Source organism: Pseudomonas sp. AL10 (genome assembly GCF_029960685.1).
In the GTDB taxonomy this organism is placed as follows: domain Bacteria; phylum Pseudomonadota; class Gammaproteobacteria; order Pseudomonadales; family Pseudomonadaceae; genus Aquipseudomonas; species Aquipseudomonas lactis.
Map to the genome: position 1 here is coordinate 1 of NZ_JASBQZ010000014.1, position 56,801 is coordinate 56,801.

Here is a 56,801-nt window from a genome sequence, read left to right on the forward strand (position 1 = left end):
CAGCGACTTTTCCCTGGCGGCTTTGGTGAGCGAACGGCTGGCCTGGTTCCAGCCGCAGTTGGATGCAGCCGGCATACAGACGCAGGTCCTGATCGCGGACGGGGTGCGTATCCATGCCGATCGCGATCGCCTGGGCCGGGTGCTGAATATCCTGATCGACAAGCTGCTGCGCTATGCCGCGGAGGCGGCGAATTGACTCTCATAGCGCGCCAAGTCGAAGACGGTGTCGTGATTGAGATTGGTGACCGAGGACCGGGCATCGAAGCGCAGCACCTGGACAGCGTATTCGACCGCTTCTGGCGGGCGAAGCGCTCCAAGCGCGCTATTCAGGGGGCAGCGGACTGGGCCTATCCATCGCGCGTGTGATCTGCCAGGCCCATGGCGGCACCATCGCTGCCAGCAATCGCTCCCACGGTGGCACCCTGATCAGGGCGGAATTTCCTTTGTAGTGGATGGCGGCCGCGATTGCGGCTGTTTAACTGAACGGCATGGCGTCAGTGGCAGGTCTTGATCCCGAACGGCCTGAGCTGACGCTATTGCAAGGGACCCGCAACTTGCCGGTAACGTTGTTCCCCCTGAAGGGTCATAAAGGTAATTGATTTCTACGCCGATGGGGTCTTTTCCTGGTTGCCGGCGAGCTGATGCCAGCCTTTGCCCGCCTTCCAGACGCGGACCTGCAGCTCGCTGACGCCGGACAATACGGCCACCACCTGTTTGGGTGCCGGCGGGGGGTATCGATCGCTGGCCACCGATGTAGTGCGGTACAGCGTGCCACCGTCCAGCAACCAGCGCACACGCTGCAAGCTGTTCTGCTGGAAGGTCTGCGCTGATGGGCGCGGTGCTGCTGGTGATCGTGATGGCGGTGCTGTTGCCAATCATCGAGATCAACCAACTGTTGCATTAGGCGATCGAATAGGAGGCGACCTCACGGCCGCCGTCCTCTCACACCACCGTCCGTACGGGTCCGTATACGGCGGTTCAGGTTATACGGCTAAGCCGTTGATCGTATCCAGTATTGAAATCAGCCCAAGCCGATCCCACAGTTTCTTCGGTAACGCCTGATTCATGTATGACGCCCCCGAGTTCCACCATGGACCTCGGCCATTGGTGGCTGACTTACGGGCACGCCCTTCTTCTATCCCCAAGCGCATCAGATTGCGAGCCCTCGTTGAGGGGTGCTTCCATTGACGCCAGAGGATGCACCGAAGTTTATGGCGCACCCAGCCGTCGAGTGTTCCAGTGCACCTTTGCCTTGAGTCAACTTGAAATAGCCTGCCCAGCCGCGCAGCACGGGGTTCAATGGTATTTGCCAGTTCCTGGCCCCGCGCTACGCGTAGCAGTTTCCCAAGCCGGTCACGCAGACGACGCAGGCTCGTCGTGGCCACTCGCAGTCTCGGCTGTTGATGCCAGCTCATCTCGTAGCCCAAGTAATCACACATCCACGATCCAGCTACTCGACTCTTTTCCCGGTTCAGCGTCAGTTTCAGGCGCCGGCTCAGGAAGCGCTCGACGCTGGCCATCACTCGTTCGCCAGCACGGTGACTACGTACATTAATGTTCGCATCATCGGCATAACGCACGAAGCGATGACCCCGTCGTTCTAACTCGCGGTCGAGTTCGTTGAGTAGGATGTTCGACAGTAACGGCGAGAGCGGGCCGCCTTGGGGGTCCCCTCCTGCCGTCGGCTGACGATCCCGCCTGACATCGTTCCCGCTTCAAGATAGCGACGGATCAGCATTAACACGCGTTTATCTCGATTTGACGCTCAATGCAGGCCATCAATACATCGTGATTGACCCGATCAAAGAACTTCTCAAGATCGAGTTCCACGCACCAACGGTGACATACCGCCACATGGGCGCAGGCTGTTTCGATGGCGTGATGAGCACTTCTGTCCGGACGAGAGCCGTAGCTGTAATCCGAAAACAGAGGATCGAAGATCGGCGTGAGCTGTTGCAGCAAGGCTTGTTGGATCAGACGATCCACGATGTTGGGAATGCCCAACTGTCTTGTTCCACCGTTGGGTTTAGGGATTTCAACGGCGCGCACACCTTGCGGGTGATACTCGCCGGCCAGCAACCGAGCCTTGAGGATCGGCCAATACTGATTCGTGTAGTCCGCCAGTTGCTCCACCTTCATGCCATCGGCACCCGGTGCGCCCTTGTTGCTGACCACACGTTGGTACGCACGGCTGAGGTTGGCGGGTGCAAGCACCCGTTCCATCAGCGTGTCCGGCTCCGCGTTCGTCCACGTCACAGACGCCGTCGATGCCTGCGCACTGCCAGCCGCAAGCCCTGGATTCTGTCCAGAACTTGCGGTTACAGCCCTCTGTGGAGAGATTTCTGCTTTTCGGACATTCGACGAGACTCTGACGCCTACTGGCGGCACAGCCTGTTCGACCCTTCATCGCCCCGGTCTCGGCGATTACAATGGCTTCAGCTGACTTCTGCACGCTCATTCCGTCGCCTCTCGACGCCCGGTAGCACAGTGGCGAGCATGCAGATCTCCCAAGGTAATTCGCGCGACCTTCCTGCTTATGCCTGTCGGATCTACGTCACAGCGCTCCGTGCAAGTATTGGGCTTTAACGATTTATGCCGTCTTACCCCGCTGTGCCGCCTCATCCGCTTCCTGCTCGTCAGGCCAGCATTTTGCCTCGGGCTTCCTTCAGATTCGCAGTCACCCGCGACACCCTTGCCTCTGGCTAACACTTCCCCTTGTCGGGTGTGTAGAGGACTTTCACCTCCAAGTCACCAGCGCGGCCACCACAGCCAAGCTGGTTGCGCTTACGCGCAACGCGCCATGCCTGGCGCACGACAAAAAAGTCCTCGACTTCGAGGGCTTTCCTTTACCGCGTCATTGCTTCAACTCAGAGCTTGCCAGCGCCGGCCTTGGCCTTGACGTCCGCCGCAACCTTGTCGGCAGCCAGTGAGGTGTAACTATGGGGAGGCGTTCAGCCAATGCTCGAACTCCAGGAGCAGCTCAGCGCGTTGCCATTCAGGGTCGAGCCGGTGTCATGGTAGACACTGCCACCGTAATCGCCGGCGATTGTCGCAACCGCTGATCCCGGCGATCTCGAAGGCATTGCGCTCCGAGAAGATCTTCGAGTTCTTGCCCACGCCATGGGCGTACGAGAACGGATAGACCTTATGGCTGGTGCTGCCGACATGGTAGTTGTTGTACCGATGCACCTGGCCGTAGCGCATGCGAAGTGCACGGGCGGAGATGTTCTCGGACAGGGTGTTATGGATGGTGACCTTGAGCTTGCCATCATCGGTGGTGCGCGAATCGCTGGAACCGATCAGGTTGTTCTTTTCGTGGGACTTGAACACCGAGTAAGAGATGGTGACGAAGTTGGCGCCGTTCTTGACGTTCAGCGCGCCGTCGTGATGTTGCTTGGGACGGTTGTTGGCGGTGCCGTTCTGGTCATCGGTACGGCGGCCGTCGGTGAAGGTCACGTGATCGACCCACACGTTGTTGGCGCCCTCGATGGTCAGGCCGTCGTACTCAGAATTCCAGTTGCCGTTGGCACCGTCGTCCTTATCAAGGATCCCACGGGTTTTCGACGGTGAGGTTGCGGATGATCACGTCATTTTCTTTCGCGTAAAAGAACTCATCGCGGATCTCCGCATTGCTGCCGATGCCCACGATCGCGGTCTTGCCGGGAATATCCAGGCGGCCGCGAACCTTCATATCAGCCGTTTTGGTGTAGGCCTTGCCTTCGCTGATATCGATGATGCCGGTGATCTTGAAGATGCGACCGTTGCTGCCTGCCGAAGCGCTCAGGGCTTTTTTCAGTTCGGCTGCGTTTTTAACGGTGTAGATGTCGTTCGCGGCGGCTCTGGAGCCGCCTTTGGTCCCGCTATTCTGCGTGGCCCAGCCGGTCGTGGCTGTGTCCAACCAGATATCAGCGGCCTGTACGGATACGCTGCAAAACAACAGTGACGCGACGACGGCACTTGCCAATTTGCAAGCGTTGAAAGTTGAGGGTTTTCTCATGAGTAATCAGATTCTTGATTAACTTAAGTGTTTAGACGCGCACATGCTTTGCGCGTCTCTCGAGCGGACGTCCTTGCCACTGATGCTGCGAATCGAACGTCCGCTGTATGAGAAACACTGTCATAGGATAAGTGTGTTGTCGTACAACTGATTGCCTCGTGACGTGACCTCGCTCGTAAATCAGGACGTTAGCTTGCGAGGTCTCTGGATAATCCTGAGCGATTCATCTCTTACTCAGGAGTTCTTTCAACGCTCGCACAACGTCTAACCTCGATTGGTCCGTGATGCAACCTGCCACCTGGTCGAACATGTGCGGTACGCCAGGATAAACGTGAAGTTCCATGGCAACCCCTGCACTCCACAATCTCATTGCGTAATCGATGTTTTCTTCGAGAAAGAGATCCTGTGACCCAACTGAAATGAAACTGGGCGGCAGGCCGCCGAGGTCCTGCTGCATTGAGGGGGAAAACAAACCGATACAGTCATCATCCAGGGTATAGCCACCGCGCAGGCAATCCCAGCAGAACTGATTGGGTGTCGGCAGCCAACTGAACGTTCCTGTGTCGCGGCTCGGGAAAGGGGACTGCGCCGAGCCGGTGCGGTAGTCGAGCATGGGGTAGATAAGCACTTGGCCAGCGAGCGGGAACTCGGCCCTGTTGCGTGCCAAAATGGCCAAGGCGGCGGCAAGCCCACCCCCGGCGCTATGGCCCATGACGACCATACGCCGGGGATCCAGACCCAGGTGGGGACCGTTTGCAAATAGCCAGGCGAGGGCGTTGTAACAGTCCTCCAGGGGGGCTGGAAAAGGATGTTCGGGCGCCAGTCGATAATCCACCGCAACGATGATCGCGCCCGACGCCTCGGCCAGGTCGGCCAGGTAGTCATCTGCCATCTCGGGTTTCCCCAATACGAAACCTCCGCCATGCATGTACAGGATCGCTGGCAGGATTGCGTTTCGCAGGCGTTCTTTCGGTCGGTAAAGACACAGGCGCAGGCGTTCGGCATCGGTGCCTGTGATCCAGCAGACTTCGCGCCGCGCGCCCGGCCCGGGTTTGAAGGTTGAATGGACTCGGGCGCGGATGGCCGGCAGCGTGCTCAGTGACCATTGCTCCTCACTCGAGGCCACAAGGCCCTGGAATGCAGGATCAAGCAGTTCATCTGGCTTCAAAATAACGCTCCCTTTGCGTATAGCCGCAGGGCGCTGTTGCCAGTGCCCTGGGCTTTGCCACTACAGCCAGGCTTTGATTTGTGCGCAAACGGCCTGGGTCGAAATGCCGTAGCGGTCATGGAGCGTCGGCAGGGCGCCCGCATCGAGGAAAGCGTCTGGTAAAGCGATTTGCCTGAACGTCGGCGTCACTCCGTTGCGCAGCAGAACCCCGGCAACCGCCTCGCCCAGTCCGCCGATGATGGAGCTGTTTTCTGCTGTCACCACCAGCCTTCCTGGCTTGCTCGCTTCGGCCAGAAGGGTGCGTTCGTCCAGCGGCTTGATGGTCGGCATATGCAGCACCGCGACATCGACGCCGTCTGCCTGCAATTGTTTGGCGGCTTCCAGGGCGCGCATAGTCATCAGGCCGGTGGAAATGATCAAGACGTCATTGCCAGTCCGCAGCGTCTTGGCCTTGCCGATCTCGAACGTGTAGCCGTACTCATCCAGCACCAGCGGCACATTTCCGCGCAACAATCGCATATAAACCGGGCCTTGGTGGGCGGCAATGGCGGGCACGGCCTGTTCTATTTCAAGCGCGTCACAGGGGTCGATGATCATCAGGTTGGGCATGGCGCGGAAGATCGCCAGGTCGTCCGTGGCCTGGTGGCTTGGGCCGTAGCCGGTGGTGAGGCCCGGCAAACCACAGACGATCTTGACGTTGAGGTTTTCCTCGGCAATCGCCATGCAGATGAAGTCGTAGGCTCGACGGGAGGCGAACACCGCGTAGGTCGTGGCGAATGGCACGAAGCCTTCCCGGGCCATGCCGGCCGCAGCGCTCATTAGCAATTGCTCAGCCATGCCCATCTGGTAGAAACGCTCCGGATGGGCCTTGGCGAAGATGTGCAAGTCGGTGTACTTGGACAGGTCGGCGGACAGCCCGACGATGTCCGGGCGCTGATCTGCCAATGCGGCCAACGCGTGCCCGAATGGCGCGGATTTCGTGGCTTGGCCTTCAGCGGCAATCGAGGCGATCATCGCCGATGTGGTCAGGCGCTTTTTCACGGGTTCGCTCGTCGAAGTCGGTGTGTTGGCGGCATTGTTCATGGGTGTTTTCCTTCTTCAAGGTTGTTCAGCGCCAGGTCCCACTCGTGTTCTTCGACGCGGATGAAATGGGTTTTCTCACGGTTTTCCAGAAACGGCACACCCTTGCCCATGCGGGTATCGCAGATGATCACCCGAGGCTGACCGCCTGGGTGGTTGCGCGCGGCATCGAATGCCGCGACCAGTGCCTCCAGATCGTTGCCGTCGACGCGCTGGGTAAACCAGCCAAACGCTTGCCAGCGGTCAACGATCGGCTCGAACGAGAGGATTTCGCTGGAGTAACCATCGGCCTGCTGGTTGTTGACGTCGACGATGGCGATCAGGTTGTCGAGCTTCCAGTGCGACGCCGACATCACCGCTTCCCAGGTCGAACCTTCGTTCAGTTCACCGTCGGACAGCAGGTTGTAGACGAAGGCGGGCGAGCCTTTGCGTTTCAGGCCCAGACAGGCGCCGACGGCGATGCCCAGGCCTTGGCCGAGAGACCCACCGGTGATTTCCATTCCGGGGGTGTAGGTGGCCATGCCGGACATCGGTAGCCGGCTATCGTCCGCGCCGTAGGTTTCCAACTCATCGAGCGGGATGATTTCTGCTTCGATCAGGGCCGCATACAGCGCAATTGCGTAGTGGCCTATGGAGAGGTAGAATCGATCGCGCTGTTCCCACTCAGGATCTTCGGGCCGATAGTTCATGGCGTGGAAGTAAGAGACGGCGAGCAGGTCGGCAGCGCCGAGGGCCTGGCCGACGTAGCCTTGGCCCTGGACTTGTCCCATGCGCAATGCGTGACGACGGATGTTATGGGCGCGCTCGGTCAGCGGTGTGGATGAAACGTAGGGAGCAGGGGTTGTCATGGTAGAACTCCGGTTACTCAACGATTGACCAGGGCGGCGGGAATGCGCAGCACCAACAAGGCACCGCCCAGCAACACGCCGGTGATCAGGTACATGCCGATGGCGCTGGAGCCGGTCTGTGTGGTGATCCAGCCAATCAGGTAGGGCGAGCAGAAGCCCGCGAGATTGGCGAAGCTGTTGACGGCCGCGATGCCCGCGGCGGCTGACACACCGCCGAGCAAGGTGGTCGGCAGCATCCAGAACATCGAAGAAGCGGACAGGATGCCGGACGCCGCCAGGCACAGGCTCAGAATGGACAGGACAATGTTGCCGCCGAGCAGTGCGGCCAGGGTCAGCCCGATGGCTCCGGCGATCATCGGCCCGATCAGGTGCCAGCGCCGCTCGCGGTGCTTGTCGCCGCTGCGACCGATCAGCAGCATGGCGGCGATTGCGCAGAGGTAGGGCAGGCTGGTCAGGAAACCGATGTGCAGCGGATCGGAGACCCCGGCGTTGCGCACCAGCGTCGGCAGCCAGAAGGTGATGGCGTACTGGCCCATGACCACGCAGAAATAAATCCCCGCCAGCAGCCACAGACGGCGGTCGCGGATGAACTCGCCCACCGAGGCATGAGTGACTTTCTGTTGGTTGTCTTCGGCCAGTTCTCGGCTGATCAACGCTTTCTCATCGTCGTTCAGCCACGTGGCCTGGTGGACGCCATCCTTGAGATAACTCAACACCAGCAACCCGACCACGACGGTGGGAATGGCTTCGAGCATGAACATCCACTGCCAGCCGGCCCAGCCATGCACGCCGGCGAAGTGGTTCATGATCCAGCCGGAGAGGGGGCCGCCCACCATGCCCGACAGCGGGATGGCAATAAACCAGAGCACCGTCATGCGGGCGCGCCGATAAGAGGGGAACCAGTAGGTGAGATATAGCAGCAATCCCGGGGCCAGGCCCGCTTCGGCGACGCCGAGCAGAAAGCGCAGGGCATAGAACTGCCACGCGGTTTCGACGAAGGCGAACAGCGCGGAGATGATGCCCCAAGTGATCATGATTCGCGCGATCCATACGCGGGCGCCGACCTTGTGCAGGATGATGTTGCTGGGCACTTCGCAAAGGAAGTAACCGATGAAGAACATGCCGGCACCGAGTCCGTAGACGGTTTCGCTGAGCGCCAGGTCGTTCATCATTTGCAGCTTGGCGAAGCCGACGTTGACCCGGTCCAGGTACGCGCACAAATAGCACAGCATCAGGAAGGGCATCAGTCGCCAGGCCGTTTTCCGGTAGGCATTGGAGCGCACGGTCGAAACCGCTTCGAGGGACAAAGTTGTCATGATGGTCTGATCTCTTGTTTTTATTGACCGCCAGGCCCGAAGGCCCGGCTAGCGTCGTCGATCCAGAACCGCACGGGCCGCGCCGGCCCGCCCAGGTGCATCAGTGAATCAGCATTCCGCCGTTCACATCCAACGTGGTGCCCGTCAGGTAAGAGGACAAGTCGCTGGCCAGGAACAGGGCGGCGTTGGCGACGTCTTGGGCCTCACCGAGGCGGCCCAACGGAATGCCGTCGATGATCGCGTGTCGGCGCTCGTCCTGCATGAGACCGCCGGTGATGTCGGTGTGGATCAAGCCAGGGGCAATGGAGTTGACCCGCACTTTGTCCGGGCCCAACTCCCGGGCCATCGCCTTGGCCAGGCCCAGTACGCCGGCCTTGGCGGCGCTATAATGCGGCCCACCGAAGATGCCGCCGCCACGTTGGGCGGACACCGACGACATGCAGACAATGCTGCCGCCCTGCTGCTCGCGCATCAACGGGATCACCGCCTGCGACATGAGCAGAGTGCCGCGCAGGCTGACGTCCAAGACCTTGTCATAATCGGACGGGCGGATATCGAGGGTCTTGAGGGGCTGGGTGATGCCGGCGTTGTTGACGAGAATGTCGATGCGGCCGAAATGCTCGATGACTTGGGCCACGGCCCGTTGGACCTGGGTTTCATCCGCGACGTTGGCCGCAAGACCCAGGTGACCTTCGCCGAGGGCGTTGGCGGCGTCCCGTGCGGCGGATTCATCCAGATCAAGAATCACCACGCGAGCACCGTGCTGCGCGAACGTGGTAGCGGTGGCGCGGCCAATGCCACGGGCGGATGCGGCGCCGGTAATGATCGCGACTTTGCCTTGGAGGAGCATGGAGGATTACCTCGAATTGTTTTTATGGGTCGATTCGGAAAAAACCGATGACTCAGCTTCTTCTTCGCACCCTGTCTGAGCAATGGCCTAAAAATCATTCAGTGCTGAAAAAAATTCAGCACTCGGTCGTTCGCGGCTGGCAGCTTGAGCAAAAAAGCTCAACAATCAGTGGACTTATTGCGGAGCGACGTGCCATGCGTACCGATGTCGATGCACCCTTGATTCTCCCACCGCTGAAAGCGATTCAGGCGTTTGAACAAACGGCGCGGTTCAGCAACGTCGCGCGTGCCGCCGAAGTGCTGGACCTGACGCCTTCCGCGGTGAGTCATCAGCTGGCGAAACTTGAAGCCATGATTGGCCGGCAACTGTTTGTCCGTGCAGCCCGGGGCGTAACGCTTACGGCTGTAGGGGAGCAATACCTCAAGGAAGTTTCGGGGCTGCTTCATAGCTTGGCCGTTGCCACCGAACGTGCGGGCAGTGACGTCAGCCTGGACTGTCTGCGCCTGCACTCGGCGCCAAGCTTCGGACTGTTGTGGCTGATGCCCAGGCTGGAAGCGTTTCGTGCTTCTCATCCAGATATCCAGATCAATCTGTCATGTTCCTACGAGTCGCTGCATTTCAGTCGGGACAAGATTGACGTGGATATCCGCCACGGCACCGCGAACTGGCCCAGTTACGAAGTCCGCACGGTTCAAAACGAAACCTTTGCTGTGCTCGCTTCACCGACATTGCTCGCGCAATGCCCGATCCGCCGCGCGTCCGATCTGTTGGGCTGCGATCTAGTGCTTTCCGAAGCCACGTTGCTCAAATGGCCGCAATGGTTTGCCCAGCACGGCCTGGCGCGCCCGGAAAAGCCCTACGCGTTGAGTTTCGATCGCTCGTACATGTCGCTTGAGGCCGCCAGTCATGGGCTGGGATTTGCGCTGGAAAGCACCTTGCTCGCCAAGAAGTATCTGGCGTCCGGCAGCCTGGTCGAAGTGGCGCCAGAGGCGCTCAGCGCGCCGGTGGCTGCCCATCACCTGGTGTTTCCAAAGGCTCACTCCGGCTTCCCTCGCGTGCGGCGTTTCCTGGAGTGGATGGAGAGCGAGCTTGGGCAAGGTTTTGCCTATTGAGTGGGCTCTGTCTAACGGCCGCAGTTGGTGGGGGGCTCGGCCGTCCCTGGCGTCCAAAACAAACAGTTACTTACCATAGCGACTCATGAAAATAGCCGCCCGCTTCGTGACGACGGGCAGAGAGGCCAGGTCTATGCTTTCATTTTCACTGTGAGCCGCTTTTCCCCATGCACCCAGGCCGTCCAGGCTCGCCGTCACATATTGGTTCACATAGGAAATATCAGCGCCGCCTCGCTCCGCTGAAGGCGCGGAGACTAACGCGGGGCCCTCCAGGTCCACGCTGACTTGGCTGTAGGCTCGCAGAAGCTGCCGATTGCTTTCGCGATCGGCCATGACAGGCATGATGTCGTTGACTTTCAACTCGCTGCTGGTCTGCGGCAGCGGATGGCTGGCTATCTCTTCCAGTCGCGTTTGCGCGGCATTCTTTTGATCCTCACTACTGAACCGGAGATCGCCATGCACGGACGCAACCTTGGCGACGGTTGTCTTCCGGCCTGAAGCAATGCCTTGTCCACCGGCTACATCCTCTACTGCGGTGGAACCGCCCAAGATAAGCCCGGGGTTCAAGGTCAATCCTGGCTCGTTGGAAAGTTTGGATCGAATCTCATCCAGAACGCGGGCCGATTCATAAATCGCACCAAAACCTGTTTCTGGCTCAAAGACGGTCGCCGAATGTTTATCCCTGCCAGTACTGGTCAGAAACCACTCACTTAATCCCCGACGCTCGGTGATCAACTGATTGGGCGATAACGCAAATTCGAAACCCAACGCGATGTCGCTTTTTTTGGCTTCGCTAACCAGTACCTCTCTGGAGATGCGGGTCGGCTTTGCCGCGAGCTCTTCGTCACCGATCAGGACCACTGTGATGTTCATAGTGTCCAGCGATCCGTTTTGCTTCAAGGCTTGCAGGGCGTATAGCAGGGTGACAATACCGCCCTTATCGTCGATGACGCCTGGGCCTGTGGCTCCTTTTCCGTCATTGACATAGGCGAATGTCTGGAACGCACTGGTTTTGGGGAAAACAGTGTCCAGATGGCCTATCAATAAGAGCCGCTTGGCAGATTGTGCGCCGCTGTGCACGGCCACGAGACTTCCGGCATGTTTCATTTCTGCAGGCAGGTCATGCCAACGGGTATCAAAGCCCAGCGCCTCAAGTTCTGGCTTGATCAGATTGCCGACCTTGACCACACCCTCGACGTTGTCCGTTCCGCTGTTGATGTTGACGAGTTTTTCAAGCAACGCGATCTGTGCGGCGCTGTGACTGTCCACGTACGAGATGATGCTCTGCTCATCGAGCGTCGGTTTCGCCAGGGCTTCTTTCCAGAGCAAGAGCCCGATGAGCAGGGGAAAGCATTTTTTCAGGTTGGGCATCGTCATTGACCATTCGATGGTTACAACCCGCGTGTCTAGAGGTGTTGAGTTCTACAACCGACCGTCGACAGACACGGGTCAGGATTGGGGGCGGTGCTGCTGGCTACCGCAGCGGACCTTTTTATCCCTCGTTCAATACTGATCGATCCGCGCCGATTAGATTGCCATTCATTCCATTACCGAAGCATGTACGAGGTCTGCATAACGCTGATGCCTTTCCCAGCTATAGGAATCCTCCATCAGCCCCGCTGAAAGAAACACATAAGTGAGTTCTCGCTCGGGATCCACCCAGAAACAGTTAGACCCGGTTCCGATGCCTCCGAAGGTTTCAGGGGAGGAGAGCTGGCCGAAAGCGTGTGAGGTGATTCCACTTCCCCTGACGTAGAAACCGGGTCCGAGGTTTGCCGGAATCGCTGGCCACCCCCTCATATTCTGAGCATAGTCCCATAGGCTGTTGATCATATCGCCCGTCGCGATTGTGCGAGCGAAGCGCAAAATTGCCGGGCTAAGGATACGTGCCCCGTCGATTTCACCTCCTCGACGACAGGCTTCGGCAAAGCGGAACCAGTCATACGCGGTGGTGAAGGCGCTACCCGCAGGAACCTCAAATCCTGATATCAGCGCATGCTTCCCGGCGCCCTCAAGCATGACGGGATCCAATAGCGCTGGTCCGTGATTTTTTACCACCACCGGTACCGCACGTTCGATTTGGTCTTTGCGCAGCCCGAAGCCAAGTGACGTGTCTGTCATTCCAAGAGGCTCGATGAGGTCTTCCTTGAGAATCTGACCGAATGAGCGATGCCCACCATCGAGTCGGCGTACTGTTTCAGCGAGTACGGCGTGCCCGAGTACTGCTGCGTAACTGATACTCGTCCCTGGAACTGATTGGGGCACCATGGCGCTTACCGCACGGCTCACCGCTTGAATATCGCCGATGTTCTCGGGCGGTATGCCTGGCGCTCCCAAAGGTAAGCCAGCTTTGTGCAGCATCAGATCAGCGATGGTCGTGGCGCCTTTTCCATTGGCCGCATATTCGGGAATCAACTCTCGCACCTGTGTCGTGAAGCCGATTTCACCGCGGTCGATCCGCTGCAGCACAGCAGCGTTCACCATCTGCTTGAAAATGGACATGGTGATAAAGACGGAATTGAGTTGGGTTGGTTTGCCCGCGGCGCGGTCCGCATAGCCGAGTGCTTCATGCAGGACGACGGTGCCACGGCGGGCGACGAGCACTACTGCGCCGTCGAACTTATTTGCCTCGATGTCCGCGTTGATGGCGGCTGATAGCCGTGCGAGACGGTTGGCGTCGATACCGAGTGAGGTTGCCGATGTCATTTTTATCCATGCTCCTGAGTTGGCTTGACCAGATTGCAGCAGAGCAGCCATTGTTGGCCTCAGTTACAATATGAGCGGTTCCTCAGGTCCACAACTCGCGTTTGGAGGCTACATGGTGACTAAGAGCGGAGCGGCCTTTACCACCGCGAGAAAGGTGCCCGTCCAAGAGCGTTCCAGACGTACCGTTGAGGCCATTTTGCAGGCGGCCTCTCAGGTTTTGGTCCGTTGTGGCTATGAGAGTGCAACCACTGGCGCCATTGCGGAACGGGCAGGCGTGAGCATCGGAACGCTGTACCAATATTTTCCAAACAAGGAATCGTTGGTCGCGAGTGTAATTGAGGGGCACTTCAAGGAGGTGCTGGCAATCGTTGAGTCTGCGTTGCAAAGTCATCGCGACTCCCCACTCGATGTTTTGCTACTTGCGATCATTCGTTCAAGTCTGGACGCACATCGGCTACAGCCTGAGCTGCATAAGGTCCTGATGGAGCAAATTCCACGTGTCGGGCTTTATGTAAAGGCAATCGAACTTAGCGAAAAACTGTCTTCCCTGCTTCAGGAACACCTGGCAAGGCGCTTTCCGCAGATGTCCGCCTACCAGTTGCAGAAGCTCGTTTTCATGCTCGAAACGACCGTCGAAGCGCTTACTCATCGTGCAGTGATCGAGTGCCCTCAATGGTTAACCTCCGGCGAACTTGAAGCAGAAGCGTTCGCTCTGCTGTCGCCGTACCTCAAGCAGGCTGTCGGCCTGGGCCATCTGGCAATTTGACCCGCAGTACCAATCGCAGTGCAGTGACGGCTCAACCGGAAGCGCATGCCTATTCCGTTTTCTTCAGTAAAGCCAGAACGGGCGCAGCGCTGAAAAATGCCTGAGCGCAACTATCCGTTTTCAGCACTAATGCCAAATGGTCTTGATAGCGGAATAGATATTGCGTGCATTCCAGTTAGAGATCGCCATAGGCAAAACAGGATATCGGTGGCTAGCGACGCCCCGGCCGTTGCCATGCGGAGATATTTGAAAAAACGCGCAGAGGCTGAACGGTAGACACCGACCAGGAGGTCGAACGGTACGGAACAGCGCAGCACGTTGCGCCTTGACTAATGGACACCCGTCGGATTGTGTTGTCTGCACTGATAACTGACGTACGAATACGTTTTTGGTCCGGCCCAAGACGGGTTTAGTCCGCAAACTCTGCTGCTTCAGGATCGCAATACGGTCTTTTCTATCAGCCATCCGTTATTTTTAACGCCATCTGCTGAGTTCACAGTGCTGTAATGAAAGTCTGTTGCAACAGCGCAATCGCGACTTTGAGACTCAGTATCTGTTTAAGGTATTTCTGAGTAACACAGTCAAAAATGCATGATGCGCAGAACATTTTCTGGTGTGGTCCTGAAAAGGGAAGTGCCGTTGCGCAAGCTGCTACGGCCCTTAATCCGGTGATCCAGAAACCCACATTTCCAGCAGCCCTTCAGCGGATAACCAGAACATGCCAGCGCCTCTAATTTCCGTGGAAAGCTCTCCGGACCTCCCGACAGACGCTGATGTGGTGGTGATTGGCGGCGGCATCATTGGGGCATTTACCGCCTACTACCTGGCCAAACGCGGCATGAAGGTCGCGCTGGTTGAAAAAGGCCGTATAGGCGCAGAACAATCGAGTCGTAACTGGGGCTGGTGCCGTCAGCAAAATCGCGATGAGCGTGAACTGCCTATGGCGACCAAAAGCCTCGAGCTGTGGGAGCAATTCGGCGCGCAAACGGGTGAGCAGACAGGCTTTACTCGTTGCGGGTTGCTCTATCTGAGCAACAGCGAGAAGGAGTTGGCGGGTTGGGCACGTTGGGGTGAGTTCGCCCGTAGTGTCAACATTCAAACTTCCATGCTCAGCGCACAGCAAGCCGCTGAACGCGGCAAGGCGACCGGCAAACAGTGGAAGGGCGGGGTGTTCGCTCCCACCGACGGCATTGCAGACCCCTCTCGCGCTGCCCCGGCAGTCGCGCGCGCCATTATGGCCCTTGGCAGTACCGTGCATCAGGGCTGTGCCGTGCGTGGCGTCGAGACCCAAGCGGGTCGACTGTCCGCGGTAGTCACTGAAAAAGGCGTTATCCGCACTCAGCTGGCGGTTCTCGCGGCTGGTGCCTGGGCGTCCTCGTTCTGCCGCCAATACGGCATCCGCTTTCCCCAAGCCACAATTCGTCAAACCGTGCTCTCTGTTTCCTGCCCAAGCCAGGAAATCCCCAGCGCGCTTCATACGGCCGATGCCTCCATGACACGCCGCTACGATGGCAGCTATACGCTGGCGATCAGTGGGAGAGGGCGCGTCGACCTCACCCCACAGCTGCTCGGTTTTGCCCCGCAATTTTTGCCGATGTTTCAGCGAAGGTGGCGCAACCTGGCACTTGGCGGGTTCGAAGGTCTGCGCTCGGGCCATGAAAGCTGGAAGCGCTGGAGGCTGGACCAGCCGACGCCGATGGAAAGGATGCGAGTTCTCGATCCGAGTGTGGACGCCTCAGTTGTTGAACTGACCTACAAACGCGCGGTTGAGCTGGTCCCGGTACTGAAAGATTCTTCGGTCACGGCAGCCTGGGCGGGTTATGTGGACAGTACGCCTGACGGCGTTCCTGGGATAGGCGAGCTGGGAAGCCTTCCAGGTCTGGTACTGGCCGCCGGGTTCAGTGGGCACGGCTTCGGTATCGGCCCCGGTGCAGGCCATTTGATTGCCGATATTGTCAGCGGCGCCGCCCCTATCGTGGATCCGCGGCCATACCACCCTGACCGGTTTAAATCGTCGGTCTGGGGCAAGGTAGCGGATTTCTGAACACCTGCCCTCCATTGCTACTGTTTGATCATAGGTACCTTCGTTATGTTGAAGCACTCCGACCAGAATACCGAGCCGGCGGCCCGGTCTCAGCCTGCGACGCCACGCCTGATGCCTCTACGTGAGGACCATCTACCCTGTGCGGTCGGCCTCTCATCCGCGTTGGGGTGGCCGTACCGGGAGGCGGATTGGCGCTTCGCTTTCGATCTTGGCGCGGGTCTCGCAGTGGAAATGGAAGGGCGGTTAGTGGCAACAGCATTATGGTGGCTGCAAGGTGAGACCCATGCCTCGATGGGCATGATTATTGTGTCCCCAGCCATCCAGGGCCAGGGTATCGGGCGAGCCCTGATGGATCGACTGTTGCAGGAGACAGGTGGGCGAACGCTGATCCTCAACTCCACCCACGAGGGCCTGGCACTTTACACTCGGCTCGGCTTCATCGCTCATGGGCAGGTCAACCAGCACCAGGCGGTGCTGGAGCTCGCGCATCACTTCGTCCCTTATTCAACGCACATACGCGCCATGCTGGTGGGTGATGAACACGCGGTGCGACAACTGGATCTAGCAGCGACAGGCCGTGATCGCAGCGCATTGCTGAGTGCCTTGTTCGAGGTGGGAAGCATCCTGGTCGTCGATCACGGCGCGGGGGTGTCAGCTTACGGCTGTTCACGCGAGTTCGGCCGTGGCGTGGTCATTGGTCCGGTGATTGCCGGTGGCACCGGCGCGGAGGCGTCTGCCAGAGCTGTTATTACCGCACTCGCTGACGCTCATCGAGGCCGTTTCGTTCGTATCGACGTCACTGAAGACAGTGGCTTGTCGCAATGGTTGGCCGACCAGGGCCTGCCCTGTGTTGGTCATGCGACGCCGATGGTGCGCGCGACGCAATCCCCTGCTTGTCCCACTGGGACTGACGCGCGTTTATTTGCCCTCTCCAACCAGTCGATTGGCTGACGCGGGCACTTACTCAAAGCTTTGTACGCGCGAATCGATGGCTCACCTCAGATGATGGAATGCCCCTTATGAAACTGATGCCCTATTGGCTGGATACCGCCCCTGAATTTGCCGCCGGTGAACGTGATTCACCCAGTGGCGAGGTCGATGTTGCGATCGTCGGCGCCGGGTTTACCGGTTTGTCTGCCGCCATTGCACTGGCCAAAAAGGGCGCTAATGTGGCCGTCTTCGAGGCCGGTCTGGTTGGCAATGCCGCCTCCGGCCGCAATGGGGGGATGTGTAACAACGGCTTTGCCCAGGATTACTATGCCTTGTCCACCGCTATCGGACGCGAGCGCGCCAACCTGTTGTATCGCGCTTTTGACGCAGGGGTCAGCAAAGTGGAGTCGCTGATTGCGCAAGAGGGCATCGACTGCGATTTCAAACGGGTCGGCAAGCTCAAGCTTGCGGCGAAACCTGAGCACTTCGACAAGCTGGCCCGGTCGCATGCACTCATGGAAAAGGAATGCGATCCCGACACGTACATGCTGACCCGCGAGCAATTGAGCGGCGAAATCGGTTCCGACCGTTATTTCGGAGGTCTGGTCTTCGCTAAAAGCGCTGGCATGCACGTTGGTCGATATGGTCAGGGCCTCGCGGAGGCTGCCGCTCGGCGGGGTGTGCGAATTTATGAAAACGCCCCTGTTCTTGGCCTCACGCGTCAGACCGGAACTGTGCACCAGGTCAAAACGCCACGCGGCGAAGTGCGTGCCAAGCAGGTACTGTTGGCGACCGGGACGTCTGCGATAGGGCCGCTGGCGTGGTTTCGCCGGCGCATCGTGCCCGTTGGTGCTTTTATCATCGTCACAGAGCCATTGTCCGATGAGCTGCTTGGCCGCCTGATGCCACACCGGCGCATGATCACCGATACGAAAAATTTCGTTAACTACTTTCGGGTCACTCCCGACAATCGTTTGTTGTTTGGTGGGCGCGCGCGATTCGCAACGTCAAACCCCGCTTCCGACATGAAAAGTGGCGTTATCCTGCAGAAATCGCTGATTGACGTCTTCCCAGAGCTAAGTGCTACGCGCATCGATTACTGTTGGGGCGGCATGGTCGATATGACACGCGATCGCCTGCCTCGGGCCGGTGAGCACGACGGACTGTTCTACTCCATGGGTTACAGCGGCCACGGTACTCATATGTCGACCTACATGGGCGCGATCATGGCCGAGGTGCTCGATGGGCGTGCCGATCTTAATCCGTGGCGAGACTTCACGTGGCCAGCCATCCCCGGGCATTTTGGAAACCCATGGTTTCTGCCGTTGGTAGGCGCCTACTACCGGTTTCAGGACTTGGTACGCTAGGTCGCGTCCAAGCCCCTCACGCCGACTCAGTCACGTCAGAGACTCACTCGGAAAACGTGCACCAAAAACGCAAGTGCGTCCATGCGTGGTGCGATCCGCAAAATCTGCTGAGGGCCATTCTGAAAACGGTGGTTTGTGCCAGGATCGCCGCAATTTCAATCGGTTCAGGAGGGGCTCGTGATGCTGTAATCGGTTCCACGCCGTTGCTTTGATGTTGGCGTCACCGTCGTTGGTGTTTGCAAGACGTTCCGGTAAACCGGAGCACTTCATCCTTCTTCTATTCGGCAGGTACAACTGATATGACTGACATCAAAGTAGACTCCACACTAACCAGCGGCCAGGAAAGCTTGCGCATCTTTGAAAGCCTCAGTCGTGGTATTTCTCGTCGAAGCGCCTTGCAAATGTTGGGCGTAGCCAGTGTCGCCGTCGCAGGGACCGGCAGTTTATTCGGTGCCGCCGGCAAGCTCCTCGCCGATGAAGCGGCGGGACCCGCAAAAGGCAAGCCGGGTGGGCGGATCCGGGTCGCCGGCATGAACAGTTCCACCGCCGATACGCTGGACCCAGCCAAAGGGTCCGGGTCTACCGACTATACGCGGCAGTTCATGTTTTATAACGGGCTGACCCGTTTCGACAGCCACATGGTGCCGCAATTGGAGCTGGCCGAGCGTTTCGATACGACCGATGCCACGCTCTGGTTGATCACCTTGCGCAAAGAAGTGACGTTTCACAACGGCAAGCCTCTGACCGCCGCTGACGTGGTGTTTTCGTTATTACGCCACAAGAACCCCGTCACGGGCTCCAAGGTCCTGCCTCTGGCGGAGCAGTTCAGCGAGGTCAAGGCGACAAGCCCTACCGAAGTGCAGATCCGTCTCAGCGGGCCCAATGCCGAGCTGCCTTCGATCCTGGCGGTTTCGCATTTCCTGATCGTTCCCGAAGGCACTACCGACTTTAACCTGGGGATAGGTACCGGCCCGTTCAAGGTCAAGGAGTTCAAGCCTGGTATGCGTTCCGTTGCCGTGCGCAATCCCGGCTATTGGAAACCGGGTTTGCCTTACCTCGATGAAATTGAATTCATCGGGATCGCCGACGAACCTTCAAGGATCAATGCCTTGTTATCCGGCGATGTGCAGATCACCAACGAAGTCGATCCGCGTTCAACCGTGCGCATTAAGGCCAGCGGTAAGCACCAGGTGATTTCGGCGCCGTCGGGCAACTACACCGACCTGATCATCCGTCAGGATCAAATGCCGGGTAAAAGCGCGGAGTTTACTCAGGCGATGAAATATTTGCTTGATCGTGAGCAGATCAAGTCTGCAGTGTTTCGTGGCTTCGCTGTGGTCGGTAACGATCACCCGATTTCCCCGGGTGCGCGCTACTACAATGCTGACTTGCCGCAGACCGCCTACGATCCGGAAAAAGCCAGGTTCCTGCTGAAAAAGGCCGGCATGGAGAGCATCACTATGCCGCTGATCGCATCGCCTGCCGCCACCGGCTCGGTGGACATGGCGGTGCTGTTGCAACAGTCGGCGAAACACGCCGGGCTCAAGCTCGACGTCAGCCGCTTGCCGAGCGATGGCTATTGGTCCAATCACTGGATGAAGCACCCGTTAAGTTTCGGCAACATCAATCCACGACCCAGTGCTGACGTGATGTTTTCGCAGTTCTTCCAGTCGAGCGCGCCTTGGAACGAATCCGCCTGGAAGAACGATCAATTTGACCAACTGCTGCTGCTTTCCCGTGGTGAAACCGACGACGCAAAACGCGGCAAAATGTACGCGGACATGCAGACTCTGGTGCATGATCATTGCGGAATCGGTATTCCCGTATTCATCAGTAACATCGACGGCATCGATCAGCGCGTCAAAGGCTATGGAAGCAATCCACTCGGCGGCTTCATGGGCTTCATGTTTGCCGAGCAAGTTTGGTTGGACGCATGATTGACGCCACGGCAAGGAACGCAGCTGCCTGGCGTTTCTGCGCTGCTCGTCGCGCAGATGACGATCAGGCCGCGGCCTCCCGAAAAGAACGAACGATGGCTTCAAGCATCAGCCCGGCTGTTCTGCTCCCCCCTTGCGGCTCCCGCACGACGGCGAACACCGGTCGCTCCACGATGAACTCTTGCAACGGCAGACGGAACAAGGCGCCGCTGTCGACCCAGGGTTGGGCGATATGGTCGGGCACGATGCCGACAAAACCGCCGCTGAGCAGCAACTGGACCGTTCCTTCTACATGATGGGCGAGGGTTCTTGCGTTTTGCAGAAAGCTCGCCGGTGCGGTGTCCTGCACCAAGTAGCCACGACGCACGTAGTGCGCGGTCTGTTCAACAATCCGGCGCGCCTCGGCCTCGCTTTTGCCGAACGCTTCGTGGTCCCGTCCGCAGTACAAGGCGGACGCTTCGGAGCCGATCACCTGATAGCTGAGGGCGGGCAGGTCTGATTTGCAGATCGTCACACCCACGCCGGCTTTTTTTTCAGCGACAGCGCGCTCCACCGCATCCGGCGGAGCGACCCCGATACTGAGATTGACCAACGGATAACTGCGACGAAAGTGCTTCAGTGCGGTGGCGATCGGGTTGCTAGGCGTGAACGTACAGTGATCGATCAGCCACAGGCTCAGGTCGCCTTTAACCTCGGCTTTCGAACTGGCCAGTGTGTCGCGAAATTCATCGATCGAGTCGAGTAAGCGCAGCACCGCGGTGTAGGCGACTTGTCCTTCTTCGGTCAGTTGGAAACCGCTGCGACCTCGATGGCACAGTTGACTGCCGAAGCGACTCTCCAGGTCAGACAATTGCCGGCTGATCGCCGAGATGCCCATTCCTGTCGCTTCTTCAGCTGCCGACAGCCCCCCGCACTCGACAACGGCCTTGAACAGCCGCCAGTGTTTCAAGTCGATGTCGTGTAACGGTGGGACCGAGGCAGTGTTCAAAGTGGAGGCTCCAGGTGCGGGGAGTAGAGCACGCGGGCCGGTCCGGGTCGCGCGCTCAGCTTTTGATGTGTTTTACACCAAGTCATTCGATCAGCGAAGTTGGCCATCCAAATAAATCAGGGTTTGCGCCAGAACGCGAGTGCCGTCCAGCAACTGCTTCGGCTCCAGCCATTCTTCGGGGCAGTGGCTGCGCCCGTTGAGGCAGGGCACGAACACCATGCCCATGGGGCCGGTGGCCCCAACGTAGACTGCGTCATGCCCGGCGCCGCTGGGCATGGTCATGTGTGGCAAGCCTAACTGTTCAGCCACTTCGCTGACGGCCTCGATGACAATCGTCGAGCAGTCCGTAGGATCGGCATAGGTCAACGGTACCGATTCGACAGTCAGCCGAAGGTCCGCCAGCACGGCGGCACAGCGTTCCAGCAGGTGTTCGGGAAATTCGAGCAGTACTTGTTTGGAGTCGCTGCGCACCTCCAGCACCATTTCGACTTTGCCGGGCACGGCATTGGGCACATTAGGGCTCACATCCAACCGGCCAACGGTCGCCACCACGTAGTGTGGGTTGCCGCTCATGTCGGCGGCCATGTTGCGCGCTTCGCGAATCAGCTCCGCCGCGCCGACCAGGGCGTCACGCCGCAGATCCATGGGCGTCGTGCCCGCATGATCCGGCAAGCCATGCACGGTGATTCCGACTCGGCGAATACCCACGATGTTGGTGACCGACCCAATGGGCAACCCCCGACTTTCCAGAACCGGGCCCTGCTCAATGTGCAGCTCAACGAACGCGGCAGTGCTACCGGGTTCCCGCAGTGCCTGGCCGAGGCGTTCTGGGGCGCCTCCGATGCGGGTCATCGCCTGTGCCAGGCTTTCACCCGCGCGGTTTTTTGATGCGAGCATCTCGGCAGTCAGAAGCCCAGCAAATGCGCGACTGCCGACGCAGGAAATGCCATAGTCACTCGGCTCCTCGGAGAGAAAATCGATCACCTGGAACGGGTGGCGCAAGCGTTGGCCGGCGTCTTTCAACGCGTGGGCGACTTCCAGCGCCGCCAATACTCCGATAATGCCGTCAAACCGACCGCCCCCGACCACCGTGTCACAGTGCGAGCCGCTGATCAGCGGCTTCAAATCAGCCTCACTGCCGTCAAGCTGGCCGATCAGATTGCCACCGGCGTCCAACGTCACGCTCAGGCCCGCGGACTCGAATTGCGCCTTAAGCCACTGCCTGGCCTGCTCAAACTCTGGGGAGAAAGCGCGTCGGGTCCACTGCACGTCCGGCAGCGTAAAGCTCGACAGTGTATTGACCCGGTTCCAAAGACGTTCGATGTTCAGTTCCAATTGAGGTTCGGTCATGTCAATACGTACCTGTCGTCAGTGCGCGCGGGCGCAGGAATTGGCCATAGCCGGCGTTGTTGAGAATCTGCCCCTGGTCGAACACGCACTGGCCACGGCAGTAAGTCGTCTTGACCCGGCCTGTAAAGGGCATGCCTTCAAATGAACTCCACTTCACCGCGCTCAGGCTGGTAGAGGGGTCGTAACGATACTGCTCGTCGGCCAGCACGACGAAGTCAGCGTCCAGGCCGAGTACGAAGTCGCCTTTACGGTTATCGAGCAAAAAATGCCTGGCCGGATTGCGACTCAGCTGTCGAACCACCAGCGATGGCGACAGGCCGCGCGCCATGGCGCCGGTCCAGAATGCTGGCAGTAGTGTCTCCAGTCCCGGTCCACCCGACGCGTTGCGAAACACGTTGGGATTGCCTTTACGCTCCAGCCCCCAACTGACGTGATCGGAGGACACAAAAGTGCAGCGCTCCTGGGCGATGTGCGCCCAGAGCTTGTCGGATTCGGCTTTGGGCCTGATCGGTGGGTAATGCTTGGTTTTGGCGCCGAAGCGTCGCGTGTGTTCTTCATGGTTGAGCATCAGGTACTGAATGCACGTCTCGATGCTCGCGTGGTGTCCGGCTTGGCGATACATTTCGCACAACTCAAACCCACGGCTGGTTGAGACGTGAACCGGATGGGCGCGTGCGCCGGTCTGCGCACCGATTTCATAAATCAACGCGGTCGCCAGGTCCTCCACCAGCGGTGGATGGGCGCGCAGGAACGCATCCCAGCCGGTATCGCCGGCTTCGACAAGGCGGCTGATATTTTTACGCGTCATTTCCTGCATCTGGTTGTGGACGCCACAAACCAGGCCCGACGGCTTGATCAGGGTGAACAATTCCGCCAGCAGGTCCTCCTCGATGCGTGGAAAACGGCCCGGCGCCGCTTCAAAGGTCGAGAACTTGAACGCACAGGCACCGGCTTCGATCAGCCCCGGAATGGCCGCGAGGCCGTGGGTTTCATTGACAGTGGCAAACAGGCCAACATCAACGTGGCAGGTTTCCTCGACTTCCTGGGCTTTACGCAGCAGTTGCTCGGCGCAGGCTACCGGTTCCGGGTCGTCGTAAGGCATGTCCACCATCACGGTGATGCCTCCTGCGGCAGCGGCACGGCTGGCCCAACCCAGTCCTTCCTGATTGGCCTGGCTTCCCGAATGGACCTGGCCGTCGATGACGCCGGGTAAGATCCAGTGTCCGCGTTCATCACGCGTGGTTTTGGCGGCAGGCGGCTCACCGGTGCCGCGCGCAGCAATACGTCCATCACTTATGGCAAGCCAGCCATTTTCGCAGGTCTGTTCACTGTCGACGATACGTCCCCGCACCACCAGATCGAAATCACTCATTTGTCAGCCTCGTCATCGGGTCAATCCGTAGGCAGTGAGTATCAGCAGGGTGTGCGGAGCCATCCATGCTGCGAATGACAACTTCACTTGCTGTTTTTTGCATGGTTCTGCGCTCAGCGGATTTGAATAATTCGAGCCATACCAAAGGAAGCCTCTCCAACAGGCTTTCGCATTTACCTCAGCGAGAGTGGCCTTACATGACTCAGCAAAAAGCCAAACAAATCATGGCTGCGCGTGGCAGTACCCTGCGGTGCAAAGGATGGAAGCAGGAAACCATTCTGCGCATGCTCGAAAACAACCTTGAAAATGCTGAGGACGCCTCGCGTCTGACTGTCTACGGCGGTATCGGCAAGGCTGCACGCAACTGGGAAAGCTATGACGCGATCGTCGAGTCGCTGAAAAACCTGGAGAACGATGAAACCCTGGCCATTCAGTCGGGCATGCCGGTGGCCGTATTCAAGACCCATCGACTGGCGCCGCGAGTGGTCATGGCCAACAGCAACGTCATCAAGGCCGACTGGCCGAAGTTTTACGACCTGAGCGCACAAAACCTGACGGCGTTTGCCTCTTACACCGCCGGGCCGTGGCAGTACATTGGCAGCCAGGGCGTGATTGAAGGCACCTTTGAAACACTGGCGCTGGTAGCCGATCGACATTTTGACGGGGCATTGAAGGGGCGTATTTTCTTCACCGCTGGGCTGGGTGGCATGGGGCGTTCGCAGCCCTTGGCCATGACCATGCACGGCGGCGTGAGTGTGACCGTGGAAGTCCGCCAGCAAAGCATTGTGGAGCGTCTGGCCAGCGGTTATGCCGACGTTCAGGCGGCGTCCTTGCAGGACGCCATCGACATGGCCGAGAGCGCCAAGCGGGAAGGGCGGGCACTCTCCATCGTGGTGCTGGGCAATATGGTCGACGCGCTGGAGCAGGCGCTCGACTGTGGCTGGAAGCCCGACATTGTCACCGAAATGTGCCCGTGCCATGACCCGTTCGCGCTGATTCCTTCCGGGCTAACGCTGGAGCAAGCCGCAGCATTGCTGGAGACCGACCGCGAGGCCTACATGGCGACGTCGCGCCAGTCGATGATCCGTATCGTGCGCGCGATGACACGCTTGCAAACAAACGGCTCGATCGTGTTCGAATACGGCACCTTCGTGCGCAAGGAGGCGGTGGATGCGGGGATGTCCAAGGAAGAAGCCTTCGCCTATCCAGGCTGTATCGCCGAGTACGTGCGGCCGCTGTTTTTCCTGGGGCGTGGGCCGTTCCGCTGGACCTGCGTGTCCGGCGAAATCGCCGACCAGCAGCGTCTGGATGACCTGGCCCTGGAGATGTTCAAGGATGACAGCCTGGTCACGCGCTGGATCAGCACCGCGCGGTATCGGTTGCCGATAGAGGGGTTGCCTGCGCGCATCTGTTTCCTCGGTTTTGGCCAGCGCCGCGCATTCGGCCTTGCGGTCAACGCATTGGTACGTTCGGGCGAGCTGGCAGGGCCGGTGGCTTTTTCCCGCGACAACCTGGATACCGGCTCAATCGCCAACCCAGCCTTTGAAACCGAAAACATGCTGGACGGCTCGGACGCGATTTCCGACTGGCCTTACCTGAATGCGCTGCTGAATGTGTCGGCGATGGCGGACCTGGTGGCGATTCAGTCCAACGGCACCATGGGCATCTCGGCGCACACCGGTGTCACGATGATCGCCGACGGTTCGGAGGAGGCCGATCTGCGCCTGGATGCCTGCCTGACCACTGACGCAGGGATTGGTGTGGTACGCCATGCGCAAGCCGGTTACCCCATGGCCAAGACCGTGTCCAGAGGCGAGGGTCCGTTGACCGACAACGCGATTCAAATACCGCTCTGGTGGTCCCCTCACGCCACTCAGCACCGCGCGTAAAGGACATCGTCATGGCCCTTCTTCATTTGATCGAGCAGGTTCGCGTAGTCGGCATGGGCGGTTCGACCGCCCAGGTGATGGATGTGTTGATCGACGGTGATCGCTTTGTCGGCCTGGCACCGCGAATCGATCTGTCGACGGTCAATCTCGAAGAGCGTACCGATGGTCGGGGCAAATTGCTGATACCAGGACTGATCAACGCTCACCATCATTCTCATGATCGTTTCGATAAAGGGCGTTTCTCCGGGATCCCCCTGGAGATCTGGATGGGCCTGTACAACCCACCTTCCTATCGACGTGGCTGGACCGCGCGCGAGGTGTACCTGCGCACCTTGCTCAACGGTATCGAGATGCTGCGCAATGGCATCACCACGGTGGTCGATGACATTCACTTCGGTGGCCTGCTGGAACCGGAAGTGGTGCATGCGGCATTTCAAGCCTATTCAGACCTCGGCATTCGCGCCGACGTCAGTGTGGCGTGGTCCGACAAACCATTTCAGGAGGGCATTCCCTACCTGGCCGAGCGGTTGCCCGACCCACTTAAAGGCAGTGTCTCGGCCCAGGCTGCGGATCGGATGCTGGAGCATTGGCAGGAACTGGCGCGCAGCTGGAGCGGCCGGGTGCGCTTTGTATTCTCACCGTCCGGCCCGCAACGCTGCAGTGCCGATTTTCTGCAGAAAACCTGGGCACTGGCCGAGCAATACGACCGCCCGGTGCTGATCCATCTCCTGGAAACCCGCATTCAGGCGCTCACGGCGGCGAAGTTCTATGGCAAGCCAATGACCGTGTACATGGACGACCTGGGGCTGTTGACACCTCGTAGCGTGCTCGCGCATGGCGTTTGGTTGTCAGCGGCTGAACTCGACCTGATCGCCGAGCGCGGCGCCAGCGTGGTGCACAATCCCGCCTGTAACCTGAAGTTGGGCAGCGGTGTGGCGCCGATCGCCGAAATGTTACGCCGTCAGGTGAATGTCGGTCTGGGCACCGACAACAATAACGGCAATGACCTGAACTCGATGTTTGACGCCATGCGCCTGGCAGCGCTTTCCAACGCACTGCTCGATCAGGACGCGGCCTGCCCGGTTGATGCACTGCAGGCGTTCAACATGGCCACGCTCGGTGGCGCCAACGCCATCGGGCGCGGTACGCAGACGGGGTCGATCGAGGTGGGTAAGCAAGCCGATTTCTGTTTGCTCGACCTCAAGACCAGCGCCTTTACGCCGCTCAATGATGCCTTGACGCAACTGGTCTTTTGCGAACAGGGCAACGCTGTGCGCGATGTGTACGTCGGCGGTCGCAAGCTGGTGGATCACGGCAGGATCACGCGTATCGATGAAGAGGCGTTAATGCTTGAGCTGATGGACTGCATGCCCACTTTGCAAGGGCGGATTCAGGGCGGCCAAAGCGCCAGCGAAACGCTGCGGCCGTATCTGGAGGGCGCCTATAACGATTGCCTGACCGATCCGCAAATGGCGGGTATGCGCCATTCGATCAACCAATTCGACCGATCCAGACGCGGCGCCTGACCCGTCTGGTCTGTTTCCACTCATTTACGAACAGCGAGAAAAACCATGAGCACAGTACAGAAAATTGTCCCAGGCGAAACCCGTATCGCCACCTGGCGTGCCATTTACAACGGTGCGCCGGCGCGGCTTTGTGACAGCGCCCGTGCCGGTATCGAGGCGGCGGCGAAGATGGTCGACACGTTGGTCGATAGCGGGCGCGCGGTGTATGGCCTGAACACTGGGTTCGGCAAACTGGCCAATGTGCGGATCAGCGATGCCGACCTTTGCCAGCTGCAAAAAAACCTGGTGATGTCGCATATGACGGGCTACGGCCCAGCGCTGGATGCCGATGTGGTACGTCTGGTCATGGCCTTGAAAGTTGCCAGCCTTGGACGAGGTGCCTCGGGGGCGCAATACGGCACCGTGGCACTGCTGGAAGAAATGCGCGAGCGCGGTGTCATCCCGTTTATCCCCGCCCAGGGTTCGGTGGGGGCCAGTGGCGATCTGGCGCCGTTGGCGCACATGACCGCCGTGATGATCGGCATGGGTCAGGCCTGGCACGAGGGCGAGTTGCTCGACGGTTCTGAAGCCCTGGCACGCGCTGGCCTCACGCCGATCGTGCTGGCCCCGAAGGAAGGCCTGGCCTTGATGAACGGCACTCAGGTATCGACGGCCCTCGCGCTGACCGGCCTGTTTGCCCTGGAAAACGCCTTCATGGCGGCCATTGCAATCGGTAGCATGACCACCGAGGCGCTGGCGGGTATTGCCAGTCCGTTCGACCCGCGTATCCAGGCACTGCGTGGTCATCCGGGCCAGATCGCCGTAGGCGCTGCGTTCAAGCGGCTGTTGGATGACAGCCCGATGCGTGCCATTTCCCAAGCGTCCGGCAAGGTTCAGGACCCCTACAGCATTCGCTGCCAACCCCAAGTGCTGGGGGCGTGCCTGGACCTGATTCGCAACGCCAGTGTCACGTTGGAGATCGAGAGCAACGCTGCCTCTGACAACCCGCTGATTTTCGTGGAAACCGGTGAAGTTATCTCCGGCGGTAATTTCCATGCTGAGCCGGTCGCCTTTGCGGCTGACATGTTGGCGATCGCTATTACCGAGATCGGCAACCTGTCCGAACGTCGTTGCAACCTGCTGCTGGACCCAGGCTTCTCCGGGCTGCCGCCAATGTTGACGGTCGATGCCGGCTTGCACTCGGGCTACATGACGGCGCACATCTCGGCCGCGGCCATGGCATCGGAAAACAAACAGCGCGCCACCCCGGCCTCCATCGACACCATCCCTACGGCGGGTAACCAGGAGGACCATGTCTCGATGGCCACCCATGGCGCGCGCCGTTTGCTGGAAATGACGTGCACGTTACGCGGGATTCTCTCTATCGAGGCGCTGTGTGCGGCCCAGGGTCTGGACCTGCGCGGCGGCAAGTTGTACAGCGCACGCCTGGCGCCAGCCGTCGAGTGCATTCGCGCCAGCGTGCCGGCGATGAATGTAGACCGACCGATCGCGCCGGACATGGCCAGCGTGGCCGAGTTGATCCGCAGTCGTGAGCTGGTCAACGCCTGCCCGGACCTGCTCAGCCTGTTCTAAGTGCTCCACCCAGCGCCGGCCTGTGCACCACCGGCGTTGGACAATAACAATGACATCGCTAATCCCTGAAATCTGCCAACTACCACATAGAGAATAATCATGAACAAGAATCTCGTTGTAGCTTGCGTAGTATTGCTTCTGAGTTCCACTTGGGCAAAGGCTGCGGATGTACTGCGCATGGGCGTCGACCCGACGTATCCACCACTGGAGTACCGCGACCCGCAGGGCAAAATGATCGGATTTGATATCGACCTGGGCGACGAAATCTGCAAGCGCATGGCGGTCAAGTGTGAGTATGTTCAAAGCAGCTTTGACGGACTGATCCCGGGCTTGCTCGCACGCAAGTTCGACGGGGTACTGTCGAGCTTGTCCATTACCGAGCAACGCCTGAAGCAGATCGACTTCAGCAGCAAACTCTCTAACCCGTCGACACGATTGGTGGCGCGCGATGGCTCTGGTATCACGCCGACAGCGGCGGGGCTCAAGGGCAAGACCGTGGGTTATCAGCAAGGCACCATTCAAGAGTCTTATGCCCGTACCTACTGGAAAGTGCCAGGCATCAAATTGCAGGCCTATGCGAGCCAGGACCAGGTGTACGCCGACCTGCTGAATGGGCGTATCGATGCCTCCTTGCAGGATGAAGTGCAGGCAACCTATGCCTTTTTGCGCACCGACCAGGGTAAAGGCTACGCGTTTGCCGGCCCGATCATTGTCGACGACAAAGTGTTGGGCAGCGGCACTGCGATAGGCGTTCGCAAAGAAGATCAGGCACTCAAGCAGCGCATCGACGATGCCATCGCCGCAATGCTGGCTGACGGCACGTATCAGAAGATCGCCGCCAAGTACTTCGACTTCGACATCTACGGCGGCTGACGGCGAGTTTTGTCCCGGTCATGACCGCGTGTCGCAGTCATGACCGGTACCGCGCGGCTTCTGTACGTCCACCTATTGCGAGTGATGCGCCATGCAATGGCTTGAATATTTACCCTTGATTGCCAAAGGTGCCTTGAGCACGGTCGAACTGGCGTTGGTGGCGCTGTTGCTGGCCTTGTTTCTGGGGCTGATCACCGCGTTGGCCAAGCTGTCGGGAACGCTCTGGCTGACGCTGCCTGCGCAGTGCTACACCACATTGATCCGAGGCATTCCGGACCTGGCATTGATGCTGCTGATCTTCTACACCATCCAGATCGGCGTGAATCAGCTCACCGATAAGCTCTCGCTTGGTCGATTTGAAATTGACCCCTTCGTGGCGGGCGTCATGACGTTGGGTTTTATCTACGGGGCCTACTTCGCCGAAACGTTTCGCGGCGCGTTTCTGGCTATCGATCCGGGGCAAGCGGAAGCCGCCAGAGCCTATGGTCTCTCAGCCCGCAAAACGTTCCAGAAGGTCGTGCTGCCGCAGTTGATCCGATTTGCCTTGCCTGGCATCAGTAACAACTGGCAGGTACTCGTCAAGGCCACTGCGCTGGTGTCGATCATCGGGCTCAGCGATCTGGTCATGGCGGCGCAGGAGGCCGGTCGCAGCACACACAACACCCTGATGTTCATGGTGCTGGCCGGCGCGGTTTATTTTTGTCTGTCGGGGTTTTCCAGCCTGCTGTTGTATTGGCTCAAGCACCGTTCGGCCGCCTGGGTACGCGAGGCAGAGCTATGATCGATCTCTTGCAGACCTATTGGCAGAGCTTTCTTTGGACCGATGGGCAGCAGTGGAGCGGGGTAGTCGTCACGCTGTTGCTGTTGATCGTCGCGACGCTGGGCGGCTTTGTGCTGTCGATTCCACTGGCACTGGGGCGCGTATCTTCTTCGCGCTCACTGAGCGCCGTAATCTTGCTGTACACCTACACCTTCCGCACGACGCCGCTCTACGTGCAGTTACTGATTATCTACAGCGGCTTGTACAGCCTCTCGTTCATCCAAAACACGGCGTTGCTCAATAGCTTTTTCCGCGATGCTTATTGCTGCACGCTGTTTGCTTTCGTACTCAACGAGTGCGCCTATATGACCGAGATCCTGGTCGGTTCGATTCGTGCCAGCAATCGCGGAGAAGTGGAGGCGGGCAGGGCGTTTGGCTTGAGTGCGACGGTACTCAATCTCAAGGTGATACTGCCCAGCGCACTGCGTCGAGCGCTGCCCGCCTACAGTAACGAAGTAATCTTCATGCTCCACGGCACCACGCTTGCGTTCACCGCCACCGTGCCGGACATCCTCAAAGTGGCTCGCGACGTCAACGCTGAAACCTATGCGACGTTCAGCACCTACGGTCTGGCGTCCTTGCTCTATCTGATGATTTCCTTCTGCATCATCGCCGGCTTCAATCGCGCCGAAAAACGTTGGCTAAGGCATCTGAAGCCTCGCGTGGCGAAAAACACCCCTGAGCACCCCGTCCCTACGATAAAAGAAGGCCGCCTGGTATGAATGCCCTCACCGTTGAAAACATCCACAAATCCTATGGCAATCATAAAGTCCTGCACGGGGTTTCCTTGAGCGCCAAGCGCGGCGAAGTGATCAGCATCATCGGCTCCAGCGGCTCGGGTAAAAGTACCTTTTTGCGCTGTATCAATTTTCTCGAACAGCCGGACTGCGGCCGTGTCAGCCTGGACAATCTGACGATCGACCTGGGTGCAGGCAAGCCCTTGCGCCCGGAGCGCCGTGCACTGCAGGCGCTGCGCACACGGCTGGCAATGGTGTTTCAACACTTTAACCTTTGGGCGCATATGACGGTGCTGGAAAACGTCAGCATGGCGCCCGTGCACGCACTCAACGTCAGCAAGGAAGAGGCACGAGCCCGCGCGATCGGGTATCTGGAGAAAGTCGGACTGGGTGCGCGTTTCCACGACAGTTACCCGGCCCATCTTTCCGGCGGACAACAGCAACGTGTTGCGATCGCGCGTGCCCTGGCCGTAGAGCCGGAGGTCATGTTGTTCGACGAGCCGACCTCTGCCCTCGACCCCGAACTGGTGGGCGAAGTGCTTAAAATCATGCAGGAGCTGGCGCAGGAGGGCCGCACGATGATTGTCGTCACCCACGAAATGGGCTTTGCCCGACACGCCTCCACCCAGGTGGTGTTTCTGCATGGCGGCAAGATTGAAGAACAGGGCAAGCCCGAGCAGGTGTTCGATAACCCGCAAAGCGACCGGCTGCGCCAGTTTCTGGCGTTGGACCTCAAGTGATCGCTGATCCAGCGACCGGAGTGGCGCCATGAGCAACACACACTGGATCAACGTACCTGAAGCGATTTACGCCCTGAGGCGTGATATTCATCGGCACCCGGAGTTGGCCTTCGAGGAGCACAGGACTGCCGACCTCATCGCCCGTGCGCTTGAGTCGTGGGGGCTGACTGTGCACCGCGGGCTTGCGGGTACGGGCGTGGTGGGTATTTTGCGCTGCGGCACGAGCCCCAAGACTATCGGTTTGCGCGCGGACATGGACGCGCTGCCGGTGCAGGAACTCAACCGATTCGAGCATGCTTCCGCCCACCCCGGAAAAATGCACGCCTGCGGCCATGATGGGCATTGCGCAATGTTGTTGGCGGCGGCATACGAACTTGCACGCACCCGCCAACTGGACGGCACGCTGTATTTCATTTTTCAGCCTGCCGAGGAAAGTGACGCCGGGGCCAGGCGCATGATCGAAGACGGCCTTTTCGAACGGTTCCCCATGCAGGCGGTATTCGGAATGCATAACTGGCCCGGGCTGGCGGCCGGACAGTTTGCGGTGCATGCGGGCGCGATGATGGCGTCTGACACTGAGTTTCGTATGAAGGTGATCGGCAAAGGCGGTCACGCTGCGTTGCCACATCAGTGCATTGACCCTCTGCAGCCGTTAATGCACATTGCGCAGGCTTTGCAGAGCATCATTACGCGCAATCTGGATACCCAGGATCCTGCGGTTATTTCAGTGACGCACTTGCAGGCGGGGAGCCAGGAAAGCCTCACCGTGGTTCCCGATGAAGCCTGGCTGGGCGGTACGTTCAGAGCTTTTTCCCGCGAGGCCATGCACTTGATCGAGAGGCGCATGCGGGAGATCGCCGACAGTGTCGGGCAGGCGTTCGGCTGCCGTGTGGAAAGCGTGTTGAAGTCGGATTACCCGCCACTGATCAATCACCCTGGTGAGACACAGGTGTGCATCGAGGTATTACGCAAACTGGTCGGTGAAGGGCATGTCATTACCGACGGCAAGCCGACGATGGCCGCCGAAGACTTCGCCCACATGCTCGAACATACGCCCGGTTGTTATGTGTTCATCGGCAACGGCGAGGGTACGCATCGCGGTATCGGCCACGGTCCGGGGCCGTGTGTTCTGCACAATGCGAGTTTTGATTTCAACGACACTATTTTACCGATTGGAGCGACGTATTGGGTTCGCCTGGCTGAAACCTGGTTGCCGGTGGGTCCCTGAAAACCTTGGCGGCGACCACGCTGCAGCGTCGCCCGAATCAGCACTAAACCTTATCTATCTGGAGATTTTATGAAACTGGTCAAAAGCATTCGTCTGAAAGTCCTGCCCGAGCTTTACTCGATTTCCCGGCTGGACAGCAAAGACCCGATCCCTGCCTGGGCCGACGGTGACGGGTTCGTCAACATCGCGCGCTCCGCCGATGAACTGTCCATCGTCTGCCATCAGAGCCGCGTGCCCGAGGGCGTCAAAATTGACCGCGACTGGAATTGCATGCAGTTTGTCGGCCCCTTCGCGTTTGATGAGACCGGTATTGTGCTGTCAGTCGTGCGTCCTCTCACCGAAGCCGGTTTCGGTGTATTTGTCGTGTCGACGTTTGATGGCGACTTCCTGCTGCTCAAAGCCGACCTATTCGCGCAGGGGCTTGCCGTGCTCAACGAGGCGGGTCATCAAATTCTGGACTAAATAGGCCGACCGGGCTGGCGAAAGGCTTGATAACGATACGGCCAATCAGCCGGCCGTCGCGCTCCAGTTATTGGAGCAGCATGAGCAGATGCTGGATCACCAATAACTCTGGATGTTAGTCGGCTTACAACCCAGTCTGAATATAGTTGATGCGCTGATCTTGCCCGCCGCTGAAAGAGCATTTTGTAGAGCGTGTGCACCAATCGGTCGGAATCAATAGCCGCTCAGGTGTTTCATTGCGGCCCGCCGCACGGTGGCAGGCAGCAGCTTATTCATCGCGCGCAGCAGGCGAGGGCGCCAGGTGTCGACTTCCCAATGCACACGTCGCCGGTTCTGCACCGCTCGCCATAGCGTCTGGCTGACATCCTCGGCGGTGAGCCGAATGCCAATCGAGTCGACGATTTTTCCATGGGCCTCTTGCATCATCGGGGTTGCGACGAAATTGGGCATGATGTCGCAGACATAAATGCCGTGCCGTTCCCATTCAATATTGAGCGCTTCGGTGAAGCCTTTTACCCAAAACTTGCTCGCTGAATAGGAGGCTTCGCTGGGCACGCCGTATTCCGAGCTGAGCGAGCACATATTGATCAAGCAGGGACGCGAGCTTTTCTTCAGGTAGGGCAGCGCGTGATAGGCGCCTATTTGCACGCCTTTGACGTTGACTTCGGTGACGGCGAGGTGTTTTGCGAGTGGCACTTTTTCGAAATCATCTATAAAGGCGATCCCAGCGTTATTGACCAACACATCAATGACACCCTTATTTTCAGTCGCAAAATCGTGGAGTACGGCGGCAAAATCGTCGGCCTGAGTGACGTCCAGCCGGCGATAGAAATGCCCGGGGCCAAGTAGTGCCTTCAATGCTTGCAGGTCATGTTCATTGGCATCCGTCGCGCCTACTCGGTAGCCATGCTTGGCGAACATCAAAGCGGTTTGTGCGCCAATGCCCTTGGCGGCACCTGTCACGAATACGCTGGGTTTAGGGTTCATGGTCGTACCTTTCTTTGAATGCGGCGATGAAGGTTCAGGGGCAGGCGAGTGAAAGCGACGTCAGACGCGCCGCTTCAGAAATGAGATTTGCTGCTCAACCACTTGCTCGAAGGCGTCTCCCACATAAATGCCGAAATGCCCAGCTTGATATCGATGAATCTCGGCATCCCTGGCTTTTGTTGCATAACGGAGCGTCGGCGCGGCGGGTGCGACGCTGTCGGCATCGCACACGCAGAACAAGATGGGGCAGCGAAGGGTCGAGGCTTTCTTGCCCGGTCGGTAGAAACCAATCTTCAAGGCAAAGCGCGCGGACACGTAATTCTTGAAGGGGTAATCAGTTGGAACCAGTTTGAGGTATCCGGGCTCGGCATCGGGTGCCGTCATCAGTGCAGCGGAGCCCTTGGGGCCAGCAATTTTCACGCGCACCGGTGCCAGCCCAAAAGCCGCGCTTGCCATGTCCGCAATGCCTAAGGCGGTCAGTTTTAACGAGGTCAGGATGTCCACCTGCCTCAGCGAAGCAAGGCCGTCGGTGAACGGGCACTGCGCGATGACGGCTGCAATGGCGTTGTCAGCCGCTGCGGTATGCAATACATGCCCACCGCTGAAAGACGACCCCCACAGGATGACTTTTTGCGGATTCAACGCCGGGTGGCTACGGGCATAGGCGACCGCTGATCGCCAGTCCTGCTGCTGGCTCGGGATGTCGAGCAATTGCCGATGCTCGCCTTCGCTTGCGCCGAAGTTGCGGTAGTCGAAGACCAGGCAGGCATAGCCCGCTTCGCAGAATCGTTGCGCGAAGGCATCCAGGCGCATCTCCCGAACGCCGCCCAGGCCGTGCGCCATAACGATCACCGGCGGCGCCGACATGGCGTCGGGCAAATACAGCCACGCCGCGCAACACGCATTCGCGGACGCAAATGAAACATCCAGACGTTGAGACATGGCGGTATTCCTTGTTGTTTTTTTTGATGCTATTCCAATATTGGATGTGCTTACAATATTTATCCTTCATGTAGACTGTCACCATGACTAAAATCACATCCCCCACGCGTACCCAACGCAAGGCCCAGGCCACGCGGACGGCGATCATCGAGCATGCCGAAAGCTTGATTCTTGAGAGCGGCGCGACGGCGTTGACGCTTGAGATCGTCGCCGAACGCGCCGATGTTGCCGTCCAAACCATTTACAACCGAGTTGGCGGGCGTTCGGCGTTATTGATGGCTGTCGCAGAAAAAGCCTTTGAAGAAAACAGGGCGTACATGGACGCGGCCTATCGAACCCCAGGTACGCCTCTGGAGCGTCTGCAAGTCGCCGCCAACGGTTACTTCCGTTTCGCTATGGAGCGTCCGACGGCGTTTCGCTTGCTGGCGGATCCGCCGAATGATCCTGAAGCGCTCTTGCGGGTGAGCGAACTGGTCAGGCACCAGAACGGCAAAATGGAGGCAGCTATTACCGATGGTATTGCGGATGGTTCGATTGACCCAGGCGTGGACGCCCACCTTGCAACCACCTCGTTGTGGGCAGCGGCCAATGGCATCCTGAGCTTGGCGTGGCGCGCGGATTCAGCGCCGATCGAGGCGCAAATGATGGAACGTCTGTGGGCGCAGTGGATGGCCATTGTGATAAAGGGGCTGTACCCAAAAGTCGTAAGGGGCCGGAGTGTTTTTCTGCTTGATTAGCGCCGATGACCCCGAACCGCCGTGGGTGCAAACCCGAACCGGTCACGGAAGCGCACAGCAAATTGCGAGGGCGTCTGATAGCCCACGCACAGCGCTATTTGCATGACCGTCTGGGCGGAAGATTGCAGCAGCTGCAGGGCGAAGGTCATGCGTGCATCGATCAATAAGCTGCTGAAGGTGGTGCCTTCTTCCGCCAGTCTGCGCCGCAGCGTGGCCTCGCTGAGTGCAAACGCAGACGCAACGGCGTGAGCGCTCCAGTCGTTAGCCAGGTCGCTGGCGATGAGCCGCCTTACTTTAATCGCCATTGTCGGCAGCCGGGACTGTTCGAGTCGTCCGCCATTCACGCCAATCCACGCCAACAATTCTTGTAGTCGGTGCCGGGCGATCAGGCTTGGCAGTGTGCTGTCTTCTATTGCCTCAATCGCACGTTGAAACGCTGCGGCAAAATGCACCGTATCGCGGGTAATGGGCTGGGCGTATTGAATGACCGCCAAATGCGCATGTGCTTCGGCGGTGGCTTCGATCAACGTCTCGTCCCACACCAGCCAGTGGGCTCGGTAGCTGCCGTCCTGCGCCAACCTGTTGGTGATATCCAGGGATTGGCCACCCGCCACCGCAATCGCTTCGCCTGGCTGGATGACGTACTCGCCACCCGCCCACCGCACGCTTTTAGAACCCCGCTCCACGTAGATCAAGAGGGGGTTCTCAATATACAAACGCTTGAACTCCAGGTTTTCCTGCTGAAGTACGATGCCTGCCGTACCGACGCCAGGCCGATGAGTGATGCGCAGCGCATCGTAAGCGTTTGTCGGTGACATCAGCGGCCGCCTTGTGCCGTGAGCGTGGCTTTGCCAAGCGAACTGCCGGGCAGCATGAAACCCAGCATTGCGGGTGTGACGGTCGGCGGTAATGTCACCTTATCGACGTTCATAGCGTATACGGTGATCACGTAATTGTGCGTCTGCCCTGCTGGAGGGCAGGTGCCGAGATAGCCTGGCATACCACTGTCACCGCGAACCTGCAGCGTACCGTCGGGCAATTTTCCGCCTGCGCTACCCGCGCCTTCCTTCAATTCACTGACCGTTGCAGGTACGTTCGCCAACACCCAATGCCACCAGCCTGACCCGGTTGGCGCGTCGGGATCGTACATCGTCACGACAAAGCTTTTGGTGCCTTGCGGGGCACCGCTCCAGGACAATTGCGGGGAGAGATTCTTGCCGCTGCAGCCGAATACGTTGGCGAATTGGCGTTGTTGAAAATGCCCATCCAGGATGCTGGTGCTTTGTACTGCGAACGTTTGAGCGTGTGCGCCAGTTGCGATCAGCGACAGCGCTAGAACGCCTGCGGCTAACAATGATTTATGCATACCGATTTCCTCTTGGGTTGGAGAGGAGAGTGTGGGGCGCAAGCGGCACTAAGACTGTTTGCTATCGCTCGATTTTCATCGCCATCCAGTCAATTTGACTGAGTCGAACGCCCCGTCACTTCGGGAGTGACGCGCAGGCCTTCAATCAGTAGGGCAGAGGTGGTCTGGATGTGTTGCTTCAGCAGTTCGCTGGCCTTGGAGGCATCTTTGGCCAGAGCCGCCTCGAATAGCGCTTGGTGTTCATGACCGATATCCCTTTGTTCGGCAGCCATGGCGATTGACATTGCGCGGTAGCGCGCCGTCTGCTCGAACAACATCGAGCGAATTCGCAAGAGCCAGGTGTTCGGGCAAGCACCAACCAGGGCCTCATGAAACGCCGCATGCGCTGACGTCCAAGCATCAGCATCAGCGTGATCGCCATCGTGTGGCTCTTCAAGCCGTGAAAGGCGGTGATGGGCCGAGACCAATGTCGCCTCCCACGCAAGATTGCCGTGTTCCAGAGAATGGCGCAGGCAGCTCGTTTCTATCTCAATGCGGGCCAATGTGAGGTCATTCAGATCGGCCAGCGAAACGGCACAAACGCGAAAGCCTTTTTGTGGCTCTGCCAACACCAGGTCTTCGGCGACCAGCCGTGACAGGGCTTCCCTCACTGCTCCGGCACTAGCCTGGTAGCGCTCGGCCAAAGCCTTCAGGTTGACTCGGTCTCCGGGGCGCAAAACGCAGGACAGGACATCTTTGCGCAGACGCTCATAGGTGGCCTGGGTGAGGCTTTGAGCGGAGCGTTCAAGCATGGAAGAATTCCTTTAATAAAAATATATTGTGTTGCAAAAAATATATTTTATGCCATAGAATGAATTTGTTCAAACGGGTCTGCCTGATCTCTTTCGCGCCGGCTTCCTGGGCCTGAATATCGCCCGCGATTTCGTGGCTTTACCTGAGTAAATAGACAACATTCGAGGTAGGTATGAAGCTGTGTCGTTTTGGGCCGCAGGGGCAGGAGCGCCCCGGTGTGATAGATGCTGCAGGTCGCGTGCGCGATCTCTCTGCACATGTCACCGACATCAATGCGACGGTGCTTGCGCCGTCGGCGCTGGCTGAATTGTCGAAGCTTGATGTCGCACAGTTACCGCTGGTCGAGGAGGGGGTTCGTTATGGCGTCCCCGTCGCCCAGGTGCGCAAATTCATCGCAATCGGCCTTAATTATCGCGACCATGCCGAAGAGGCCGGCATGTCGATTCCTGTCGAGCCCATCATCTTTCATAAGGCGATCAGTTGCCTGAACGGCCCTGATGATGACCTCCTGCAACCGCGCGACGCCTCGCGGATGGACTGGGAGCTGGAACTGGGCGTGGTGATCGGCAGTGAAGCCAAGTACGTGTCCGAAGCCGAGGCGCTGAACTACGTTGCGGGCTACTGCGTGGTCAACGATGTATCGGAGCGGGCATTTCAGACGCAAAGTTCGCAATGGGACAAGGGCAAGGGCTGTGACACGTTCGGCCCGATCGGGCCTTGGCTGGTGACCCGGGATGAGGTACCCGATCCGCAAAACCTGGACATGTGGCTGGAGGTCAATGGTGAGCGACGCCAGACTGGGAACTCGAAAACCATGATTTTTTCCGTTGCACAAATCGTGGCGTATTGCAGCCGCTACATGACATTGCAGCCGGGTGATGTGATCTGTACGGGTACGCCACCGGGTGTGGGAATGGGCATGAAGCCGCTGCCGCAATGGCTGTCACCGGGTGATGAAATCCACCTGTGGATTGACGGCCTCGGCGAACAACGGCAAAAGGTCGTGTCAGCCGTTTAGAACAGAGAGTAAAACGCGCCTGACAGCAGGCGCGTTTTGAGTGGCCGTTGATTTCAGATTGCTGTAGTGAGATACCCTCCATCAACTGGCAAAATCACACCGTTCACAAACGACGCCGCATCCGACGCCAAAAACGCTATGACTTTGGCGACCTCTTCAGCACTGCCAAATCGCTTCATAGGCGTGCGGGACAGCAACCGGTCGATTCTCGGCTGATCATCGATTTTTGCCAGTAATGGGGTGGTTATCCATCCCGGTGCGACGGCATTTACGCGGATTTTGTCAGGGGCGTAGGCCTCCGCCAGGGATTTCGTAATTTGTACGATCGCCCCCTTTGCCGCCGAGTACGCCACCAGTTTTCCACCGCCAAAGTAAGAAAACATCGACGCGATGTTAATGACCGACCCACCTTGCTTGGCGAGCAACGGATGCGCCAGGTTGATAAGACGGTAGACGGCGTTGAGCTGAACCGACAACACCTGGTTGAAGGCCTCCCACTCCATCTCCTTTTCCCCCAGGGTGCCACCCGCGGCGGGGACCAGAATATCGAGGCGATCAAGGCTTTGGATGACAGCTTTGAGCGCGTCATCATCGGTGACGTTAACCTCGCGAAGATCGAGCTCAACCCCGTCGGCGACGATTGTCGCGTTGGCGCCCAAGCCGATAGCCACCACCTTGGCGCCATGCCGGGCCAGATACTCGGCGGTCGCCTGGCCAATCCCGGAGGTCCCGCCGCTGACGAGCGCGACCTTACCTTCAAATAGCGTGCTGCTGAATACGGTCATTGTTACCTCATGGAGTCAGTTAAGCGTTTCATTCAAGGCATGGGCTTACAGGCCCAGTGCTGAACCCACATCCAGCGTCACTTGCAGACCCACCACAAACCCGTTGTTGCTCAATTGCGTTGCGCCCGGGTTGTAGAAATTGTCCGGGTTGATGATGTACTGGATGCTGGGTTCGATAGCCAGGTTGCGGGTCAAGGCAAAATGGCCGTTGGCTTCCACTGCGTACACATTGCGCTCGCCCAATTCAGGATCGCCATCGGCTGCCATGCGCATGCGTTGTTGGAATTGCAACTGGTGGGAGTTGACTTGCAAGTAGCTGGTTTTGAGATTGAGCTTGTCTTGCGCCCGGTCAAAGGGCGCAAGGTAGGTCAACCCCGCTTCGGCGAAGTGGCTGAAGGGTTGTTTGTTGTCGGCCGCTGCCGACAGCGAGCCGAACACCTGCAAGCCTTGCTGCCCGCCGCGCCATAGCGTCTGGCGGAACTTGAAAAAACCGCCGGCAGTGCCGTAGTCGCTGGCACCCGTCAACGGATCGACCTGTTTGGAGGAGTTGAAGTACGCGTTCAGTTCGTACTGGGTGGTGTCATTGCCAGGCTTGCTGCCAATGCCTACCAGAAAGCTGGTGCCACTCGCGTCGTCGGTGCTGAAGTCCAGGCCTTTGCGCTTTTTCAGGTAGTCCATCGGGTTCGATTCGAACGCCCCTGCGTGCACGTAAAGACTGGGGTTCACTTGATACTTCAGGTAGCCACCCCAGGCGCCGAAGGGCAGCGGCAACATGCCGCTTGAAGCGTCCAGGATCGGGTCGGTGCAGGTGACCCCCGTTTCGCAGTTATAGATGTAGAAGTACCGCCGGCCATTGGTCCGTCCGACGTGCAGGTCGAGCTGACCATCGAGCCATTTTTGCTCATAGGTCAACAGGCTCAACTGATTGCTGGTGATGTCATTGTGCAAAGGAGCACCGGCAAAATAGCTGCCGGCGGCTCCTTGCCATTTGCCAGCGGTCGGCTGCCCCGTGCCTTTATCGAGGATAAAGACGGTTTGTTCAAAATGCAGGGCTGCGCCATTCAGGCCATCGAACGTGGCAAGGTTTACGTCTGCACCGATGTACAGGTCACCGCTGTTGCCGAAGCTGTAGGGGCGTGGGCCGGTGTCGAGGTTTTTCATCGACAGGCTTGTGAATTGCACATGGGGCTGGATGCCGTAGTTGACCAGTTGCTCGCCCAGGCCGGCCAGTGGACCTTCGCGGTCCTGTGCCCAGGCTTGGGGATAGGTAAACGCCAGGAATAAAAACGCGCACAAACGGAGGGTAGGGTTCATGTCAGGGACTCATTGTTATTGTTATTGTTGTTGTGATGAGCAAGTGAAGCGGCGTGTTGATCTCTGATCACACACGCGCTATGCAGGGTGACGTCGACCGGTTGTTTACAGTGAATGCCCTTGGGCTACCGAGGGTGCACGCGATCTGCGTTGCAGCACGGAGGGCGCGGTTTCCTTGAGCAGCAGGGACAGTCCAGCTGCCAGCAAGGCGCCGCCGCAGGAAATCCACATCACAATCGACAGCCCGAATTGATCGGCGGCAAAGCCTGCGACGGTAGGCGCCACGAACCCTCCTACCAGTTCGCCAACGCCCATGATCATGCCTAGCGCCGTGGCCATGACTTCACGCGGGACGGTTTCAGCCGGAATGGTGGACATGAACAGCGTGAAGCAACCAAGCCCGGTGTAGGTGAGCACCATCAGCACCCCGAGCACCATCGGTGAGGGCGCGTATAGCAACGCTATCGGGCAGCAGGCGGCAATCAGCGAGAACAGCACCAGCGTCGGCCGGCGGCCGATGCGGTCGGAAATGCTGGGCACCACAAATCCCCATACGACCCAGGCCGCGCCCAGGCAACTCATGATCGCACCCATGCTTGGCGCGCTGTAGCCGCGCACACTGACCAGAAACGTTGGGGTAAAGGAGATCAGGATGACGAACCAGGTTAAAAACACACAACTGATCAAGGTGCACAGCACGATATTGCGGCTCTTGAGCAATTCCAGACGATTCGCCGAAGGCTTGGCATTACTCACTTGAGCCCGGCGGGGGGCATCCTGACGCACGTAACGCCAGATGAGCCATGCGATCAGGAGTCCGGGCAGCAGCGACACAATGAACGCATGCCGCCAGCCATAGGCCTCGGCCAGGGCAATCAACACCGGAGGGCCGATCACCGCGCCAAACAGACCCGCGGCCGAACCTTGCAGCAACCCCATGTTCAGGCCCCGCCGGTGCGGCGATGACGCCTCGACCATCATTGATTGGGACAACGGCAGGATGGGCCCCTCGGCCAACCCCATGAGGCCGCGGAACAGCAACAGGCTCAGGAATCCTGAGACCAGCCCCGAGAGGGCCGAACAAAGGGAGAACAGGATCACCGCCGCAATCAGCAGCGGTTTACGCACCCCTCGGCGATCTGACCACGCGCCGATCAGCGTGCCTGAAACCGCCCAGGCCAAGGCCAGCACTGAAGACAACATGCCGAGGTGGCTGTTGCTCAGTTGCAGGTCTTCAGCCATGAACGGAAACAGGAACGACAGCGCCAGACGGTCGAAAAACACCAAACCAAACGTCAGGAACAACACACAGAGCAGGGTATTTTCGTAGCTGGCTTTATTATTTTTGTGAGCCATGGTGGTACTCCGTAGTACGGGGTTTAACGGAACAGACGGTCCACTGCGTCAGCGCCCAGGCCGACCTTTTCGTAATGTTCACGGCACAGGGCAATGTAGGAGTGCACGTCGAAATAGCCGGTGGACTCGCCTTGATCGTCGAGCCAGATCAACGGCCCCTTGACGATGAAGAACACACGCATGGGTTCCTCGTGTTCATACGCTACGAGGGTGTGACCCTCGCCGGGCGTCTCATAGACGAAGTCGCCGGCTGTGGCGGTCCACTCATGTTCCAGGTAGCCCCACTTGCCCGAAAGCGTGTAGGCGAACACTTCGTGTGGGTGGTAATGGCGATTGACCAGGCCGGCACGGCTGGACATCAAGATGTCGCACCAGCGGTTTTCGCTGGGAGAGATCCATAAGGGGCGTGAAGAAACGGTTTCGGTAAAAGGCACGTAGAGCCGCAAATCATCACTGGCGGCATTCGGCAGGTAAACCTCAGGCTTGGCGTCGGGCTTGAAACAGTTGGCGATGGGCTGCAGGTCTTTCCAAAATTCGTTACGGGCTAATTCGGGCATGTTGGGCCTCTGATTGTTGGAATACAGGGGCCACTCTAGGGCGAAAAGGGCGCTTCGGTTTGATTGAAACTGACGTGATTGTTGTCCGTATCGGACAGGTTTTTCAGTTCGTCGGTCGTTGTGGTTTTGTATCGGCTATTGATTGACAGTGTGCTTCGGGCGGCGGTTAATGGGGCTCTGCAGGCCCCTTGATCCGCCTTGCGCGGGGCCCGGCAGTCAATAAAAACGAGAATAATAAAAATGACTCGATCCACCCCCTTGCTCGATACCCAGCGCGCCAGTACGGACGGCCTACCCCTGGATCAACGCGTGGCGTTCTGGGAGCAGTACAACGCGTCGACACTGGTCGGTCTGAAATGCTCTTCCTTCAGCGAAACCGGGTTCAGCGCGCGGGAGGACAACTTGAGCCTGGATCGTCTGCGGGTGGCCCATATTACCGGTAACCAACACGTCATTGAACGCGATGGTTCAATGATTCGCACGGTGCCCAAAGAGTCGGTGTTCGTATCGCTGGTCATGGGCAGTGCGTCGTTTTTCTTTCAGAACGGCAACTGTCACTTGCTGGAGCCGGGCGAGATGATGGTGTATCGCACCGACAAGCCCTATTTGTTCGGTTTCTCCGGCTCGATGCACAAATTCATCTTCGATGTCCCTCAGGACGTGTTTGCCTCCCGCTGTCTGCGCCGCTTTGACAATGCAGTCAAGATCAGCGCACACACCGGCACCCAACGGTTACTGCTGCGCACGTTGAGTGAACGCACCGGCGGCTTTTTCGAGCAGCCGCTCAGTCAGGGTGCAGACAGCTATCAAGACGACGCCCTTGAACTGTTGGGCACTATCATTGCGGGCCAGATGGGCAACCGACGCATCAACGCGCTCAGTGCGTCCTACTTGCTGGCCGCAAAACAATGCATCCTCGAGCAACTGGCCGACCCTGCATTGAGCTGTGAGCGGGTGGCGGCGCAAACCGGCGTTTCCACTCGGCACCTGACCCGGTTATTTGCCCTGGAAGACACACAACCCCAGCGTTTTATTCTGGAAAAGCGCTTGCAGGGGGCATTCCGGCTGCTGAGCGCAGCGCAGGGGCGGGGACTGGATATCGCCGAGGTTGCTTACCGTCATGGGTTCACCAGCCAGGCGCATTTCGCCAGGGCCTTCAAGGCGCGCTATGGGCGTACCCCCAGCGATGTGCGCGCATCGGTGCAGGGCCTGTAGCGCCACGCTGCGGCGTTCATTCTCGACTGCGCGAAACGAGCCCGTGATCCAGCGCGTATTTCGCCAGGGCCGCTGGTTTGTCGATGTTGAGTTTGCGCCGAATACTGAGCCGATGGGTTTCAACGGTGCGCACGCTGATGTCCAGGTCGCGGGCCATCTCTTTGTTGTTCATGCCTTGGACCATCTTGTACAACACCTCGCTTTCGCGAGGGGTCAGTTCTTTGTCGGTGTCCTTGTCGGCGATGAGCTTTTGCGCGATGTCCGCACTGTAAAAGGTGCCGCCACTGGCGATGGCTTCAATGGCCGCGATGATTTCCCGCGAGGGAGAGTTTTTCAGCACGTAACCACTGGCGCCACAGCGGATGGATTCGCTCACGTACTCGAAATTGTCGTACATGCTGAGCATCAGAATCTTGGGTGCGGGCGAATGCTGTTTGAGCCGGCGGGTCAGTTCAAGGCCATTCATGTCCTTCAAACCAATGTCCACCAGCAACAGATCCGGCTGGCACTGTTCGACCAGGTTGAGCGCCTCGTGCCCGTTCTCGGCTTCGCCAATCACCTCGATGGTATCCACAAGGGCGAGCAATGCCTTAATGCCGTCGCGAACCAGCGAATGGTCGTCGACCAATCCAATACGTATGCGACCTGGCACTTTCATCGACGTGTTCTTCCTGTTGAGTGGCGTTATCAAACGGCATTTTTGCCAGTTTTTTTGATCGGTAACAGGACGTCCAACATGGTCCTGCCCGGTGTTGAAGTTAGCTGTAGCTGCCCCTCCAAATGCTCGACGCGCTCGCGGATATTGCGCAGGCCAATGCCGTTGTGGCTGCGTAGCACCTGGAGAACGTTGAACCCGACACCGTCATCGACAATCGTCAACCTCAATCCCTGATCAGTCGCCAGCAGCGTGATCGAGACATGCGTGGCGCGGGCATGACGCTCAATATTCATCAAGGCCTCCTGAAGTATCCGAAACACTGAATCTGCCGCTCCTTCCGGCAATGGGTTATCGACACCCTCGCACTGACAGTTCACCTTCAGGCCGCTGCGTTGTTCAAACTCACTGGCGAGCTGACCGATGGCCGCCGGCAGGCCCAAGGTGTCCAGCAGTGACGAGCGAAGGTCATGGGAAATGTTGCGCACTTCACCAATGGCATTACCCAGTCGTTGCGTGGCTTTTTTGAGAATGACCAGGCCCTTGCTCTGCTCTGGTCCCTCAAACACGTGAGTGGCCAGTTCGAACTGGAATTTGATCGAGACCAGAAGCTGACTGATCCCATCGTGCAACTCGCGGGAAACGCGGGCACGCTCTTCTTCCTGCAGGCTGACGATACGCCTGTTCAGGCGTTGCAGCTTTTTGTCGGCCAGGCGGTGTTCACTGACGTTAAGCGTCATACCGCTGGCGAATACCAGCAGCACCGCCACCAACGCTACGGCGGCAATGGCCAGCATGGTTTTGCGGATGCCCTGGGCCACTTCATCGCGTGCCTGCTGAGTGGCGCGCTCGACGTCCTCCAGATAGATACCGGTGCCGAGCATCCAGCCCCAGCGGTCGAGCATGACCACATAAGCGAGCTTATCGGTTACCTGGCCGGAGGAGGGCTTGTTCCAGGCGTAACGCTGAAAACCTTCGCCGGATCGGGCGCTTTTGAACAGAGCCTGGATGACGGGCAACCCGTGCGGATCTTTCATCTCCCACAGGTACTGCCCCACCAACTCCGACTGACGCGCATGCATCAGGCTGCGGCCCTCGCGGTCGTAAACGAAGAAGTAGCCGTTGATGCCAAAGCTCAGCTTGCGCAGCTCTTCGAGTACTTGGCGCTGCGCCTGCTCGTTGCCCGCGCCATCGTTATACAGCGGCGCGATCAGACTTTGCGCCATGGCGACGTAGTTTTTCAGTTCTGCGCGTTTGCTGGCCAGGATGCTGTCTTCAATCAGGCGCGCTTGTTGGTCACCTAACTGGTTATTCAAGGAAATAACTAGCGCGCATATAACCGCGATGGCCAACACTAACGGCAGTATCCCGAGTGCGACGATTTTATGTTTGAGTTGCATCGCGACTCCCGTGCGTCTCAGTAGAACTACGTAGACGCCTGCGTAGTAGTGCGGATGTATTTGTTATCGGTGTGCGCGGATATTAGCCAGCGCCGCGTAGCGGACACAATTATAAAAATTATCGTCGCAGCTCAATGGCTGTGACAGGAGACACGCAATGAACCGTCTGGCTAAACATCTCGCCTGGTTTGCCGTGGCTGTCCTGGGTGCGTTTGCGCTGAGTGTTGTGGCCTTGCGCCGCGGCGAAGCGATCAACGCACTGTGGATCGTCGTCGCGGCAGTCGCTATCTATCTGGTTGCCTACCGTTACTACAGCCTGTTTATCGCCAACAAGGTGATGCAGCTCGATCCCGGTCGCGCCACCCCTGCCGTGGTGAACAACGATGGCCTGGACTTCGTACCCACTAATAAACATGTGCTGTTCGGTCACCACTTCGCAGCGATTGCTGGCGCAGGCCCGTTGGTTGGTCCGGTGCTGGCGGCGCAGATGGGTTATCTGCCTGGCACGCTGTGGCTGATCGCCGGTGTGGTGCTGGCCGGTGCGGTGCAGGACTTTATGGTGCTGTTCATGTCGACACGGCGCAATGGCCGTTCGCTGGGCGACATGGTACGTGAAGAAATGGGCCGTATTCCTGGCACCATCGCCTTGTTCGGCTGTTTCCTGATCATGATCATCATCCTCGCGGTGCTGGCGCTGATCGTGGTCAAAGCCCTGGCCGAGAGCCCTTGGGGCATCTTCACGGTAATGGCGACCATCCCTATTGCGATGTTCATGGGCATCTACATGCGCTACATCCGCCCGGGTCGCATCGGTGAAATCTCTGTGATCGGCGTGGCGTTGCTGCTGGGTTCAATCTGGCTGGGCGGGCAGATTGCCGCTGATCCGGTCTGGGCCAAGGCCTTTACCTTCACCGGCATCCAAATTACCTGGATGCTGATAGGTTACGGCTTCGTCGCCGCAGTACTGCCGGTGTGGTTGATCCTGGCGCCGCGTGACTACCTGTCGACGTTCCTGAAGATCGGCACCATTGTGGCGTTGGCGATCGGCATCTTGGTCACAATGCCTGATTTGAAAATGCCGGCGTTGACGCAGTTTACCGACGGTACCGGCCCAGTGTGGAAGGGCGGCCTGTTCCCGTTCCTGTTTATCACTATCGCGTGTGGTGCGGTTTCCGGTTTTCATGCGCTGATTGCCTCGGGTACCACGCCCAAGTTGCTCGCCAGCGAAGGGCATTCCCGTTACATCGGCTACGGCGCCATGTTGATGGAGTCGTTCGTGGCGATCATGGCGATGGTTGCGGCATCGGTCATCGAGCCTGGCGTCTATTTCGCCATGAACAGTCCGGCCGCCGTGGTGGGTGCTGATGCGGTAACCGTCGCGCAAACGATCAGTAGCTGGGGCTTTGCGATCACGCCGGAAGCATTGCAGGCGGTCGCCCATGACATCGGTGAAACTACGATTCTGGCCAGAGCCGGCGGCGCGCCGACGTTGGCTGTCGGCATCGCGCAGATCCTGCACCAGCTGTTGCCGGGTGAAAATACCATGGCGTTCTGGTACCACTTTGCAATCCTTTTCGAAGCGCTGTTCATCCTGACCGCCGTCGACGCGGGCACCCGTGCCGGTCGCTTCATGCTGCAAGATCTGCTGGGTTCCTTCGTGCCGGCGCTCAAGCGTACCGAGTCCTGGACCGCTAACCTGATCGCGACTGCCGGTTGTGTGGCAATGTGGGGTTACCTGCTGTACCAAGGTGTGATCGACCCGCTGGGTGGCATCAACACCTTGTGGCCGCTGTTCGGTATCTCCAACCAAATGCTGGCGGGTATCGCGCTGATGCTGGCGACGGTGGTGCTGATCAAAATGAAGCGCCAACGCTATATCTGGGTGACCATGCTGCCAGCGGTGTGGCTGCTGATCTGCACCACTACGGCGGGCTTCATCAAGTTGTTCGACGCCAACCCCGCGATCGGCTTCCTGGCCCTGGCCAGAAAATACAGCGATGCGGTTGCCAATGGGCAGGTACTGGCACCGGCTAAAAGCCTGGATCAGATGCAGCACGTGATCTACAACGCTTATACCAACGCGACGTTGACCGCGCTGTTCCTGGCGGTGGTGTTCAGTATCCTGTTCTTTGCACTCAAGGTAGGTATTGCTGCATGGGGCACGAAGGAACGCACCGACAGGGAAGCTCCTTATCAGCCTGTGCCGGATGCATGACGGGAGCGCGCCATGTTCAATGACCTGAGTCGCCTGGGTAAATACCTGGGTCAGGCCGCACGACTGATGGTCGGCATGCCTGATTACGATACTTATGTGGAACACATGCAGACCAAACACCCGCACAAACCGCTGATGGATTACGAGACGTTCTTTCGGGAGCGCCAACAAGCCCGCTACGGCGGCGGTAACGGCCAGCCGCGCTGTTGCTGACAATAGGTAAACCCATAACGTCCGATGCTTGCATCGGGCGTTATGCATGAGGGCTGTGCACTGTCAACTCAGGGATGACTGATTTATGATGGCCGATTGATAAAATCTGGATGCTTCATCATGAGTACACGTTCCGATCTTCTGAGCAGCGCCGAAATCCTGTTGCGTACCAAGGGCTATGCAGCCTTCAGCTACGCCGACCTGGCTGAGGATATCGGCATTAAAAAGGCGAGTATCCATCACCATTTTCCCACCAAGGAAGGCCTTGCGATTGCCATCGTCGAGAGCTATCTGTTTCGCTTCAAAAAACAATTGGAGCAGGTAAATGACGAAAACACGGAAATTGTCGAGCGCTTGAACGCATTTGCCCAGATGTTCGCCCAGAGCAGTGAAAACGGATTGTTACCGTTGTGCGGCGCACTGGCTGCGGAGCTGTTGGCATTACCGGTCAGGCTCAAGGAAATGACCCGAGGCTTTTTCGAGATCCATCTTGAATGGCTTCAAGCCAATGTCGTGCTGGGCCAGGCGAGAGGGGAGATTAAGGCCGAGCTCAATGCAATGCACGTTGCTCGGCTCATCCTCAATACATTGGAAGGGGGCAGTTTTGTTTCTTGGGCAATGAGCGACGCTTATGAGCAGTCCACTGGGTTCGATTTGATTTTGAATGGGCTACGTGCAGACACCATGCGTCATTAAAAACTATTGCACTGCACGCCCGTCACCTCATAAACGCCTCGAATAATCGAGGCGTTTTTTTTGCATTTTTTGAGCGGTTTATGGGGTGTTTATAAAATAGCTTGATTAGCTACCTACTACTTGGTAGAGTTGCTTCTCTTTCGGGCCAAACGCCCGGTCCATCCAAAGAGGATTAAGCAGATGAGCAACAACCTGAACGGTATCGACGTCGCCGCACTCCAGCAGTTTGCACAAGGTGTAGCTGAGGATGCGACCAAGCGCCATGCAAGTTTCAACGTCAAGACTGAGTGGAAAGGCCAGACGCGTTCTGTCGCCAAAGTGAACCGCTACAGCCTGGCAGGTGAGACCCACTCGCGTAATTTTGAAATTGCCGCCGATGAGCCCAACGAATTGCTCGGCCAGAACTCTGCACCAAACCCGCAAGAACTGCTGATGGCTGCTCTCAACGCCTGCATGTCAGTCGGTTACGCCGCCAATGCCGCGATGATGGGCATCAAAATCCATAGCCTGGAAATCGAGACAGACGGCACCCTCGATCTGCGTGGCTTCCTGGGCATCGACGAGAGCGTCAACCCAGGCTACGACGAAGTGGGCGTGGTGGTGCGCCTGCACACCGACGCCTCCCGTGAGCGTGTTGAAGAGTTGCACAAAGTTGTGCTGAAAACCTCGGTCAACTACGCCAACTTCTCGCGAGCCATCCGTATGGTGCCTACTCTGGAAGTGCGTGAGGGCTGATTCGCCCACGGCAAATTGATTCAATCCTTGTGTGCACCAGCGGCCAACTGCCCTGGTGCCGACCCTAAATAGTTCTGGATAACCGGAGTCTGAAATGAACAACTTTTTTAAAGGCAAGAAGCTGTTGGTCGTTGGCGGCACCAGTGGCATGGGCTTGGAAACGGCCCGCATGGTGCTCAAGGCCGGCGGCAGCGTGGTACTCACCGGCAGCAAGCAAGACAAGGCCGATGCCGTGCGCAAAGAGCTGAGCCCGCTTGGCTCTGTGTCGGTGATCGTCGCTAACCTGATGACTGAAGCGGGCATGAACGCAGTTCGCTCGGAAATCAACGCCAACCACACCGATATCAGCCTGATGGTGAACTCAGCCGGGATCTTCATTCCTAAGGCTTTCACCGAGCACGATGAGGCTGAGTACGACATGTACCTGTCGATCAACCGTGCGACCTTTTTCATTACCCAGGCAGTGGTCAAGAACATGCTTGCGGCCAAGCGCGAAGGTGCCATCGTCAACGTCGGCTCCATCGGCGCACAGGCTGCACTGGCAAGTTCGCCGGCTTCCGCTTACTCCATGGCCAAGGCGGGTCTGCATGCGATGACACGTAACCTGGCAATTGAATTGGCTCACTCGGGTATCCGCGTGAACGCCGTTTCGCCAGGCATCGTCCACACCTCGATCTACGAAGGGTTCATGGACAAGGACGCGATCCCGGAGGCGATGAAGTCGCTGAACGATTTCCACCCACTGGGCCGCGTCGGTGTTCCCGAAGATGTCGCTAATACGATCCTGTTCCTGCTCTCGGACAAAACGTCCTGGGTGACGGGTGCTATTTGGGACGTGGATGCCGGCATCATGGCCGTTCGTGCCTGACCATAGCGGCAAGCAAAGCGTGTGAAGCTCCCATTGCGGGAGTTTCACGCCTTTACCGATGAACGGTGAAGGCGGCTGAAGGCTGGCTACAGGAGTCTTAAATGTCCATCACGACCAAAGCTGCGCTACTCAATGCCGCAGAAACGCATATGCGTTCCAAAGGCTATTCAGCATTCAGCTACGCCGATCTTGCGATGCAAATTGGCATCAGAAAAGCCAGTATCCATCATCACTTCCCGACCAAGGAGTGCCTGGGCGCGGAGCTGATCAAGGATTATATCGCTCGCTTCAATGAGACTCTGGCATCAATCGAAGCCATGCATGCCGATCCACTGCAGCGCCTGCGTGCGTTCTCCCGGCTTTTCGTTATCAGCGCCAATGACGGGCTGTTGCCGCTATGTGGTGCGCTGGCGGCAGAAATGGCGGCGTTGCCATTGTCGCTGCAAGGGCTTACTCGGGATTTCTTTGAATCCCAGCTCGACTGGCTGCAAAGCACGCTCAATGACGCGGCTCGGCAGCACAGCTGGTCGTTGAACAAGCCTGTGCAAGTGTACGCCTTCATGTTGCTGAGCACGTTGGAAGGCGCAAGCCTTATCAACTGGACATTGGGCCGATCAGCCGATCCGTTGGCTGGCTTCAACCATTTGCTTGAGACGCTGGCCGGGTCTCAATTTCTTTGAATACAGGATAAATGATGCAAGCCCCTTCGAAAAAATATGTAGTCGATATCTGGTCTGATTATGTGTGCCCCTGGTGCTGGATTGCCAAGCGTCGATTCGAGAAAGCGCTTGATCAGTTTGCTGAGAAAGGCCAGGTACAGATCAACATCAGAGCGTATCGCCTGGCCGCAAACCACGCGCCAGAGCCGATGATTGCGGCACTTAAACGCAAGCTTGGTAGTTCCAGTTCGGCTGAGGCGATGATCAGCATGGTAAGTCAATATGGTCGGGCCGACGGCTTGGACTACCGCTTTGACACCATGCTGTTTGGTGATACCACACAGGCCCACGTACTGGTCAAGGCCGTCACAGACGCCGATGTGAAAAAACACCTGGTGGAAGCGCTGTACGAGCAAAGCACCACTCACGGGCAATCACTGTTTGATCAAGGCAGCCTGGAAGCCATTGCTCGGGCGGCCGGTGTATCGGATGAGTCGATCCGACTGGCGGAGTCATCCGTTGAGCTGCGTGTGGAGATGGAAGAGGACGAGCACATCGCCGCGCAACTGGGTTCCGGCGTTCCGCTGTTTGTCTTCAATAATGCGTTCTCGTTATCGGGCGCCCAGCCTGAGGCCGCGTTTCTTGAAGCGCTGAATAAAATGCAGACAAAGGCCAGAGTCAACGATGACGCGTTCATTGGCCAGGCCTGCGGGATCGATGGTTGCAAAATTTGATTGGCAATGGTCATGCGGCCCTTAAACCGGCCGCCTGCCCATCGCCTTAAACAGGAGGTCCAAATGAGCCGTATCGTTGAGTTGAATGCCCCACAATTCGCCCGCTTTGTGGCCAAAGGCAGTAGCGTCGTGCTGTTTTCGGCGTCTTGGTGCAAGCCTTGCCAAGAAATGAAACCGGTCTTCAATGCCTTGGAAGAAAAACTTCATGCGCTGGCTGCGTTTGGCAAGATCGATGTGGCGGTGTCTCCGACCATTGCGCAAATGTACGGCATCCGCGCGGTGCCATCCCTGGCGGTTTTCCATGAGGGCCGATTGTTGCGAGTCATGGCCGGATCCCGGTCGATCGGCGCCATGAAAAAAGCGATTCTCGCAGAGCTGGAAGAGGCGGCCTGACCCGGCTGTCCCTCAGGGCTATGGTTGATCTGCCTTGCGGTCCTGTTCATCGCTTGGGTGTGGATTGGCGCCGATCCAGTTAACGATGGGATGCGCGCGGTCTTCGTTGAAGATTTCCGTCAACAGTGCGTTGGCCCGTTTGTAGGCGTCGTACTTGTATTCGGTATCCTCCACCGGTTGTGCAGCCATTTCCTCAAGCATCTCAAGATTCAGCCGACGGAATCGATCCGCTCGCTCGCGGGCTTCGTATCGCCCAATGCCCAGGTACTCCAGCGCCCTGCGTCCCAAGGACAGCGCACTTTCGAAGGTTTCCCGCTCAACCGCCTCGATGCCCATCTGGCGCAAGGTAATGATGTGGCCCATGTCGCGCGCGCGCACCACCAACCTCAAGTCAGGGAAGTGCTCCTGGGCCAGTTGGGTCAGTCTCAAGTTGTCGGCCTGATCGTCGATGGCGTTGATCAGCACCACCGCCTGGTCAGCGCCGGCGGCATGTAATAAATCCAGACGAGTAGCATCCCCGTAAAACACCTTGACGCCGAATTTGCGCAGCGTCTCGATATGGTCGGGGTCGTGATCCAGCACCACTACCTCAAAGCCGCAAGACATCAGCAAGCGACCGGCGACCTGGCCGAATCGCCCGAAGCCGGCGATGATCACCCGCGGATTTTTCTGGTCGATCGTGTCGGCGTCCCCATCGGCCTGTTTGCCGGAGGATTCCTGGCGGTTAAGCAGCAGAATCAGCAACGGCGTGACACACATGGACAAGGCTACAGCTAGTGTCAGGCTTTTCCCCCACGGGTCGACCAGAATTCCCGCCACCGTTGCAGCGCCAAACACGACGAACGCAAATTCACTGCCCTGGCCGAGAAACACCGCCTGCCAGGAGCGCTGGTCAGCGGGAACATTCAGGAAGCGCCCGAGCAGTTTGATCACCAGCAGCTTGATCATTATAAAGCCCAGAGTCAGGGTCAAGACCATCAGCGGTGCATTGATCAGCGTGCCGAAGTCGATCGACATACCTACGCCGATAAAGAACAAGCCGAGCAGTAGTCCCTTGAACGGCTCGATGTCGCTTTCCAGGGCGTGCCGGTATTCGGAGCTGGCCAACAGCACGCCGGCAAGAAAGGCGCCCATGGCCATCGACAAACCGGCTTCTTCCAGCAGAAAGCCGAACCCGAACACCAGAAACAGCGCCACGGCGCTGAAGATTTCGCGCAATCCGGAGCGCGCCACGAAGCGCAACACCGGGCGGGAAACGTACTGGCCTAACACGACGACCGCGCCGATCGCCCCGACGATTTTGGCGACCGATATCGCCAGTTCTGCACCCGATGGCGTGCCACCATGTGCCGCCAGCAGTGGAATCATTGCCACCAGCGGAATGGCCGCGATGTCCTGGAACAGCAGCACGGCAAAACTGCTACGGCCCACGGCGGTCGAGGTCATGTTGCGTTCGTTCATGGCTTGCATGGCGATTGCGGTCGACGACAGGCTCAGCGTCAAGCCGACCAACAGCGCTGCCGTCCAGTTCAAGCCCAATGCGACGCAAAACACCGCAATCGCCGCGCCACAGACCAGCATTTGCAAGGCGCCGCCGCCGAATACCATTCGGCGCATAGCCCAGAGCCGTTTCGGATCAAGTTCCAGGCCGATGATGAAAAGCATCAGTACGACGCCGATTTCGGCAAACTCCAAAATGGACTTCACATCCGTTACCAGCTTCAGCCCCCATGGGCCGATCAGGCAGCCGGCAATCAGGTAGCCGAGCACAGGGCCCAGCCCCAGTCGCACGGCAATCGGTACTATCAATGCCGCCGCACCCAGGTAAATGAGCATTTCAATCAGGCTGTGAGTTTCCATATCAATCTTCCTTGCCAGCGGTCAGGCGTGCGCTGTAGTGCTCGAGGTGTGTGTGCAGGGCAGTTGGGTCCGCGGTATACGCACCATGGAAAACCACAGGCTCCAGCCAGCGCATATGGCAATAGATAGCCGTAGCTTGCAGTGGCTGAGCCAGTACAGAAAAACCGGGATGGGCACCGATGCCGAAGTGATCCTCGTCGCCGCCGGTCGTAACTGCCCACAACAGAGGTTTGTCTTTAAGCGCATGGGCGTGTTTGCCGTAGGCCCAGCCATGGGTGAATACATTATCGATCCACAATTTCATCAGGGGAGGGTAGCTGTACCAGTACATTGGATGTTGCAGCACTACCAGGTCAGCCTTTTCAACCGCCCGCTGTTCGGCCTCGACGTCGATGTTGAAGTCGGGATAAAGCGCGTAGAGGGAGCGGATGACGACATCAGGATGAGTGGCTGCCTGCTTGAGCATGGCCGCGTTTACCGTGGATTTGTCCGGGTACGGGTGAGCATAAATGATCAGAATCATTGAATATTCCACGATAAATCAGTGTTCATATAGAACGCAAAAACTCCCGGGTCGTTGGGCGTGATAACGCCCAACGACCCGGGAGTCGTTCATTAAGGGATGAGACCCCTTACTGGCCTTTTTGCAGTTTCAGTACTTCTTCAGCTGTAATGGGTTTGCCGCCAATGCCCCAATCGCCGCTCTTGACTTCCTCAAAGATGACCCAGGTGATGCCGCGCATGCTTTCACCTTCTACGGATACCATGGCGTCCGTCACTTTCTGAATGACTTCAGCTTTTTGCTGGTCGGTAAAAACGCCTTCAATACCTTTGATGGTAACGAGTGGCATGGTCTGCTCCTTAACGGTTGTGGTGAAAAAAAGTGATGCAATGAGCCATCAAGCGTTGGCTGCAGCATACTCAGGGTAGTCCGTGTAGCCTTTGGCTACTTGATCGCCGACAGCGTAGAACGTCGCGCGATCAGGTTCAGCCAATGGCCAGCCGTTTTGCATCCGCTCTACCAGATCCGGGTTAGCAATGTAGGCGGTGCCGAAGGCGATCAGGTCGAGCTCACCCTTGGCCAATTCAGACTCGGCGAGCGTTTGGGTAAAACCGCCGGCGGCCATTAAGGTACCTTTATACGCTTCACGGAATGCGGCACCGAAACCCGGTGGCGTTTGCGCGGCGACGATGGTCGGCTGGTAGTTCAGGTGAACGAACGCTAGTTCGCGTTCATTCAGCGCGGCCGCCATGCTCATCCAGGTTTCTTCTTCGCCTTCGTAGACGCCGAAGTCGTACAAGCGACCAAACGGGGAGAAACGTACGCCAATTTTCGAGCCGCCAATTTCGGCAGCGATCGCGTCAATGGTTTCCAACAGGAATCGCTGGCGATTGGCAATTGAACCGCCGTACTGGTCGGTACGGGTGTTCAAAGCGCTGCTGAGGAACTGATCGAACAGAAAGCCATTAGCTGCCATGATTTCGATCCCGTCGAAACCGGCATCCATCGCGATGCGTGCGGATTTCACAAAGTCAGCGATGACACGTTTCACTTCGTTGGTTTCCAACGCACGCGGCACGCTGGGTTGTACCGGGCCGGTTTGGTCCGGTGTGGACCAGGCGTAC

At 58.3% G+C, this 56,801-nt stretch carries 54 protein-coding genes and 3 pseudogenes (1 of these 57 running past the window's edge); 29 read left to right on the forward strand and 28 right to left on the reverse strand.

All coding sequences use genetic code 11. From position 1 onward, the window contains the following. The 3 genes and pseudogenes from QK296_RS15145 to QK296_RS15155 all read left to right on the forward strand — a co-directional run. Positions 1–196 (forward strand): annotated as a pseudogene (locus tag QK296_RS15145) (two-component sensor histidine kinase); the annotation flags it as partial. Next, a complete protein-coding gene (locus QK296_RS15150) occupies positions 193–366 on the forward strand; it encodes an ATP-binding protein (RefSeq protein WP_282391062.1) in 174 nt (57 codons plus the stop codon). The pseudogene QK296_RS15145 and the gene QK296_RS15150, both read left to right, overlap by 4 nt. Continuing rightward, the gene (locus QK296_RS15155) at positions 363–449 is read left to right on the forward strand and encodes a hypothetical protein (protein ID WP_282391070.1); all 87 of its coding nucleotides are present in this window, start codon (positions 363–365) and stop codon (positions 447–449) included. Before QK296_RS15150 ends, QK296_RS15155 begins: the two co-directional genes overlap by 4 nt. 153 nt (positions 450–602) lie before the next feature. Here the strand turns inward: QK296_RS15155 and QK296_RS15160 are convergent, their stop codons facing one another. The 8 genes and pseudogenes from QK296_RS15160 to QK296_RS15195 form a co-directional block, all read right to left on the reverse strand. Continuing rightward, complete coding sequence (locus tag QK296_RS15160; protein ID WP_150689110.1) at positions 603–875, reverse strand: type II secretion system protein GspJ; 273 nt, start codon at positions 873–875, stop codon at positions 603–605. Positions 876–983: 108 nt separating this feature from the next. Then, positions 984–2,340 (reverse strand): annotated as a pseudogene (gene ltrA, locus QK296_RS15165) (group II intron reverse transcriptase/maturase). A gap of 527 nt (positions 2,341–2,867) precedes the next feature. Next, positions 2,868–3,997, reverse strand: a pseudogene (locus QK296_RS15170) (pectate lyase). 223 nt (positions 3,998–4,220) lie between these two features. Beyond that, positions 4,221–5,165, reverse strand: a complete 945-nt coding sequence (locus tag QK296_RS15175) for an alpha/beta hydrolase (protein WP_150689109.1) — start codon at positions 5,163–5,165, stop codon at positions 4,221–4,223. Between the two features lie 60 nt (positions 5,166–5,225). After that, positions 5,226–6,248, reverse strand: coding sequence for a transketolase family protein (locus tag QK296_RS15180; protein ID WP_150689108.1), 1,023 nt, complete (start codon positions 6,246–6,248; stop codon positions 5,226–5,228). After that, entirely contained in the window at positions 6,245–7,093 is an 849-nt protein-coding gene (locus QK296_RS15185; RefSeq protein WP_150689107.1) for a transketolase, read from the reverse strand. The genes QK296_RS15180 and QK296_RS15185 overlap by 4 nt, the downstream gene beginning before the upstream one ends. 17 nt (positions 7,094–7,110) lie before the next feature. Continuing rightward, positions 7,111–8,409 carry an MFS transporter gene (locus tag QK296_RS15190; protein WP_150689106.1) on the reverse strand — a complete coding sequence of 433 codons (1,299 nt, stop codon included), beginning with the start codon at positions 8,407–8,409 and terminating at the stop codon, positions 7,111–7,113. Between the two features lie 100 nt (positions 8,410–8,509). After that, on the reverse strand, positions 8,510–9,259 hold the full coding sequence (locus QK296_RS15195; RefSeq protein ID WP_150689105.1) for an SDR family NAD(P)-dependent oxidoreductase: 750 nt from the start codon (positions 9,257–9,259) through the stop codon (positions 8,510–8,512). A gap of 194 nt (positions 9,260–9,453) precedes the next feature. On the opposite strand from QK296_RS15195, the gene QK296_RS15200 reads away from it, so the two are divergent. Beyond that, complete coding sequence (locus QK296_RS15200; protein WP_154847266.1) at positions 9,454–10,371, forward strand: LysR substrate-binding domain-containing protein; 918 nt, start codon at positions 9,454–9,456, stop codon at positions 10,369–10,371. Positions 10,372–10,437: 66 nt separating this feature from the next. On the opposite strand, the gene QK296_RS15205 is transcribed toward QK296_RS15200, so the two are convergent. Together QK296_RS15205 and QK296_RS15210 are read right to left on the reverse strand one after the other, a co-directional pair. Further along, complete coding sequence (locus tag QK296_RS15205) at positions 10,438–11,733, reverse strand: M20 family metallopeptidase (RefSeq protein ID WP_154847285.1); 1,296 nt, start codon at positions 11,731–11,733, stop codon at positions 10,438–10,440. 177 nt (positions 11,734–11,910) lie between these two features. After that, positions 11,911–13,128, reverse strand: a complete 1,218-nt coding sequence (locus tag QK296_RS15210) for a serine hydrolase domain-containing protein (RefSeq protein ID WP_083269410.1) — start codon at positions 13,126–13,128, stop codon at positions 11,911–11,913. Positions 13,129–13,189: 61 nt separating this feature from the next. Here QK296_RS15210 and QK296_RS15215 point away from each other — a divergent pair, with 61 nt between their 5' ends. The 5 genes from QK296_RS15215 to QK296_RS15235 all read left to right on the forward strand — a co-directional run bounded on the left by QK296_RS15215 (position 13,190) and on the right by QK296_RS15235 (position 20,121). Continuing rightward, positions 13,190–13,843, forward strand: a complete 654-nt coding sequence (locus tag QK296_RS15215) for a TetR/AcrR family transcriptional regulator (RefSeq protein WP_282391063.1) — start codon at positions 13,190–13,192, stop codon at positions 13,841–13,843. Positions 13,844–14,561: 718 nt separating this feature from the next. After that, entirely contained in the window at positions 14,562–15,887 is a 1,326-nt protein-coding gene (locus QK296_RS15220; protein ID WP_150689103.1) for an FAD-binding oxidoreductase, read from the forward strand. A gap of 45 nt (positions 15,888–15,932) precedes the next feature. After that, a complete protein-coding gene (locus QK296_RS15225) occupies positions 15,933–16,838 on the forward strand; it encodes a GNAT family N-acetyltransferase (protein WP_083269408.1) in 906 nt (301 codons plus the stop codon). A gap of 68 nt (positions 16,839–16,906) precedes the next feature. Beyond that, complete coding sequence (locus QK296_RS15230) at positions 16,907–18,184, forward strand: FAD-binding oxidoreductase (RefSeq protein WP_150689102.1); 1,278 nt, start codon at positions 16,907–16,909, stop codon at positions 18,182–18,184. Between the two features lie 299 nt (positions 18,185–18,483). Further along, positions 18,484–20,121 carry an ABC transporter substrate-binding protein gene (locus QK296_RS15235; RefSeq protein WP_069787712.1) on the forward strand — a complete coding sequence of 546 codons (1,638 nt, stop codon included), beginning with the start codon at positions 18,484–18,486 and terminating at the stop codon, positions 20,119–20,121. A 64-nt stretch (positions 20,122–20,185) separates the two neighbouring features. Here QK296_RS15235 and QK296_RS15240 read toward each other — a convergent pair whose 3' ends face one another. The 3 genes from QK296_RS15240 to QK296_RS15250 all read right to left on the reverse strand — a co-directional run bounded on the left by QK296_RS15240 (position 20,186) and on the right by QK296_RS15250 (position 23,831). Beyond that, a complete protein-coding gene (locus QK296_RS15240; protein WP_074854419.1) occupies positions 20,186–21,109 on the reverse strand; it encodes a LysR family transcriptional regulator in 924 nt (307 codons plus the stop codon). A 90-nt stretch (positions 21,110–21,199) separates the two neighbouring features. Next, positions 21,200–22,459, reverse strand: coding sequence for a Zn-dependent hydrolase (locus tag QK296_RS15245; RefSeq protein WP_069787710.1), 1,260 nt, complete (start codon positions 22,457–22,459; stop codon positions 21,200–21,202). Between the two features lies 1 nt (position 22,460). Beyond that, a complete protein-coding gene (locus tag QK296_RS15250) occupies positions 22,461–23,831 on the reverse strand; it encodes an amidohydrolase family protein (protein ID WP_069787709.1) in 1,371 nt (456 codons plus the stop codon). 197 nt (positions 23,832–24,028) lie between these two features. Between QK296_RS15250 and QK296_RS15255 the strand changes: the two genes are divergently transcribed. From QK296_RS15255 to QK296_RS15295, 9 genes are all read left to right on the forward strand, one after another. Continuing rightward, positions 24,029–25,720 carry a urocanate hydratase gene (locus tag QK296_RS15255; RefSeq protein WP_069787708.1) on the forward strand — a complete coding sequence of 564 codons (1,692 nt, stop codon included), beginning with the start codon at positions 24,029–24,031 and terminating at the stop codon, positions 25,718–25,720. 11 nt (positions 25,721–25,731) lie between these two features. Continuing rightward, positions 25,732–27,246 (forward strand): amidohydrolase family protein, encoded by a 1,515-nt coding sequence (locus QK296_RS15260; RefSeq protein WP_069787707.1) that lies wholly within the window; start codon positions 25,732–25,734, stop codon positions 27,244–27,246. A gap of 45 nt (positions 27,247–27,291) precedes the next feature. Then, positions 27,292–28,818, forward strand: coding sequence for a histidine ammonia-lyase (gene hutH, locus QK296_RS15265; protein ID WP_069787706.1), 1,527 nt, complete (start codon positions 27,292–27,294; stop codon positions 28,816–28,818). A 99-nt stretch (positions 28,819–28,917) separates the two neighbouring features. Beyond that, on the forward strand, positions 28,918–29,691 hold the full coding sequence (locus QK296_RS15270; protein ID WP_069787705.1) for an ABC transporter substrate-binding protein: 774 nt from the start codon (positions 28,918–28,920) through the stop codon (positions 29,689–29,691). 91 nt (positions 29,692–29,782) lie between these two features. Continuing rightward, on the forward strand, positions 29,783–30,472 hold the full coding sequence (locus QK296_RS15275) for an ABC transporter permease subunit (protein ID WP_069787704.1): 690 nt from the start codon (positions 29,783–29,785) through the stop codon (positions 30,470–30,472). Then, positions 30,469–31,233, forward strand: coding sequence for a histidine ABC transporter permease HisM (gene hisM, locus QK296_RS15280; protein WP_282391064.1), 765 nt, complete (start codon positions 30,469–30,471; stop codon positions 31,231–31,233). Before QK296_RS15275 ends, hisM begins: the two co-directional genes overlap by 4 nt. After that, positions 31,230–31,988: an ATP-binding cassette domain-containing protein gene (locus QK296_RS15285; protein ID WP_069787702.1), complete on the forward strand. Its 759-nt coding sequence runs from the start codon at positions 31,230–31,232 to the stop codon at positions 31,986–31,988. The genes hisM and QK296_RS15285 overlap by 4 nt, the downstream gene beginning before the upstream one ends. Before the next feature lie 28 nt (positions 31,989–32,016). Beyond that, positions 32,017–33,216, forward strand: coding sequence for a M20 aminoacylase family protein (locus QK296_RS15290; RefSeq protein WP_150689101.1), 1,200 nt, complete (start codon positions 32,017–32,019; stop codon positions 33,214–33,216). Between the two features lie 69 nt (positions 33,217–33,285). Next, a complete protein-coding gene (locus tag QK296_RS15295; protein WP_069787700.1) occupies positions 33,286–33,678 on the forward strand; it encodes an ACT domain-containing protein in 393 nt (130 codons plus the stop codon). Positions 33,679–33,891: 213 nt separating this feature from the next. On the opposite strand, the gene QK296_RS15300 is transcribed toward QK296_RS15295, so the two are convergent. Both QK296_RS15300 and QK296_RS15305 read right to left on the reverse strand, forming a co-directional pair. Then, the gene (locus tag QK296_RS15300; RefSeq protein WP_069787699.1) at positions 33,892–34,665 is read right to left on the reverse strand and encodes an SDR family oxidoreductase; all 774 of its coding nucleotides are present in this window, start codon (positions 34,663–34,665) and stop codon (positions 33,892–33,894) included. A 60-nt stretch (positions 34,666–34,725) separates the two neighbouring features. Next, on the reverse strand, positions 34,726–35,607 hold the full coding sequence (locus tag QK296_RS15305) for an alpha/beta hydrolase (RefSeq protein WP_069787698.1): 882 nt from the start codon (positions 35,605–35,607) through the stop codon (positions 34,726–34,728). 83 nt (positions 35,608–35,690) lie between these two features. Between QK296_RS15305 and QK296_RS15310 the strand changes: the two genes are divergently transcribed. Then, positions 35,691–36,344, forward strand: a complete 654-nt coding sequence (locus QK296_RS15310; RefSeq protein ID WP_069787697.1) for a TetR/AcrR family transcriptional regulator — start codon at positions 35,691–35,693, stop codon at positions 36,342–36,344. On the opposite strand, the gene QK296_RS15315 is transcribed toward QK296_RS15310, so the two are convergent. The 3 genes from QK296_RS15315 to QK296_RS15325 form a co-directional block, all read right to left on the reverse strand. Continuing rightward, positions 36,341–37,162: an AraC family transcriptional regulator gene (locus tag QK296_RS15315; protein ID WP_108538426.1), complete on the reverse strand. Its 822-nt coding sequence runs from the start codon at positions 37,160–37,162 to the stop codon at positions 36,341–36,343. The genes QK296_RS15310 and QK296_RS15315 overlap by 4 nt on opposite strands. After that, positions 37,162–37,710 (reverse strand): YbhB/YbcL family Raf kinase inhibitor-like protein, encoded by a 549-nt coding sequence (locus QK296_RS15320; RefSeq protein ID WP_069787695.1) that lies wholly within the window; start codon positions 37,708–37,710, stop codon positions 37,162–37,164. The genes QK296_RS15315 and QK296_RS15320 overlap by 1 nt, the downstream gene beginning before the upstream one ends. A gap of 89 nt (positions 37,711–37,799) precedes the next feature. Then, positions 37,800–38,501, reverse strand: a complete 702-nt coding sequence (locus QK296_RS15325; protein WP_154847268.1) for an FCD domain-containing protein — start codon at positions 38,499–38,501, stop codon at positions 37,800–37,802. A gap of 173 nt (positions 38,502–38,674) precedes the next feature. Here QK296_RS15325 and QK296_RS15330 point away from each other — a divergent pair, with 173 nt between their 5' ends. Further along, positions 38,675–39,520, forward strand: a complete 846-nt coding sequence (locus QK296_RS15330) for a fumarylacetoacetate hydrolase family protein (RefSeq protein ID WP_282391065.1) — start codon at positions 38,675–38,677, stop codon at positions 39,518–39,520. Between the two features lie 53 nt (positions 39,521–39,573). Here QK296_RS15330 and QK296_RS15335 read toward each other — a convergent pair whose 3' ends face one another. From QK296_RS15335 to QK296_RS15350, 4 genes are all read right to left on the reverse strand, one after another. Further along, a complete protein-coding gene (locus QK296_RS15335; protein ID WP_069787692.1) occupies positions 39,574–40,305 on the reverse strand; it encodes an SDR family oxidoreductase in 732 nt (243 codons plus the stop codon). Positions 40,306–40,350: 45 nt separating this feature from the next. Further along, the gene (locus QK296_RS15340; protein ID WP_069787691.1) at positions 40,351–41,619 is read right to left on the reverse strand and encodes a carbohydrate porin; all 1,269 of its coding nucleotides are present in this window, start codon (positions 41,617–41,619) and stop codon (positions 40,351–40,353) included. Positions 41,620–41,724: 105 nt separating this feature from the next. Further along, positions 41,725–42,975, reverse strand: a complete 1,251-nt coding sequence (locus QK296_RS15345; RefSeq protein ID WP_069787690.1) for an MFS transporter — start codon at positions 42,973–42,975, stop codon at positions 41,725–41,727. Positions 42,976–42,998: 23 nt separating this feature from the next. Continuing rightward, entirely contained in the window at positions 42,999–43,532 is a 534-nt protein-coding gene (locus tag QK296_RS15350) for a 2,4'-dihydroxyacetophenone dioxygenase family protein (RefSeq protein WP_053121222.1), read from the reverse strand. A gap of 240 nt (positions 43,533–43,772) precedes the next feature. On the opposite strand from QK296_RS15350, the gene QK296_RS15355 reads away from it, so the two are divergent. Further along, positions 43,773–44,747 (forward strand): helix-turn-helix domain-containing protein, encoded by a 975-nt coding sequence (locus tag QK296_RS15355; protein ID WP_069787689.1) that lies wholly within the window; start codon positions 43,773–43,775, stop codon positions 44,745–44,747. Between the two features lie 16 nt (positions 44,748–44,763). Here the strand turns inward: QK296_RS15355 and QK296_RS15360 are convergent, their stop codons facing one another. Then, positions 44,764–45,405: a response regulator transcription factor gene (locus tag QK296_RS15360; RefSeq protein WP_069787688.1), complete on the reverse strand. Its 642-nt coding sequence runs from the start codon at positions 45,403–45,405 to the stop codon at positions 44,764–44,766. Positions 45,406–45,434: 29 nt separating this feature from the next. After that, the gene (locus QK296_RS15365; protein ID WP_069787687.1) at positions 45,435–46,802 is read right to left on the reverse strand and encodes a cache domain-containing protein; all 1,368 of its coding nucleotides are present in this window, start codon (positions 46,800–46,802) and stop codon (positions 45,435–45,437) included. 157 nt (positions 46,803–46,959) lie between these two features. Between QK296_RS15365 and QK296_RS15370 the strand changes: the two genes are divergently transcribed. The 8 genes from QK296_RS15370 to QK296_RS15405 all read left to right on the forward strand — a co-directional run bounded on the left by QK296_RS15370 (position 46,960) and on the right by QK296_RS15405 (position 53,315). Next, the gene (locus tag QK296_RS15370; protein ID WP_069787686.1) at positions 46,960–49,017 is read left to right on the forward strand and encodes a carbon starvation CstA family protein; all 2,058 of its coding nucleotides are present in this window, start codon (positions 46,960–46,962) and stop codon (positions 49,015–49,017) included. A 12-nt stretch (positions 49,018–49,029) separates the two neighbouring features. Further along, positions 49,030–49,230: a YbdD/YjiX family protein gene (locus QK296_RS15375; protein ID WP_069787685.1), complete on the forward strand. Its 201-nt coding sequence runs from the start codon at positions 49,030–49,032 to the stop codon at positions 49,228–49,230. Positions 49,231–49,350: 120 nt separating this feature from the next. After that, entirely contained in the window at positions 49,351–49,926 is a 576-nt protein-coding gene (locus QK296_RS15380) for a TetR/AcrR family transcriptional regulator (RefSeq protein WP_069787684.1), read from the forward strand. 180 nt (positions 49,927–50,106) lie between these two features. Then, positions 50,107–50,661, forward strand: coding sequence for an OsmC family protein (locus QK296_RS15385; protein WP_282391066.1), 555 nt, complete (start codon positions 50,107–50,109; stop codon positions 50,659–50,661). Between the two features lie 94 nt (positions 50,662–50,755). Next, positions 50,756–51,529: an SDR family oxidoreductase gene (locus QK296_RS15390; RefSeq protein ID WP_108538437.1), complete on the forward strand. Its 774-nt coding sequence runs from the start codon at positions 50,756–50,758 to the stop codon at positions 51,527–51,529. A 101-nt stretch (positions 51,530–51,630) separates the two neighbouring features. After that, positions 51,631–52,209 (forward strand): TetR/AcrR family transcriptional regulator, encoded by a 579-nt coding sequence (locus QK296_RS15395; protein ID WP_069787681.1) that lies wholly within the window; start codon positions 51,631–51,633, stop codon positions 52,207–52,209. Positions 52,210–52,223: 14 nt separating this feature from the next. After that, entirely contained in the window at positions 52,224–52,922 is a 699-nt protein-coding gene (locus QK296_RS15400) for a DsbA family oxidoreductase (protein WP_069787680.1), read from the forward strand. Positions 52,923–52,985: 63 nt separating this feature from the next. Next, positions 52,986–53,315: a thioredoxin family protein gene (locus QK296_RS15405; RefSeq protein WP_069787679.1), complete on the forward strand. Its 330-nt coding sequence runs from the start codon at positions 52,986–52,988 to the stop codon at positions 53,313–53,315. An 18-nt stretch (positions 53,316–53,333) separates the two neighbouring features. Here the strand turns inward: QK296_RS15405 and kefC are convergent, their stop codons facing one another. From kefC to QK296_RS15425, 4 genes are all read right to left on the reverse strand, one after another. Then, positions 53,334–55,175: a glutathione-regulated potassium-efflux system protein KefC gene (kefC, locus tag QK296_RS15410; protein ID WP_154847270.1), complete on the reverse strand. Its 1,842-nt coding sequence runs from the start codon at positions 55,173–55,175 to the stop codon at positions 53,334–53,336. 1 nt (position 55,176) lies between these two features. Next, positions 55,177–55,698 carry a glutathione-regulated potassium-efflux system oxidoreductase KefF gene (kefF, locus tag QK296_RS15415; protein ID WP_069787677.1) on the reverse strand — a complete coding sequence of 174 codons (522 nt, stop codon included), beginning with the start codon at positions 55,696–55,698 and terminating at the stop codon, positions 55,177–55,179. A 109-nt stretch (positions 55,699–55,807) separates the two neighbouring features. Next, positions 55,808–56,026 carry a 4-oxalocrotonate tautomerase family protein gene (locus QK296_RS15420; RefSeq protein WP_069787676.1) on the reverse strand — a complete coding sequence of 73 codons (219 nt, stop codon included), beginning with the start codon at positions 56,024–56,026 and terminating at the stop codon, positions 55,808–55,810. A 48-nt stretch (positions 56,027–56,074) separates the two neighbouring features. Next, positions 56,075–56,801 carry the 3' portion of an alkene reductase gene (locus QK296_RS15425; RefSeq protein ID WP_069787675.1) on the reverse strand. 380 nt of this gene lie beyond the right edge of the window, so 727 of the gene's 1,107 nt are visible here — the last part of the coding sequence; the start codon falls outside the window, past its right edge; the stop codon is at positions 56,075–56,077.

Coding starts and splice junctions, on each gene's coding strand:
- QK296_RS15365 (WP_069787687.1), bottom strand. CDS start 46,802: ATGCAACTCAAACATAAAATCGTCGCACTCGGGATACTGCCGTTAGTG.
- QK296_RS15315 (WP_108538426.1), bottom strand. CDS start 37,162: ATGTCACCGACAAACGCTTACGATGCGCTGCGCATCACTCATCGGCCT.
- QK296_RS15350 (WP_053121222.1), bottom strand. CDS start 43,532: ATGCCCGAATTAGCCCGTAACGAATTTTGGAAAGACCTGCAGCCCATC.
- QK296_RS15190 (WP_150689106.1), bottom strand. CDS start 8,409: ATGACAACTTTGTCCCTCGAAGCGGTTTCGACCGTGCGCTCCAATGCC.
- QK296_RS15245 (WP_069787710.1), bottom strand. CDS start 22,459: ATGACCGAACCTCAATTGGAACTGAACATCGAACGTCTTTGGAACCGG.
- QK296_RS15375 (WP_069787685.1), top strand. CDS start 49,030: ATGTTCAATGACCTGAGTCGCCTGGGTAAATACCTGGGTCAGGCCGCA.
- hisM (WP_282391064.1), top strand. CDS start 30,469: ATGATCGATCTCTTGCAGACCTATTGGCAGAGCTTTCTTTGGACCGAT.
- QK296_RS15340 (WP_069787691.1), bottom strand. CDS start 41,619: ATGAACCCTACCCTCCGTTTGTGCGCGTTTTTATTCCTGGCGTTTACC.
- QK296_RS15235 (WP_069787712.1), top strand. CDS start 18,484: ATGACTGACATCAAAGTAGACTCCACACTAACCAGCGGCCAGGAAAGC.
- QK296_RS15270 (WP_069787705.1), top strand. CDS start 28,918: ATGAACAAGAATCTCGTTGTAGCTTGCGTAGTATTGCTTCTGAGTTCC.
- QK296_RS15330 (WP_282391065.1), top strand. CDS start 38,675: ATGAAGCTGTGTCGTTTTGGGCCGCAGGGGCAGGAGCGCCCCGGTGTG.
- QK296_RS15325 (WP_154847268.1), bottom strand. CDS start 38,501: ATGCTTGAACGCTCCGCTCAAAGCCTCACCCAGGCCACCTATGAGCGT.
- QK296_RS15390 (WP_108538437.1), top strand. CDS start 50,756: ATGAACAACTTTTTTAAAGGCAAGAAGCTGTTGGTCGTTGGCGGCACC.
- QK296_RS15295 (WP_069787700.1), top strand. CDS start 33,286: ATGAAACTGGTCAAAAGCATTCGTCTGAAAGTCCTGCCCGAGCTTTAC.
- QK296_RS15185 (WP_150689107.1), bottom strand. CDS start 7,093: ATGACAACCCCTGCTCCCTACGTTTCATCCACACCGCTGACCGAGCGC.
- QK296_RS15195 (WP_150689105.1), bottom strand. CDS start 9,259: ATGCTCCTCCAAGGCAAAGTCGCGATCATTACCGGCGCCGCATCCGCC.
- QK296_RS15215 (WP_282391063.1), top strand. CDS start 13,190: ATGGTGACTAAGAGCGGAGCGGCCTTTACCACCGCGAGAAAGGTGCCC.
- QK296_RS15260 (WP_069787707.1), top strand. CDS start 25,732: ATGGCCCTTCTTCATTTGATCGAGCAGGTTCGCGTAGTCGGCATGGGC.
- QK296_RS15200 (WP_154847266.1), top strand. CDS start 9,454: ATGCGTACCGATGTCGATGCACCCTTGATTCTCCCACCGCTGAAAGCG.
- QK296_RS15225 (WP_083269408.1), top strand. CDS start 15,933: ATGTTGAAGCACTCCGACCAGAATACCGAGCCGGCGGCCCGGTCTCAG.
- QK296_RS15285 (WP_069787702.1), top strand. CDS start 31,230: ATGAATGCCCTCACCGTTGAAAACATCCACAAATCCTATGGCAATCAT.
- QK296_RS15345 (WP_069787690.1), bottom strand. CDS start 42,975: ATGGCTCACAAAAATAATAAAGCCAGCTACGAAAATACCCTGCTCTGT.
- QK296_RS15355 (WP_069787689.1), top strand. CDS start 43,773: ATGACTCGATCCACCCCCTTGCTCGATACCCAGCGCGCCAGTACGGAC.
- QK296_RS15220 (WP_150689103.1), top strand. CDS start 14,562: ATGCCAGCGCCTCTAATTTCCGTGGAAAGCTCTCCGGACCTCCCGACA.
- QK296_RS15180 (WP_150689108.1), bottom strand. CDS start 6,248: ATGAACAATGCCGCCAACACACCGACTTCGACGAGCGAACCCGTGAAA.
- QK296_RS15395 (WP_069787681.1), top strand. CDS start 51,631: ATGTCCATCACGACCAAAGCTGCGCTACTCAATGCCGCAGAAACGCAT.
- QK296_RS15250 (WP_069787709.1), bottom strand. CDS start 23,831: ATGAGTGATTTCGATCTGGTGGTGCGGGGACGTATCGTCGACAGTGAA.
- QK296_RS15335 (WP_069787692.1), bottom strand. CDS start 40,305: ATGACCGTATTCAGCAGCACGCTATTTGAAGGTAAGGTCGCGCTCGTC.
- QK296_RS15310 (WP_069787697.1), top strand. CDS start 35,691: ATGACTAAAATCACATCCCCCACGCGTACCCAACGCAAGGCCCAGGCC.
- hutH (WP_069787706.1), top strand. CDS start 27,292: ATGAGCACAGTACAGAAAATTGTCCCAGGCGAAACCCGTATCGCCACC.
- QK296_RS15230 (WP_150689102.1), top strand. CDS start 16,907: ATGAAACTGATGCCCTATTGGCTGGATACCGCCCCTGAATTTGCCGCC.
- QK296_RS15320 (WP_069787695.1), bottom strand. CDS start 37,710: ATGCATAAATCATTGTTAGCCGCAGGCGTTCTAGCGCTGTCGCTGATC.
- QK296_RS15290 (WP_150689101.1), top strand. CDS start 32,017: ATGAGCAACACACACTGGATCAACGTACCTGAAGCGATTTACGCCCTG.
- QK296_RS15385 (WP_282391066.1), top strand. CDS start 50,107: ATGAGCAACAACCTGAACGGTATCGACGTCGCCGCACTCCAGCAGTTT.
- QK296_RS15420 (WP_069787676.1), bottom strand. CDS start 56,026: ATGCCACTCGTTACCATCAAAGGTATTGAAGGCGTTTTTACCGACCAG.
- QK296_RS15400 (WP_069787680.1), top strand. CDS start 52,224: ATGCAAGCCCCTTCGAAAAAATATGTAGTCGATATCTGGTCTGATTAT.
- QK296_RS15405 (WP_069787679.1), top strand. CDS start 52,986: ATGAGCCGTATCGTTGAGTTGAATGCCCCACAATTCGCCCGCTTTGTG.
- kefF (WP_069787677.1), bottom strand. CDS start 55,698: ATGATTCTGATCATTTATGCTCACCCGTACCCGGACAAATCCACGGTA.
- QK296_RS15255 (WP_069787708.1), top strand. CDS start 24,029: ATGACTCAGCAAAAAGCCAAACAAATCATGGCTGCGCGTGGCAGTACC.
- QK296_RS15380 (WP_069787684.1), top strand. CDS start 49,351: ATGAGTACACGTTCCGATCTTCTGAGCAGCGCCGAAATCCTGTTGCGT.
- QK296_RS15370 (WP_069787686.1), top strand. CDS start 46,960: ATGAACCGTCTGGCTAAACATCTCGCCTGGTTTGCCGTGGCTGTCCTG.
- kefC (WP_154847270.1), bottom strand. CDS start 55,175: ATGGAAACTCACAGCCTGATTGAAATGCTCATTTACCTGGGTGCGGCG.
- QK296_RS15210 (WP_083269410.1), bottom strand. CDS start 13,128: ATGGCTGCTCTGCTGCAATCTGGTCAAGCCAACTCAGGAGCATGGATA.
- QK296_RS15275 (WP_069787704.1), top strand. CDS start 29,783: ATGCAATGGCTTGAATATTTACCCTTGATTGCCAAAGGTGCCTTGAGC.
- QK296_RS15300 (WP_069787699.1), bottom strand. CDS start 34,665: ATGAACCCTAAACCCAGCGTATTCGTGACAGGTGCCGCCAAGGGCATT.
- QK296_RS15305 (WP_069787698.1), bottom strand. CDS start 35,607: ATGTCTCAACGTCTGGATGTTTCATTTGCGTCCGCGAATGCGTGTTGC.
- QK296_RS15360 (WP_069787688.1), bottom strand. CDS start 45,405: ATGAAAGTGCCAGGTCGCATACGTATTGGATTGGTCGACGACCATTCG.